The organism is Pseudomonas sp. DE0010 (assembly GCF_007680745.1).
GTDB lineage: Bacteria > Pseudomonadota > Gammaproteobacteria > Pseudomonadales > Pseudomonadaceae > Aquipseudomonas > Aquipseudomonas parafulva_B.
Map to the genome: position 1 here is coordinate 57,128 of NZ_VEJQ01000021.1, position 45,478 is coordinate 102,605.

A 45,478-nucleotide genomic window follows, 5' to 3' on the forward strand; every position below is an offset into this window, starting at 1 on the left:
AGGCGGTAAGCAGCAATTTTTTCAGCATGGGCGCAAAGGTCCTTCAAAGTGGAGGCGGCTGCTTTCGAGGGCCGCCGGTACGGTGGATATATCGCAATGTACAAGGAGTAATAGCGTGCCGTGAATTTTCGACGGCTGCCAGTACAGGTGGTAGGCCAGGTACAGGCGCAGCGTTTGAAATTGTGTCAGGGCCTGATCGCGAGTTTGACACCCAGCTCGGACAGCCAGCCGGGGCCCGCGTTCGCAGCCGGCCCTGGCCATCACACTTACACCTGGGCCGGGGCTGCGAAGGGCACATCCAACGGTGCCGTGTCGAAGTTGCGCAGCAGGTCGATGAGGATCTGCGTGGCCGGGCCCAGGGACTTCTCCTTGCTCGCGTAAAGATAGAACAGTGGATGGCGGCTACCGCCCTGGTCCAGCGGCAGGGGTTTGAGCACACCGTCACGCAGCTCGCGCTCGATCATGTGCCGCGGCAACCATGCAAAGCCCAGCCCGCTGCTGACGAATGTGGCAGCCGTGCCCAGGCTGCCGACCGTCCAGCGCTGTTCGGCGCCAAGCCAGCCCACATCGCGTGGCTGCGAGCGGCCTGAATCTCGAATCACCACCTGCAACTGGCTTTCAAGGTCCTGGAAAGTCAGTTCGCGTCCCAGCCGGTGCAGGCTGTGGTCAGGGTGAGCCACGGCCACGAATTCCACGGCGCTCAACTCCGCGCCCAGGTAGCCGCCAATGTTGTAGCTGCTGATGGCAAGGTCGGCGATGCCGTCGAGCATCACTTCCTCGACCCCGGACAGCACTTCCTCGCGCAGGCGCACGCGGCAGCCGCGGCTTTGCGGCATGAAGGCGGCCAGGGCACGCACCAGGCGCGCGCTGGGGTAGGCGGCATCGACCACAAGGCGCACCTCGGCTTCCCAACCCTGTTCCATGTGGTGCGCCAGGTCCTCGAGTTGGCTGGCCTGCTTGACCAGGTGCCGCGAGCGGCGCAGCAGCACACTGCCTGCCTCGGTCAGCACCGCCTTGCGGCCGTCGATGCGTAGCAACGGGACACCCAGCTGTTCCTGCATGCGCGCCACCGTGTAACTGACCGACGACTGCGAGCGGTGCAGCACCTCGGCAGCTTGGGCAAACCCGCCATGATCGACTACAGCTTGCAAGGTCCGCCATTGATCCAGCGTCACGCGTGGCGCTTTCATGTCCTGCTCCTGTTGGCCTAAGCTGCGCTCTACACAAGGAGAACGCCCCATGAAGAAATATTGTGCGGCATTGCTGCTATGCCTGCCGGTGACCGCTTTTGCCTATCCCATCGACATGGAGAAACACATGGACGGGGTGAAGGTAGACGCCACTGCCTACGACACGGCCTATGACCTGGGGGCGATTACCCTGGAGAACTACGGCCAGGTGCCCGCCGCCTGCAAGGTGACCTTTCGCAACGGCCCTGAAGCCCCGCGGGTGCGCCGGGTAACTGTACCGGCCGGCAAGCGCGCCGATGTTACCGCCAAGTTCAACCGGCAGATCATCAAGCTGCGCATCACCGTAAGCTGCTCAGCTGAATAAACTAATTAATCGATAAATCGTACCGACTATTTACGCTTTTTCATCGATAGGTCAAGCGTTAACCTTCCTCCATCGCATCTACCCCAGCCCGATGGAGGCCGTCATGTCCCATGTTCTGATCGTCGAAAGCAGTGCACGCCAGCAGGATTCGATTTCCCGCCAACTGACCCAGGACTTTACTGCGCAGTGGCGCGCCGCCCACCCGGCCGACCAGATTACGGTGCGTGACGTGGCGGCCAACCCGGTGCCGCACCTGGACGCCGACCTGCTCGGCGGCTGGATGAACCCTGAAGACCAGCGCAGTGCTGCCCAGCACCAAGCCCTGGCCCGCTCCAACGTGCTGACCGACGAGTTGCTGGCAGCCGATGTGCTGGTGTTGGCAGCGCCCATGTACAACTTCACCATCCCCAGTACCCTCAAGGCCTGGCTGGACCATGTGCTGCGCGCCGGCATCACCTTCAAATACACGCCCACCGGCCCCCAGGGCCTGTTGAACGGCAAGCGTGCCATTGTACTGACCGCACGCGGCGGCATCCATGCAGGGGCTGGCAGCGACCACCAGGAACCCTACCTGCGGCAGGTGCTGGGCTTCATTGGCATTCACGACGTGACGTTCATTCATGCCGAAGGCCTGAACATGAGTGGAGATTTCCATGAAAAGGGCCTGAACCAGGCCAAGGCAAGCCTGGCTTCGGTAGCCTGACTGCAGCGAATCTCAACACGTGCACCTGTCTCAGCGATTGTGGGTGACCGCTTCCTTTGAGCTTCGCAGCGCCTTCAACTCAACACATACCCCACCGGCAACAGCGCTGGCGGTAGCGGCGTCTGCCCCAGGGCGGCCAACACATCACGCTCTACCGTTCGCACCATGGCATCGGTAGGCAGGTCGTTCTCGTCGCGGCCGAACGGGTCTTCCAGCTCGTTGCCAATGGCATCGAGCCCAAAGAAGGTATACCCAACGATGGTCGTGAACAGCGGCGCCAGCCAGCCTAGCGGTTCGGCCAGGGCGAAAGGCAGCAACAGGCAGAAGATGTAGATGGTGCGATGCAGCAGCAAGGTATAGGGGAAGGGCAACGGTGTCCCCTTGATCCGCTCGCAGGTGGCCTGAACCTCCCCAAGCCCCGCCAACCGCTGCGCCAAGAGGTTGTAGCGCCACTCGGACAGGCCCTGCTGCTCGGTCAACCGCGAACACTGCTCGCCCAGGTGCAGGAGGATGCCGTTACACACATTGTGGGGGCTGATCGCCTCGGCATTGCCCAGCCAGGGCCGCGCGGCGGCCAGGTCGTCCTCGTCTCGCAGCCTGGCATTGAGCCCATGGGCGAACCCGCACAGGCTGCGCAGCATGTCGGCGCGCAGCGCGGCATCGGCGATCACCACGCTTTCGCGAGTGAACGACCGAATCTCGACGATCAACCTGCCCCAGGCCTTGCGTCCCTCCCACCAACGGTCATAACACGCGTTGTTGCGAAAGCTCATGAAGATCGACAGCGACAAGCCGAGCAGTGTGAACGGCGTAGCGCTGACCGGATAGAAGAATGCCGGGTAATGCCGTTCCACCAGGACGATGACTGCCGCCAGTAATGTGACCATCAGGCAGCGCAGGGCGATCTGCTTGATGATCGACCCTTTGAGGGTGAACAGCACTCGCAGTACACCCTGGGTGGGATGAACGATCATGGCAATCCAGAGACGGCTGATCAGCCGCCGGTCATGTTCATGAAGCGCAGGATTTGAACGTCGCCGCCCACCTCGAAGTGATGGCGATATGGCTTGAGGTGCAACGAGTCGCGAATGGCTTTTTCCAGCCGTTCAGCGTTGCCGGGATGGGCCCGCAGCACATGCTTGAGGTCGACCGAGTGCTCATTGCCCAGGCACAGCAACAAGCGACCCTCTACGGTGAGGCGTACGCGGTTGCAGGTGGCGCAGAAATTGTGGCTGTGGGGCGAAATGAACCCCACCCGGGTTTGCGGGGCATCGGCCAGGCGCCAGTACCGCGCAGGGCCCTGGGAAGACTCGGTCGACTCGATCAGGCTGAACTGCTCGGCCAGCCTCGCGCGGACCTCGTCGCTGGAGAAAAACGACTCTCCGCGGGCGTGCTCGCTGATCTCCCCCAGCGGCATTTCCTCGATGAAGGTGATGTCCAGTTCGCGATCGATCGCAAAACGCACCAGGTCGACCAGCTCATGGTCATTGCGGCCCTTCAGTACCACGCAGTTGAGCTTGGTACGGCGAAAGCCGGCTTTACGTGCCGCGTCGATGCCGGCGATTACCTGGTGCAGGTCACCGGTACGGGTCAGTTGCTTGAAACGGTCGGCATCCAGGCTGTCGAGGCTGATGTTCAGCCGCGTCACCCCCGCATCGAAGAGCGGTTGCGCAAGGCGCCCCAACTGCGAGCCGTTGCTGGTCAGGCACAACTCGCGCAGCCCTGGCAGGGCAGCGATGCGCCCGCACAGGTCGACGATGCCTTGCCGTACCAGCGGCTCGCCCCCGGTCAGGCGAATCTTGCGGGTGCCCAGCGCCACGAAACGCTCGGCCACCTGGAACAGCTCTTCAAGGCTCAGGATCTGCTGACGGGGCAGAAACTGCATGTCCTCGGCCATGCAGTACACGCAACGGAAGTCGCAGCGGTCTGTGACCGACATCCGCAGGTAGTCGATTTTCCGGTTGAAGCCGTCGATCAGTGCCCGGCTGCTCTGTTCCACGTACGCGCTCGAATCAGGGGGATTGGCCTCCAAGCTAGCGCCTGGCGGGCCGAGACGTCAAATGGCTTTGGCCGACTGACCGATAAATGCTCTCTATCACTGCTCAGCCCCCGCGTCTACGGGGGTCATCGAAGGCGCTTATCACCTCGTAGGATCTTTCGATTGGACGGCTCTGCACAAGGCTTCATAGGCTGGACAAAAGCCATAGCAGGGCGAGGATTTCACCCATGAGCCAGGACCCACATATCCGCAACTACAAAGGCGCCGCTGCCGGCTGGGGCGCGCTCAAGAGCGTGACCAAGAGCTGGCTGGGCAGTGACAACGCCTTCAAGAATTTGCGCGCCATGCTCAAGACCAACCAGAATGGCGGCTTCGACTGCCCCGGTTGCGCCTGGGGCGAGTCGCCGGAAAACGACACGGTCAAGTTTTGCGAGAACGGCGCCAAGGCCGTCAATTGGGAGGCCACCGGGCGCTCGGTCGATCCGGCCTTCTTTGCCCGCTACAGCGTCAGTGCCCTGGCCGCTCAGACCGATTACTGGCTCGAGTTCCAGGGCCGCCTGACTCATCCCATGCGCTATGACGCGGCCACCGACCACTATGTCGAGACGAGCTGGGCAGAGGCCTTTGCGCTGATCGCCAAGCACCTGCACGCCCTGGAATCTCCCGATCAGGCCGAGTTCTATACCTCGGGCCGGGCCAGCAACGAAGCGGCCTTCCTTTATCAGTTGTTCGTGCGCGCCTACGGCACCAACAACTTCCCGGACTGCTCGAACATGTGCCACGAGGCCAGCGGCGTCGGGATGGCGCAGACCCTGGGCGTAGGCAAAGGCACCGTGGTCTTTCACGACCTGGAGTTGGCCGACGCCATCTTCGTCATTGGCCAGAACCCTGGCACCAACCACCCGCGCATGCTCGAACCGCTGCGCGAAGCCGTGAAGCGCGGTGCCCAGGTGGTGTGTTTCAACCCCCTCAAGGAGCGGGGCCTTGAGCGCTTCCAGCACCCGCAGCACCCCCTGGAGATGCTCAGCAACGGCTCCGAGCCCACCAATACCGCCTACTTCCGCCCGGCACTGGGCGGGGACATGGCGGTCATGCGCGGCATCGCCAAGTACCTGCTGCAGTGGGAACGCGAAGCCAACGCCAAGGGCGAACCTGCGGTATTCGATCATGCGTTCATCGCCGAGCACACCAGCGGTATCGAGGCCTACCTGCAGACCTTGGATGCCACACCCTGGCCGGCCCTCGTGGCGCAGTCCGGGCTGACCCAGGCCGAGATCGAACAGGCCGCGCGCATGTACCGCAAGGCCGAACGCGTGATCATGTGCTGGGCCATGGGCGTTACCCAGCATCGTCATTCGGTGGCCATCGTCCAGGAAATCGTCAACCTGCAATTGCTGCGTGGCAATGTCGGCAAACCCGGCGCGGGGCTCTCGCCGGTGCGCGGGCACAGCAACGTGCAGGGTGACCGGACCATGGGCATCGACGAGAAGCCCAAGGCCGCCTTGCTCGATGCCTTGCAAGCTCGCTTTGAGTTCCAGGTGCCGCGCACCCACGGGCACAACGCCGTACTGGCGATCAAGGCCATGGAAGAAGGTCGGGCGAAGGTGTTCATCGGCCTTGGGGGCAATTTTGCCCAGGCCACCCCAGACACCGCACGCACCCATGCCGCCCTGCGCAACTGCGCACTGACCGTGCAGATTTCCACCAAGCTCAACCGCTCGCACCTGGTGACCGGTGGCGATGCCTTGATCCTGCCCTGCCTGGGCCGCACCGAAATCGACATGCAGGCCAGCGGGCCGCAAGGTGTAACAGTCGAAGACACCTTCAGCATGGTGCACATCTCCCACGGCCAGTTACGGCCACGTTCGCCCCACATGCGCTCCGAACCCTGGATCATTGCCGGCATGGCCCAGGCCACCCTGGGCAAGCACCCCATCGATTGGGAGCACGCGGTGGCCGATTACGCCCATATCCGCAGCCTGATTGCCGACGTGATTCCAGGCTTCGAACATTTCAACGAACGCCTGCAGCAACCCGGGGGCTTCCACCTGGGTAACCACGCTGCCGACCGCACCTGGCGCACGGCTACCGGCAAGGCGCAATTCAGCCCCAATGCGCTACCCGCTGAACTGGTCAACGCCCAGGTGCTGGCCCGTGGCGACAAACCGGACCTGATCCTGCAAACCCTGCGCTCCCATGATCAGTACAACACCACCCTCTATGGCCTGGATGACCGTTACCGCGGTGTGTTCGGGCTACGCGAAGTGGTGTTCGTCAACGAGGCCGACATTCGGCGCATGGGCTTTGAGCCCGGTGAACACGTCGACCTGGTGTCGCTCTGGGACGACGGCGTCGAGCGACGGGTGTCGGGTTTTCGTCTGGTGGCCTATGACGTACCGCAGGGGCAGGCTGCCGCCTATTACCCGGAAACCAACCCCCTGGTGCCGCTGGAAAGTTATGGTGAAGGGACCTACACCCCGACCTCCAAGTTCGTGGCGATCAAGGTCGAGAAGGCCAAGGCGGATAATCGCATTGCAGCGGCCCTGGCGACCGACTGAGCCTCAGTGTGCAACAGGGCCGCCCGTGCAAACCCGCGTCAACCGCGGTTCACTGGAAAGGCCGTGGTGTACTTCATCTGCTCCATGGCAAAGCTCGAGGTAATGTTGGACAACCCATCGGTGCTGGTAATCAGCTTCTTGTAGAACCGGTCGTACGCCGCGATATCGCCCACCACCACCCGCAGCATGTAGTCCCAGTCGCCGGACATGCGGTAGCACTCCATCACCTCCTCGAACGCCGTGACCGTGGCGGCGAACTGCTCCAGCCATGCACTGTCATGACGCTGGGTCTTGACCTGCACGAACACGGTCAGGCCCAGCCCTAGCAGGCCAGGATCCAGCAGGGCTACACGACCGACGATATAGCCTTCGTCTTCCAGGCGCTTGACCCGCTTCCAGCAAGGGGTGGTGGACAGGTTGACGGCCTCGGCCAAGGCCTTGAGCGAGAGCGCGGCATCGCGCTGCAAGAGGGTCAGAATGTGTCGGTCGAAGCTGTCCATAGGGGGCATGGGCCGTGGCGAAGAAGTTTTCACAGGGTACCCCAAGGCCAGGGCTTTTGCGTTGTGCGATAGTGGCAACCTTACCTCTGCCAACGAGCCCGACCATGTCCGACAAGCCGCGCCATTTCGCCACCCGAACCATTCATGCCGGCGAGCAGTTCGAAGTCGCCGACAATGCTATTTTTCCAGCCATCGTCACGGCCAGTTCGTTCATCAAGCGCGGCCTGGACGACACGCCGGACTACTCCTACAGCCGCGTAGGCAACCCCACCCGCCACGCCTACGAGACCTGTGTTGCAGCCCTGGAGGAAGGCGTAGGGGCGGTGGCCTGTGCGTCAGGGGTAAATGCCACGGCCACCGTGCTCGAACTGCTGCCCAAGGACGCCCATGTGGTGGTGATGAACGGTGTATACGGTGGCACCTTCCGAATTCTGGAGGACTACCGCAGCCGCACGTCCGGCCTGACCACCACGTACGTCGACCTCAACAACCTCGATGCCGTGGCTGCTGCCATCAAGCCCGAAACCCGGCTGATCTGGATCGAATCACCGACCAACCCGTTGCTGCACCTGGTCGACATCAAGGCCGTATGCGACCTTGCCCGCACCCGGGGCATCCTGACCTGCATCGACAATACCTTCTGCTCACCGTGGAACCAGCGCCCGATCACCCTGGGCGTGGACCTGGTCATGCACTCGGCCAGCAAGTACATCGGTGGCCATTCCGATCTCACTGGTGGGGTGGTGGTGGCGGCCAGCGAAGACCTGCACCGACAGCTGCGCCGCATCAGCATGGCCATCGGCGCGGTGCAAGGGCCGTTCGATTGCTACCTGGCGTTGCGCGGCCTCAAGACCCTGGACGTGCGCATGGAGCGCCAGTGTGCCAACGCGCTGGAAGTGGCCCGCAGGCTCGAAGGCCACCCGCAGGTCGAGCAGGTCTACTACCCAGGGCTGCCAAGCCACCCGCAGCATGAGCTGTGCAAGCGTCAGATGCGCAGCGGCGGGGCGGTGGTCGCCATGAAGGTCAAGGGTGATCGGGCGGCGCTCAATCGGCTGGTCGAAGCGCTGCAGATTTTCGTGCTGGCCGACTCGCTGGGTGGGGTCGAAAGCATGATCAACCATTCCTGGACCATGTCCCACTGCTCCATGAGCCCCGAGCAGAAAGGGGCAATGGGCATCAGTGAGAACCTGTTGCGCCTGTCGGTGGGCATCGAGGCGGTCGCCGATTTGATCGATGACCTGGAAACGGCGCTGGGCGCTTTGGCCTAGCAGTGATGGCAGGGCTGTAGTGGCGTGCGGTTCAGCGCCAGCCCGTCATGCGAAGCGATGACGGGCTGGCGCTTGCAAAGAGGCCGGTGATTATTTAGGCGGATGGATGATGCGCTCGATCTTGTCCTTGATCAGCAGCCGCTCGCGGCGCAAGCGCGTAACGGCCTCGTCGTTGGTGCCGTTCTTCTCGGCGGCGACCACTTCCTTGTCCTTGGCGTTGTACTCCTTGTGCAAGCCATGCAGCGTCTGGTCCTTGTCAATGAGTGCCTGGAATGCGTCAGCGGTAACGTGCAAGTCAGCGAGCAGATCGTGCGGAACAGGCATTTCTTCACCTCTGTCAGGGGGATTGGTTAAGGTCCTGACCTCTGAGGATAGCCGCGTTTGTCCCGGGGAGGGAGGCTGCGAATCCTGAACCCCTGCTGAACGACTGACGGGTACGCGCCGAAATCAGCGCTTTCACTAAATTGTTACGTTATTTTTCACAGAAAATTGATGGCTCGGTTTCTAGAGTTCGCCCAGCTTGCTCCCAGTGCCATCCGGCGCTGGTGGTCACTTCTCTTGGTTGCGAACCTGAATGCTCAACATCAAACCCCTGCGCACCGAATGGGTCACGCTGCTGGCCAGCCTGTACCTGTTGATCGGCTTGAATGTCTTCCTTTGGGAGCACTTGGAACAGGTAGTGCCCCCCGGCTTGCCCGGCCTGTGGTTGACCCTGGCATTTGCGGTGCTGATGTTGTTCGCCTTCAACCTCATCCTTACCCTCATTGCCTTCCGCTATGTGCTCAAGCCGTTGCTGGTGCTGCTGTTCGTCAGTGGTGCGGCGGTGGCGTATTTCATGAACCGCTATGGGGTGCTGATCGATGCGGGCATGTTCGCCAACATCGCCGAAACCAACGTGGCAGAAGTGCGCGACCTGCTGTCGCTGAAGTTCGGCTTGTACATGCTTGGCCTTGGGGTGTTGCCCTCGGTGCTGCTATGGCGAGCGCCGGTGGTGTATCGGCCGTGGCAGCGTGAGCTGTTCGGCAAGCTGGTGGTCACGGCGGCCTGCGTGGTGGGCCTGGGCTCGGTAGGGTTGGCCAATTATCAGGGCCTGTCGTCGCTGTTTCGCAATCACCACGAACTGCGCCTGATGCTGACCCCCAGCAATATCGTCGGTGCCTCCATGGCGTACGTGAGCGAGCGCGTGGTCACCAGTGCACGCCCCTTTGCCCACTATGGCGAAGATGCCGCCCGCACCCCGGACTGGCAGCACCATCAGCGCAAGTCCCTGACGGTGCTGGTGGTGGGTGAAAGCGCGCGCGCCGATCACTTCGGCGTGCTGGGCTACAACCGCGATACCACCCCCAGGCTTGCCGCCGAGCAAGGGTTGCTGGCGTTCTCGGACGTTCATTCCTGCGGCACTGAAACGGCTGTGTCGGTACCCTGCATGTTTTCCGGCATGCCCCGCAAAGCCTACGATGCGCGCATCGCCAAGAACCGCGAAGGGCTGCTCGATATTCTCAAGCGGGCGGGCCTGGATGTACAGTGGCGCGACAATCAGTCCGGGTGCAAGGGCACCTGCGACCGCGTGCAGTTCATCAACGTGAGCAAGCTCAAGGACCCGCAGTTCTGTGGCGAAGGCGAGTGCCACGACGAAATCCTGCTGCAGGGGCTGGGCGAGCTGATCGACCACTTGGACAAGGACACCGTGCTGGTGCTGCACCAGATGGGCAGCCACGGCCCCGACTACTTCAAACGCTACCCCAAGGCCGACCAGCGCTTTGCCCCGGTGTGCCAGAGCAATGCCCTGGACCAGTGCAGCCAGGAGCAGATAATCAATGGCTACGACAATACCCTGGCCTACACCGACCGGGTCCTGGCCAGCTTGATCGACACCCTGCGCAGCCGGCAGGACAAGGTCGATACGGCCATGATCTACCTGTCCGACCATGGCGAATCGCTGGGCGAGTACAACCTGTTCCTGCACGGGACGCCGTACGCCATCGCCCCGGAACAGCAAAAGCATGTACCGCTGCTGGCCTGGTTTTCCGACAGCTATCAGAAGGACTTCGGTGTCGATACCGGTTGCCTGGCCAAGTTGAACGATGCGCCCTTGTCCCAGGACAACCTGTTCCACTCGATGCTGGGGTTATTGCAGGTTCATACCCAGGTGTACGAGCGATCCCTGGACCTGTTCGCCAGCTGCCGGCCCTGGCTCACCGCCAGGCACTGAGCAGGCGAGGGTGGGCTTGCCTGGCGAACGCCGTCAACGCGCAGTGGGGGGACATTGCCTGGAGCTTGGCGCGGGCCTGGTTGCACAGTCCGTGAAATTGCACCATTGATCGACATCAAGGATGGCCCGGGTTTCACCAGCAGTGCCCGCGCCGTATATACTGCGCGCCAATGTTAGTGGGAGAGCCTTGTGGCCATCGAAATTCACTGGATCCGTGACGACCTGAGCCTGGCCGAACACTGCCGCGACTGGCGCCAATTGCCGTATGTCGCGGTCGATACCGAATTCATGCGCGTCGATACCTTCTACCCCAAGGCAGGGCTGATCCAGATTGGCGATGGCAAGTGCGCGTTCCTGATCGACCCGCTGTTGATCGCCAACTGGCAGCCGCTGGCCGAGCTGATCGAAGACCGTAACGTGGTCAAGGTGCTGCATGCCTGCAGCGAGGACCTGGAGGTGCTGCTGCGCCTGACCGGCAAGCTGCCCCAGCCGTTGTTCGACACCCAGCTGGCTGCCGGCTACCTCAACCTTGGCTTCTCCATGGGCTATTCGCGGCTGGTGCAGGAGGTGCTGGGCATCGACCTGCCCAAAGGCGAGACCCGCTCCGACTGGTTGCAACGCCCACTGTCCGAGACCCAGGTCAGCTATGCCGCCGAGGACGCCGTGCACCTGGCCGAGCTGTTCAGCGCCTTGCGTGCGCGCCTGTCCGACGACAAGTACGCCTGGGTGTTGGAAGACGGTGCTGAACTGGTGGCCCAGTTGCGCCGCGAGGTGCAGCCCGACAGCCTGTACCGTGAGGTCAAGCTGGCGTGGAAGCTGTCGCCCCAGCAGTTGGCGGTGCTGCGCGCCCTGTGCGCCTGGCGCGAGCGGGAGGCCCGCCTGCGTGACGTTCCGCGCAACCGCATCCTCAAGGAGCATGCGCTGTGGCCCATCGCCAAGAGCCAGCCGACCAACCTGGCGGCCTTGGCCCGCATCGACGACATGCACCCGCGCACCTTGCGCCAGGATGGCGAAACCTTGCTGCAACTGATCAAGCACGCCGCTAGCCTTCCGGCCGAACAATGGCCCGAGCCATTGCCTGAGCCGTTGCCGATCGAAGCCTCGGGCATTCTCAAGCAACTGCGCGCCGTCGGCCAGGCCGAAGGGCAACGGCTGGGTATCGCGCCCGAGCTGATGCTGCGCAAGAAAACCCTCGAGGCCCTGCTCAAAAGCGGTTACCCCGATGGCCCTTACACCTTGCCCGATTCGCTGCGCGGCTGGCGCCGTGAGCGGATGGGCCAGGCACTGCTGGACAGCCTGGCCGGTGCCGGAGACCCTCAATGAAACGCATCTGCTCGATCTACAAGAGCCCCCGCAAGAACGAAATGTACCTGTACGTACTCAAGGCCGATGGCTTGCAACGCGTACCCGAAGGCTTGCTGCCGTTCTTCGGCACGCCCCAGCACGCCTTCGACCTGGTGCTCAGCCCCGAACGCAAGCTGGCCCGCGAAGACATCACCAAGGTGCTGGAGAACCTCGACAATCAGGGTTATCACCTGCAGATGCCGCCGCCGGATGACGAGTACATCGAGCACCTGCCTGACGAGTTGCTGCACCGAAACGATCCCGCCTGATCATGCGCGTACTGATTGCCGAGCATGACCACGCCCGCTACGCCGACCTGTTGCACCAGGCGGCACCGCACCTTGAAGTCCTGACCAGCGACGATTCCGCGCAATTGGCCCGGCTGGCGCCGCAGTGCCCAGTCTGGCTCGGCCAGCCCGACCTGCTGGCCAGCTTGTTGCGCCAGGGGCATCGCCCCCACTGGATGCAGTCGACCTGGGCCGGCATCACGCCCCTGCTGGCCACGGGGCTGCCCCGCGCGTATCGCCTGACCCGCGCCGTGGGCATTTTCGGCCAGGTCATGGCCGAATACATGCTCACCTACATGCTGGGCCATGAACGGCACGTCCTGTCGCGCCTGGTCAGCCAGGTGGAGCGGCGCTGGGATGAGCGCCCTGGTTGCTCGCTGCAGGGCCGCAAGGTATTGATCGTCGGCACCGGCGATATCGGCCAGGCCGTGGCCGAGTTCCTGTGCCCGTTCGGGGTGGTGCTGTACGGTGTGGCCAGCCAGGCCCGTGAACAGCCGCCATTCGCCGAGGTAGCAGCCCTGGACGATCTCGCGCGCCTGGTGGGCGAGGTCGACTATGTGCTGAACCTGCTGCCCGACACGCCGGCCACGCACGATATCTTTGACGCGGCGATGTTCCGGCGTTTCCAGCCCACTGCGTTGTTCATCAATGCCGGGCGCGGTGTGGCCGTCGTCGACGCCGACCTGGTGGAGGCGCTGAAGGAGGGGCACCTGGCCGGGGCGGTGATCGACGTCTGCCGCCAGGAACCCCTGCCCAGGCAGCATCCATTCTGGACCGCCTGGGGCCTGTTGCTGACCGGACACAGCGCAGCGCCCACCACGCCTGCGGCCATGGTGCGGTTGTTCCTCGACAACCTGCAGGCGTTCGAAGCCGACCAGGCGCTGCGTGGCGAGGTGGACTTCGACCGCGGGTATTGATCGACCGGCCTGTATCAGAGCGCGCTGCCCGCAGGTGGCGCCCTCGGGGTGCCCTTCAGGCGTATCGCCCTAATACGGGCCTGAGTTCGAGCATGGCTGACAAGCGGTCTGGTATTGCTGCATGCCAGGCCCTAGACTGGCGCCGCCACGGCTACCAGCTCCATGCTGCACGCCTTAACGAACCGTTTCAGGCGCTGTCTGCCTCGGGCCCGATGTCGGACACGCGCTGCTGATCCCTTGCAGGAAATCGCGTCATGATCGCTGATAACGCCCCGTTCTGGCGGCGCAAGACCCTAGAGCAACTCAACCCGCAGGAATGGGAATCGCTGTGCGACGGCTGCGGGCTGTGCTGCTTGCAAAAGCTCGAGGACGAGGACGACAACAGCGTCTACTACACCCGCATCGCCTGCAAGTTGCTGGACCTCGACACCTGCCAGTGCAGCGACTATCCCAATCGCTTCGCCCAAGTGCCCGACTGCATTCAGCTCACCCCGGGCAAGGCTGACCAGTTTCGTTGGTTGCCAGCGACCTGCGGTTACCGCCTAGTCAGCGAAGGCAAGGACTTGCCGGTCTGGCACCACCTGGTATGCGGTGACCGTCAGCAAGTGCATGAGCAGCGCATCTCCCAGGCGGGGCGCATGCTCAGCGAGCGCGACGTGCATGAGGACGACTGGGAAGACCACCTGATCTTTCGCGCCAGCTAACCAGGCGCTTTACCCGCTGGTGAACAAGGAGTGTCGGTATGCGTAGCCGTTTGACTGTGCTGGTGGCCGTGTTGGGGTTAATGGCGGGGGCACCGGCCTGGGCGAAGAAAGTCGATCTTGACTATCAGGTTCGGCTGTTGCCTGCGACCGGGCAAGCCGAAGTACGCCTTACGCTGGCCGATGGCAGTGCTGTGCGCAGTTTGGACTTCGACCTGGGCAAGGCGGGGGCCTACAGCGGCTTCCAGGCAGATGGCCACTGGCTGCTTCGCGGCCAGCGCGGGGTATGGCAGCCAGCGCCCGGCAAGACCAGCCTGAGCTACCGCGTGCAGTTGAACCAGCTCCATGGGCCTGGGGTGTACAACACCCGCATGACAGCGCACTGGGCACTGTTCATGGGGGACCAACTGGTCCCACCCGGTCGGCTAGACCAGCAGGACGGCACCGAGTTGGTCGCCCGCCTGGCATTCGACCTGCCCGAAGGCTGGAAAAGCGTCGAGACTGCCTGGCCACGTATTGGCAAGGACAAGTTCCGCATCGACAACGTCTCGCGCCTGTTCGACCGCCCCACGGGCTGGATGCTGGCTGGCAACCTGGGTAGCCGCCGTGCGCGCCTGGGTGAAACCGACGTGACGGTGGCGGCGCCGGTTGGGGAAGGGATGCGCCGCATGGACAACCTGACCTTGCTCACCTACATCTGGCCGCAACTGCAGGCCACCTTCCCGAGAAACCCGCCCAAACTGCTGGTGGTGGGCGCACGCGACCACATGTGGCGCGGGGCGATGGCAGCCCACGGCTCGCTCTACCTGCACAGTGGCCAGGCCATGGTCAGCGAGAGCGGCAGCAGCCCGCTGCTGCGCGAAGTGGTCCAGTTGTTCACTCAGCTGCGTGGGCGTGAGGGCAATGACTGGTTGATCGAGAGCTTGACCGACTACTACGCTACCGAGCTGCTGCGCCGATCGGGCGGCATGAGTGATGATCGCTATCAGGCCCGGCAGGCGCGCTTGAGCAAACAGGGCGCAAGCGTCAAGCACCTCAAGGGGCACCAGGCGACGCCTGCCCAGGTGGCGCGAGGGGTGATGCTGTTGCAGGCACTGGACAAGGAGATCCGTATTCATACCCAGGCCCGGCAATCGCTCGACGACGTGGCGCGCGGGCTGATGCGACTGCCCAGCGTCAGCCTCGAGGACTTCGTGCAGATCAGCGAAAACGTGCTTGGGCGTCGGTCGGAGGCGTTGCAGAGCAAGGTACTGCATTGATGCGCTACGCAATGCCCGGTGGGAGCCGCGTTTTGCGCAATTTTTGAAGGTCATCGGATCCGTAAAACGGTTTCAGCAGTATGGAATCTCAGATTTTGGGGCTGCTGCGCAGCACGTCGCGGCACGAGGACCGCTCCTACAGGGTTACCGCGTAATAAACCTATAGGAGCGGTCCTCGTGCCGCGATGGGTCGCGAAGCGGCCCCGGCGATATGTGCTGCGAAGCTGAATGCGTGAGCCTCTGGCGCAGGCCCTGGCTGAAGAACCGTCGCCCCGGACGCCCTCAAATCGAACGTGTGACCACTGCGTCAACCAAACCGCAGCCGTCATGTATAGGCCTTGCCGCAGCGCCGCCAAGGCAAGGCCAAGATACAGTCCAGGGCATCACACCCCAGCGACAGGATCCTTGCCGGTCACCGTCACGCCTTCGGTGGCCGCTTTGGCACTGTCCTTCAGTGCAGTCAGCTCGTCCCCAGTACGCTTGAGGTCCGATTTCAGCTGGTTGTACTGATCGCGGTGGTGCTGCAACCACGCCTTGGTGGCGCAATGCCCAGTGAAGCCGCGCACCAGCGCCAGGCCACCGACGGCTATCTTGAACAGCCCTACGATACCGCCCTGGCTCAGCCCTTTGCCCACCAGCAAAGCACCGCCGGCCAACGACGTGGCGCGTTCCATGCCATGGACGTTCTTTTCCTGCAACGGTGCATCAGAGTGATTATCAAGCATTGGTAAGCCCTCTTGGTGATGTGTAAGCAGCTGACCTGCCTGCGGGGGGCGACGTTCACTCGATGTGCCAGGCGAACCTCCTGGCGGTCATGACAGCGCACGCATCACTTGAACTTTGGGCCCGAGCGGGTATGCAGGCCCTTGGCCAGACGGTCGTACAGCACCACGTTCACCGTAGCCGCCAGGTTCATGCAGCCGGTGGTGGGAATGTAGATGGTTTCCTCGCACCAGGCCCTCACTTCAGGGCTGAGGCTGCCGTCTTCGGGGCCGAAGATGTAGATGGCGCGGTCCGGGTGGGTGTAGTCGGGCAGGGGGCGGGCGCCTTCGACCAGTTCCACGGCCACCGGGGTACAGCCCAGCGGGATGATGCGTTGCAGGTCATCGATGCCGATCAGTGGAATGTCGTAGTGCACGCGCTTGGTGTCGGTCACGAAGTCCCGCGCGCGCTCGTAGCGCTTGCCGGTATAGAACACCGAGTTGACCCCGTAGCAGCCAGCCGCACGCATTACCGAGCCTACGTTTTCGGCCGACTTGGGGTTGAACAGGCCGATGCAACTGTATCGTTTGTTAGCCACGAACCGGGGCCCTTCGCAAAAAAGACGCGATTATACGGGTTGCCCGGTCATGGTGGGGGGCTGCTGGTCAGTCCTTCTTCAGCATGCCTGCCAGTGCCGCGAACGGGTTGTGGGTAGCCTTGGCAATGCTTGGGGTGCTGGTGGAGCCTTCGCTGAAGTATTGCTGATCGGTGTAGCGCGAGTGTTCGTTGTCATGGCAGTACAGGCACAGCAGCTCCCAGTTGGAGCCGTCCTGGGGGTTGTTGTCGTGGTTGTGGTCACGGTGGTGCACGGTAAGCTCACTCAGGCGCTTGCCGGCGAACTCGCGTGCGCATCGCCCGCAAACGTGCGGGTACATCCTCAGGGCCTTGTCGCGGTAGCCCATTTCCTTGTCGCGCTTGGCATCGGCGAGGATGCGGTCCAGGCGCGCAGTGGCGGCGGAAGTAGAGGAGGTCATGGTGTTTCCTTCGTTCTGATCAGGCAAATGACGGTTATGCCGTCGAGTCTAGCGCGGCTGCATGATCGGCGCACAGGCGAAAAATGTCATATGGGCGTAGCCTGTAGGAAGATTCTGAACAGGAGGTTGCCGATGCTTGCTGCGATTCTCGCCGTGGTCTTGGTGGCGGGCGTGCCTGCGGCTCACGCTGCCAGCACGCCGCCGCGGTTGACCACGCCTGTACCCGGTGCGCCGGGTACACCCACCCCCACGCCGTATCCGCAGATCACCCCAAGCAGCCCGCCCAAAGCCAGCGGCACCTCCCAAGGGGCACCCTTGCTACCGCCAATGCCAGTGCCCGGCCCGCCCAAGGACCAGCCACTGCCAGGGTTGCGGCAGGATCTAGAGAAGCCGGGGCGGGATCAGGAGTGATCGAAGGCGGCTGTCCACACCTCGCCTTGCGGCTTGCCGTCATGCATGAACCCAGATCGCTGGGGCCGCTGCGCGCACAAAACAGCCCGGCACCTCAGACAACCCCCAGCTCACCCAGCACAAACCCATACTCCAAGGCCACGTCCTTCAACCCCTGGTAGCGCCCGCTCATACCCCCATGCCCGGCACCCATCTCGGTCTTGAGCAGCAGCAGGTTGTCATCGGTCTTGCGCGTACGCAGGCGGGCGACCCACTTGGCCGCTTCCCAGTACTGCACCCGGCTGTCGTTGTAGCCTGCCACCACCAGCATGGCCGGGTAGGGCTGGGCTTTCACGTTCTCATACGGCGCATAGGCCTTGATGCGCTCGTACACCTCAGGCTTCGCGGGATTGCCCCATTCGTCATACTCGGTCACCGTCAATGGCAGCTCAGGGTCGAGCATGGTGTTGAGCACATCCACGAAGGGCACCTCGGCGATGGCGCAGCGAAACAGCTCGGGACGCAGGTTCAACACGGCGCCGATCAGCAGCCCGCCGGCACTGCCCCCACTGATGGCCAGGGTTGCAGAGGATGTCACGCCTGCGTTGATCAGGTGTTCGGCGCACGCGATGAAATCGCTGAAGGAATTGTGCTTGTGTTCCTGCTTGCCGGCACGGTACCAGGCCTCGCCCAACTCGCCGCCGCCGCGCACATGGGCGATGGCAAACGCTACACCACGTTCCAGCAGGCTCAGCCGCGCATGGGAGAACCATGGGTCCAGGCTCTCGCCATAGGCGCCGTACCCGTACAGGTAGAGCGGTGTGGTGCGACCCACATCCTGGCGCCGTCGCACCAGGCTGATCGGCACCTGGGTACCGTCTGCCGCGGTGGCCCACAGGCGCTCGCTGACATAGGCGTCGGCATTAAAGGGCCCCAGCACCGGCGTCTGCTTGAGCACCTCCTGCGCGCCAGTGGCCAGCGCCAGCTGACGTACCTGGGCCGGCCGGTTCAGCGCTTGGTAGCGCAAGCGTACCCGAGGGCTGTCGAATTCCAGGCTGTCCTGCACGTACAGGCTGTAGGCCGCGTCGGGTAAATCCACCCGGTAGGGCGACAGCCCCTGTGGGCGCACTTCGATGATCGGCAACCCGCCATCACGCAGGCTCAGGGTCAATGCGCTGGCATTGAGGCTCAGTCCTTCAAGCATGATGTCATCGCGATGGGCGACCAGCAGTTGCCACTGGGCACGGCTTGGCACGGGGTCGGCCGGGGCGTGATACAGGGCGAAGTTGATACCGTCCTGGTTGGTGCGGATGAACCATCGCCACTGCCCATCGAGCAGGCCATGATCGGGGAAGTACTCATGGCCTTCCACACGCGGTGCCAGGCAGGTGAACGGCGCTTGCGGCGTGGCCGCGTCCAGCACCCAGGCTTCGCTGGTGGTCTTGCTGTTGAGCAGCAGCACCAACTGGCGTTCGGAGCTGGTGCGGTAGCAGTGCAGGAAGAACCGGCCATCGGGCTCCTCGAATACCCGCTGGGCACCTTCCTGACCCAACGTATGCCGGTACAGCCGCCAAGGGCGGTGGGTATCGTCGAGTTCGGCGAAGAACAGCGTGCGGCTGTCATTGGCCCAGGTCAGGCTGCCATCGCAGTCATCGAAGGGCAGGGTCGTTACATCGCCCGTGGCCAGATCCTTGACGTACAAGGTGTAGATTTCGTCGCCGCTGGTGTCCAGGCTATAGGCCAACAGGCGATGGTCGGGACTGACGTTGAACGCCCCCAGCGAGAGAAAGCCGCCGCCTGCCAGGGCGTTGGGGTCCAGCAACAGTTGCTCCAGGCCTTCATCGACCGTGTTGGAATCATCGGCAGGGCGTGGGCAGCGGTAATGGCGGGGGTATTCGTCGCCTGCGGTGGTGCGGGTGTAGTACAGGTAGGGCCCCCACGGCGATGGCAGGGACAGATCGGTTTCCTGGATGCGGCCTTTAATCTCCTCGAACAACTGTTCGCGCAAGGGGGCCTGATCGGCCAGACAGGCTTGCTGATAGGCGTTTTCCGCTTCGAGGTAAGCCAGTACTTGGGGATCGTCACGCTGTTGCAACCACGCGTAGGGGTCGGTCGCATCGTCGGCTCTGGCCAGGGGCGGCAAGTGGGTGCTTGGCATCGAATTTCTCTCGGTTCTTGAGGGGCGCTACCGGCAGCTTCGGCGGCGCACCGGTACAGGCAAACACTGTGTGCGCCAGGAAATGTGTTTATCATAGGCACCTCTTTGCCTGGCTTGCACGATTACCATGATCGAGAACGACTACACCCTGGCCTGGGGCCTCTACGCCGTGGCCGCCCTGGGCTGCCTTCTGGTGGGCTTCAAGCTCACCGGCTGGATGTGGCGCTGGCTGCGCGAACCGCTGCGCGTCGTGCTGGCGGTGCTGCTGTTTACGCCGACCGTGGTCGACCCGGTCAAGGACAGCTTCGCCCCGGCCATTGCCATCACGGTGCTGGACGTCGCCTTCAAGGTGGGCAACAACGCCTGGCGCGCAGTGTCGGACTTCGCCATGTACGGCATGATCGCCTTCGTGCTGTATTTTCTGTTCGTGCTGGTGCGTTGGCCGCTGGAGAAACGCGCCCGCGAGCGCCGCCTGCGGGCCGAAGCCGCCGCCCAGCGCGAGGCCGCCGAAGCGCAGGCGCTGGCGCCGGGAGAGCCCTTGGCCGCCGAGCGTAGCGATCGGTACCGTGACGACCCGCCTGTGCTGCCTGCTGGCGCCGGCCGGGTCGAGCCCCGCCTGTAAACGGAGACACCGCCATGTGCGAACTGCTGGGCATGAGTGCCAACGTCCCCACCGACATCGTCTTCAGCTTCACCGGCCTGATACAGCGCGGCGGTCGCACTGGCCCGCACCGTGACGGCTGGGGCATCGGCTTCTACGAAGGGCGCGGCCTGCGCCTGTTCCAGGACCCCGCCGCCAGCAGCGAGTCCGAGGTGGCCAACCTGGTAAGGCGCTACCCGATCAAGAGCGAAGTAGTGATCGGCCACATCCGCCAGGCCAATGTGGGCAAGGTCTGCCTGGCCAACACCCACCCCTTCATGCGCGAGATGTGGGGGCGCAACTGGTGCTTTGCCCACAACGGCCAGCTCGGTGATTTCACCGGCTCCACGAGCTTTTACCAGCCCATTGGCGATACCGACAGCGAGGCGGCCTTCTGTGACCTGCTCAATCGCATCCGCGGCGCCTTCCCGGAGCCGGTGCCGGTGGAACAGTTACTGCCGGTGCTGGTCGAAGCCTGCGCCGGTTATCGCGCCCGCGGCGTGTTCAACTGCATGCTCAGCGATGGTGATTGGCTGTTCTGCTTCTGTTCGACGAAGCTGGTCCACATTACCCGTCGCGCGCCGTTTGGCGCGGCACGGCTGAAGGATGTCGACCTGATCGTCGATTTCCATACCCAAACCACCCCCAACGACGTGGTCACGGTGATCGCCACCGAGGCCTTGACCGAGAACGAAACCTGGAACCGCTACGCGCCAGGTCAGTGGGCCCTGTGGCGGCACGGCGAGTGCACCGCGCACGGACAAAGCTAAGGATGCTGCATGTTCAGAAGTTACCTGCGGTTGCTGCTGTTCACCTTCGGGCTATTGGCCGGCATCCAGGTCCCGGGGCTGGTCAAGGATTACAGCCAGCGCGTGGAGGCGCACCTGTTCGAGTCACGCGAAGCGCTGGACGGCTTCCGCCAGACAGCCGAGCGCTTTTTCAACGGCGATCTGCAAGCCTTGTTGCGACACTACCGCAGCAGTGACGACCCGGTCTTTCTCAGTGACGCCAACAGCATCGAAAGCCTGATGATTCGCAACCAGCTGCTTGAAGACGAATGGCAAGCGCTGCAAGGTTCATGGGCGCAGCGTACCTGGCACGTCCTGGTGCAAGCCGACCCGCGGCTGCGAGAAGAAACGCTCAACGGCTACGGCTATCAGATTTTGCTGGCGCCTGAGGCCATCGGCTGGGGCGTCGGTGCCGGGTTCGTGCTGGCGTTCGTGGTTGAAAGCCTGTTGTTGGGGATAGGTCGGCTGATACTGGGTGGGCGACGTGGGGCGGTGAAAGAGAGTTGGCGTTAGGTGAAGTCCTGACACCCTGCTTGAGCGGGAGTGCGCTACGCTCCCATCCGGTCCTGGGCTGGTCCCATTCCAAATCGGGCTACAATTCCTCAGCCCATAGTCCCCGGCACCAGCACGATCCGTTGCCCGCCCACATCCTGTGCATAGCGCTCCAGTACCTGCCGACAAACTGCAACCACTTCCTCCACCAACGCCACCCCGGTCTGCCAGGCCACCACCAGTTCCAGGCTCGGCGGGGGCTCAAGCCCAGCCAGCAGCACCAGGTCACCCTGGTTCAGTTCGGCCTCTACCAGGGCAGGCGGCAAGGCCCCGATGCCAAAACCGTCGCGCAACAAGCGGGTAATAGCCGCTACTGAATTGACGCAGTTCAGCCGCGGCGTTTGCGCCCCGGCCCCTTGCAACAAGGCCAGCACTTCCTGATGCGGCCGGGAATTCTTCGAGAAGGTCACGATGCGCTCGCGCCCCAGCTCGATCAGTGACGTGTAGTCCCTGTGCAGGTGCGAGCCTGCCGCGACTATCCAGCCCATCGGGTAGCGCGCCAAGTCCAGGCTGCGGATCGAGGGCTCGCGCAGTAAGTCTGTTTGCACGATAACGTCCAAAAAACCCTTGTGCAGTTGTTCGCGCAGGTTCAGTGCCGTGTCGGCGATGAGTTCGATTTCCACCTGCGCATAGCGCTCGGTCAATTCGGCCACCAGCGCGCTCATCCAGGTATGAATGACCGTGTCCATCACCCCGAGACGAATACGCCCGACCTTCGCCCGGTCGCTGTCCAGCGACTGTTTGAGCGCCTTGGCGGTTTCCAGCATGCGCTCGGCATGTTCCAGCACCTTGCTGCCTTCCGGAGTCAGGCTGACCCCGCGCGAGTCGCGCAACAGCAGCTTGACGCCAAGGTCGGCCTCGAGCGCCGCGATACGGCTGGACACCGACGCCTGGGTGGTGAACAGCTTCTGCGCGGTCAGGCGGAAGCTCTTGAGACGAGCAACCCAGACGAACGTTTCGAGAAAGCGAAGGTTCATGATCAGTTTTTCTTGTTCCAGACCCAGGGTTTTTCTCGTTGGACGTCAGCGCCGCGTGCTCTGAACATGAAGCCCAGGCCGCGACCTTTGCTGTCGCCCCATAAAACAATACCAACAAGCCGAGGCATCCATGAACCCCACCGGCACGCAGCAGCAGGTCAGTTCCCCATCCTCCTCCGGGCCTTTTGCCTGGTACCGCGACATCGATCAGCAACAACGGCGCACCTTCTGGAGCTGCAAGATCGGCTATGGCCTGGACGGCATGGACACCCAGATGCTGAGCTTCGTCATCCCCACGCTGATCATGCTATGGGGCATCACCACCACCGAGGCTGGGCTTATCCACACCAGTACCCTGGTCGCTTCGGCCATCGGTGGCTGGGTGGCCGGCATTCTCTCCGACCGCATCGGCCGGGTCCGCACCCTGCAACTGACGGTGCTGTGGTTCGCCTTCTTCACCTTCCTCTGCGGCTTTGCCCAGAACTACGAGCAACTGCTGATCGCCAGGACCCTCATGGGTTTTGGCTTCGGCGGTGAGTGGACGGCGGGCGCGGTGCTCATCGGCGAGGTGATCCGTGCCCAAGACCGCGGCAAGGCAGTGGGCATGGTGCAGTCAGGCTGGGCCATTGGTTGGGGGCTGACGGCCATCCTGTACGCGCTGCTCTTCACTTGGTTGCCGCAGGAGCAGGCCTGGCGAGCGCTGTTTTTACTGGGGCTGGTGCCGGCCGTGTTCGTGATCTTCGTTCGGCGGCTGGTGAAAGACCCGGAGGTCTACCGCCAGGCCAAGGCAGCCGAAGACACCGAGGCGCCATCACACTTCTACGAAATCTTCGCCCCTGGTCTGCTCTGGACCACCGTGCGCGCCTCGCTGCTGACCACTGGCGCACTGGGCGGCTACTACGCAATCACCGCCTGGCTGCCCACGTTTCTGAAGAACGAACGCGGGCTGAGCGTGCTGGGTACCGGCGGCTACCTGGCGATGGTGATCGTAGGCTCCTACGTGGGCTACGTGATCAGCGCCTACCTGTCCGACCTGCTAGGGCGCAAAAAGAATTTCATCCTGTTCGCCGTAGGCTCGTTCGTCATCGTGCTGCTGTACACGCAAATGCCCGTCAGTGATGGGGTGATGCTGTGGTTGGGCTTCCCGCTGGGCTTTTTCGCCTCGGGCATCTTCAGCGGCATGGGGGCCTTTCTGACCGAGCTGTTTCCCACGCGGGTGCGCGGCTCGGGGCAGGGCTTTTGCTACAACGTCGGCAAGATCGTCGCGGCGCTGTTCCCGCTGGGCCTGGGTATCGGCTTGTTCTCGGCCGTGTCCTATGGCGTGGTGATCGTGGCAGCGCTAAGCCTGCCAGAAACACGCGGCAAACAATTGCAGGCGCGCTAAGGTAGGAACATGAATAACGACAAGGGGTACACCGTGGTGCAACGCCTGTTACTCAACTGCGACATGGGCGAGAGTTTCGGTACCTGGCGCATGGGCCTGGATGCCGAGGTCATGCCCTACATCGACTGTGCCAACATTGCCTGCGGCTACCACGCTGGTGACCCCGGCATCATGCGCCGCACCGTGGCGCTGGCGCTGGAACACGGGGTAACCATTGGCGCACACCCGGCCTACCCGGACCTGGTCGGCTTCGGCCGGCGCAGCCTGGCGTGCAGTGCCGAAGAAATCCGTGACCTGCTGCACTACCAGATCGGCGCGCTCGATGGCATCTGCAAGGCGCAGGGCACACGCGTCGCCTACGTAAAACCTCACGGTGCGTTGTACAACGACATGATGGCCGACCCATTGGTCCTGCGAGCGGTGCTGGAGGCCCTGGCGGCCTATGACAGTGGCCTGCCGCTGATGCTCATGGCCACGGCCGACAATGGGGCGGCCCAGGCGCTGGGTACTGAAATCGGCGTACCGCTCTGGTTCGAGGCATTTGCCGATCGGGCCTACACCGCCAGCGGCCACCTGGTGTCGCGACGCCTGCCGGGCGCCGTGCACCACGACCCGGCGCAAGTGGTCGAGCAAGCCGTAAAGCTGGCCCGCGGCGAAGCACTGCTGGCCAGTGATGGCACTGGACTGCTGCTCAAAGCCCATACGCTCTGCGTGCATGGGGACAACGACAGCTCTGTGACGGCAGTTCGGCAGATCCGCCAGGCACTCGATGGGATCAGATCAGCATGACCCCACGCATCGAAGTGGTCGGCATCGATTGCCTGATGGTGCGTCTGTTCGAGCGTATCGAGGAAGCCAACATGCCTTGGGTGCTTGCCGCCAGTCAGCGCCTGCAAGCGGCTTTTGGTGCGCACTTGCGCGACCTGGTGCCGTCCTACACCACCCTCATGGTGCATTTCGACCTGCCGCCGGCCGATGCACGCTGCCTGATCGTGCAAGCCCTTGAAGGGCTGCAGCCTGGCACTGAGAACACCGGCTGCTTGCACGAAATACCGGTGTGGTACCACGCCAGCGTCGGCCCTGAGTTGCCCGTGCTGGCCCGCCGAGCAGGCCTGAGCGAAGCTGAGGTCGTGCGCTTGCACAGTGAGCGTGACTACCCGGTGTTCGCCCTGGGATTCGCGCCGGGTTTCGCGTTCATGGGGCTGGTGGACGAACGGCTGGCCACCCCGAGGCTAAGCACCCCGCGCAAGCAGGTGGCAGCGGGCAGTGTCGGCATTGCCGAGCGCCAGACCGCTGCGTACCCGGCCGCTTCCCCCGGTGGTTGGAACCTGATCGGGCGTACGCCGGTGCGGTTGTTCGACCGTGAGCGGCACGGCTACAGCCTGCTGCAACCGGGCGACCGCGTCCGCTTCGTCTCGGTGACGCGGCAGGCATTTCTGGCGTTGGGCGGTGATGAGGAGGCACAGGCATGAAGCATTTGCGAGTCGAGGCCAGCACACCGCTGTGTGCGCTACAGGATGCAGGCCGATTTGGCGTGAGGCACCTTGGGGTCACCCAGGGCGGCGCTTTGGATTGGGTCGCAATGCACTGGGCCAACGGGTTGCTGGGCAACGCTCTGCAGGCTCCCGTCGTAGAGGTTGCCTTGGGTGGATTCAGCGTGGTGGCGCAGCACGATTGCGTACTGGCGCTGGCCGGGGCCGACCTGGACGCGCACATCGACGAGCACTACTTGGCCCCTTGGCGCAGTTTCACCCTGACGAAGGGGCAGCGCCTTACCCTCAGGCAACCTCGGCAGGGCGCTCGCGCTTATCTGGCCGCACCGGGCGGTTTCGATGCCGAGCCTGTGATGGGCAGTTGTGCCACGGTCGTGCGCGAGGGGCTGGGCGGGGTCGATGGCCAGGGCGGCGTGTTGCGTGAAGGCCAATGCTTGAGTTTTGCCGGTACAGCCACACCGATCCGCGAAGTGCCTGGTCACCTGCGTCCTGAGTATGTGGCCAAGCCCACCTTGGACCTGGTGATCGGGGCCCAGATCGGCGACTTTGCCGGCCTTAGTCTGTTCGATGCCTTCAACTGCGACTGGACGCTGGACACCCGCGCCGACCGCATGGGCATTCGCCTGCTGGGCCCGCCTCTGGTTTATCAAGGCCCGGCCATGATCTCAGAAGGCATTCCCCTTGGCGCTGTCCAGGTCCCGCCCGATGGGCAGCCGATCGTGTTGCTCAATGATCGCCAGACCATCGGCGGTTATCCCCGCCTGGGGGCGCTGACGCCCCTGGCACTGGCACAACTGGCACAGTGCATGCCAGGGGCGACGGTGCGATTGCGGCCGGTAATGCAGGAGCAGGCATGGCGGGAGCAGCAGGCGTATCTGGAACGCTGGCAAGTGTTGTTGAGCGGCCCGGCGAGGCCGTGCCCGGAAATCGGCTAGCCTTCGGGGCAATGCTAGGCAGTTGCTTTTGCGAAAGTCCAGGCCCCGCTATCCCAGTCGATACAGGGTCAAGGTGGGAGCGGTCTTGTACCGCGATGGGCTGCGCAGCAGCCCCAGGATTTCAGCTTCGCAGCGCATATTGTCGGGGCCGCGCTGCGGCCCATCGCGGACGGTCCGGCGCCCCGGCGAGGCCGCTCTTACAAGGGGCGTGACTTTGCGGCTTTACTTCGACAAATACCGCATCCCATCCTCCAACCCCTGCAAGGTCAGTGGATACATCCGGTCCTCGATCAGTTCACGCACCAGCTGGGTAGAAGCGGTGTAGCCCCAGGCCTGGCGGGGGTATGGGTTGATCCAGATGACCTTGCGGAACTTGGCCATGATGCGCTGCATCCAGACATACCCGGCTTCCTCGTTCCAATGCTCCACGCTGCCGCCCGGCTGGGTGATTTCGTAAGGGGCCATGGCCGCGTCCCCGACGAACACGACCTTGTAGTCCTCGCCGTACTTGTGCAGCAGGTCGAACGTGGAATAACGCTCCGACGTGCGCCGCAAGTTGTTCTTCCAGACCGTCTCATACACGCAGTTGTGAAAGTAGTAGTACTCCATGTGCTTGAACTCGGTCTTGCAGGCCGAGAACAGCTCCTCGCAGACCCTGACATGGGCATCCATCGAGCCACCGATGTCGAACAGCAGCAGCAATTTCACCGTGTTGCGCCGCTCCGGGCGCATCTGGATGTTCAGCAGCCCCGCATCGCGTGCGGTATGGTCGATAGTGCCATCGATGTCCAGCTCTTCGGCAGCGCCTTGGCGGGCGAACTTGCGCAGGCGCCGCAGGGCCAGCTTGATGTTGCGCGTACCCAGCTCCACCTGATCGTCCAGGTTCTTGTACTCACGCTGGTCCCAGACCTTCACCGCCTTGCCCTGGCGCTCGCCAGCATCGCCCACGCGGATACCTTCGGGATTGTACCCACCCGAGCCGAACGGGCTGGTGCCACCGGTGCCAATCCACTTGTTGCCGCCTGCATGGCGCTCCTTCTGCTCCTGCAGGCGCTGCTTGAACGCCTCGATCAGCTTGTCCAGCCCACCCAGTGACTGGATCTGCGCGCGCTCCTCAGAGGTCAACGAGCGCTCGAATTCCTTGCGCAGCCAGTCCTCGGGGATCAACGCCTCGATGTGTCGATCCAGGTTCTCCAGGCCCTTGAAGTAAGCGGCGAAGGCCCGGTCGAACTTGTCGAAATGGCGTTCGTCCTTCACCAGGATGGCGCGGGCCAGGTAGTAGAATTCGTCCATGTCGGCGAACACCACGTGCCGTTGCAAGGCATGGTGCAGGTCGAGCAGTTCGCGCACCGACACCGGCACCTTCGCCGCGCGCATTTCGTTGAACAGGTTGAGCAACATGGCCCAGGCTCCCTCAGCGGTTGCCGCGCCGGCTCATGAAGGCCAGGCGCTCGAGCAGCTGCACATCCTGCTCATTTTTCACCAGCGCCCCGGCCAGCGGAGGGATGGCCTTGGTCGGGTCGCGCTCGCGCAGTACCGCTTCGCCAATATTGTCGGCCATCAGCAGCTTCAGCCAGTCGACCAGTTCGGACGTTGAAGGCTTTTTCTTCAGGCCCGGTACCTTGCGCACGTCGAAGAACACGTCCAGCGCCTCGCTGACCAGCGACTGGCTGATGTTGGGGTAGTGCACATCCACGATGCGCTGCAGCGTGGCCCGGTCGGGGAAGGCGATGTAGTGGAAGAAGCAGCGGCGCAGGAAAGCGTCCGGCAGCTCCTTTTCGTTATTGGACGTGATGATGATGATCGGGCGCTGCCTGGCCTTGATGGTCTCGTCGATTTCATAGACGTAGAACTCCATCTTGTCGAGTTCCTGCAACAGGTCGTTGGGGAATTCGATATCGGCCTTGTCGATCTCGTCGATCAGCAGGATCACCCGCTCCTGGGCCTCGAAGGCTTCCCACAGCTTGCCTTTCTTCAGGTAGTTGCGTACGTCGTGGACCTTGTCCACACCCAGCTGGGAGTCGCGCAGGCGGCTGACGGCATCGTATTCGTACAAGCCCTGGTGAGCCTTGGTTGTGGACTTGATATGCCAGGTGATCAGGCGCGCCCCGAACGAAGCTGCCAACTGCTCGGCCAGCATGGTCTTGCCGGTACCAGGCTCACCCTTGACCAACAGCGGGCGCTCGAGGGTGATGGCCGCATTGACGGCCAGTTTCAGGTCGTCCGTGGCGACATAGTCACCCGTGCCTTCGAACTTCATGGGGTCTTTCCTCTGCTTGGGCTTGCGGGCCGATGTGCAGCCAGCCTGTTAGCTCGCCCTTGGTGTGGTGGGCGGCAGGCTGGCGCTCAGGTGGCCAACACAGGGTGTGATGGTGGGCCCGACTATAACGCGGGGGTACGACGACTGAAAACGCAGACCGCGTATTCAGTCCTCGAATGCCTCGTCACTGCGCCTTAGTCGGAATCCGGCGCGCTGCGTTCATAGCGCGCACTGAACGCCTGCACGAAACCATTGCGCAGGATCTGCAGGAAGGCCTCGAACGCACTGATGTTCTGCCTGCGCACGCTGCCGCTGAGCTCAACGCGCGTGGCGAACTGGTTTTTCGGCTGGTTCTTGAGCACGGTTTCGGTGGCCCCCACCAGCGCCTCCCAGACCGAGCGGAACAGGCCCTTGTCCTTGTCCTCTACGTCCTGTTGCCAATCGAATACCTCAACGTCGCGCAGCAGGGGCTTGATGTAGCCGTTCAGGCGGCCATTGGTGGCCTCGGCCTCGATGACCACATCGCCATGGCCAGCCTTGAAGTCGAACTTGCCATAGGCGCTGGCAAAGTCGTTGAGTCGGCGCAGCTCGATGCCGGTGGCACGCAGGCGGAACTCGAAGTCGTCGAAATCGCTGAACGGATCGAAGGTGGCACGGCTCTCGACCTTGGCATCGCCTGCGACCAGGGCACGGGCTTCGAAGCTGGCGTCGCGCCGGCCGGCTTCGTCACGGATGTTGGTGAGGTTGCGAATGCTGGCCTGCAGCTGTGTCGCCTTGAGCGTGACCGGGGGCTTGGAGCTGAAGTTGCGGAAGGTCAGCACCCCGTCGTCGATCACCACCTCGTTGAGCGTGATGGGCAGCAGCTTGTCCAGTTGCTGTCGCCAGTCAGTGCCCTGGCCAGTCTGGGAATTTTGCTTGTCGCCGCCATCGACGAAGTTCAGCACCGGGCGCAGGAAGGCCACTTCGGCCACCACGGCGCGGTCATACCACAGCGAATGCCAGCTGACCGAGATGTCGATCACCGGCGCGTCGAGAAAGGGCACCGGCACCTTGCCCGTGGTCTTGACGATCTTCAGCCCGTTGACGGTATACGCGCCGCGCCACCAGGCCAGGTCCACATCGCTGACCTGCCCACGGTAGTCGCCCATGTCGGCCAGTTTTTCATTGAGGTAGTCGCGCACCAGGTAGGGCAGGGCAAGCTGCAAGGCCACCAGCAGCACGATGAGGCTGCCAAGGGCGATCAGCGGCCAGCGATAGCGGGCTCTCATGGCAGTTCTCCAGGGCAAGGTGTGTGGTTGACCGCAGGGGCTGCGCCGGAGTTCGAACAGGCTTTACGGGCCTTGGGGCCGGGGCTTACCCTTGAGGTCTTTCCGTGCCTTCATCAAGCCAAGGACCCTGCCATGAGCCGTATATACGCAGACAACGCCCACTCCATCGGCAACACGCCCCTGGTGCAGATCAACCGCCTCGCGCCACGCGGCGTGACCATCCTGGCCAAGATCGAAGGGCGCAACCCAGGGTATTCGGTCAAATGCCGCATCGGCGCGAACATGGTCTGGGACGCCGAGAGCAGCGGCAAGCTCAAGCCCGGCATGACCATCGTCGAACCCACCTCGGGCAACACCGGTATTGGCCTTGCCTTCGTCGCTGCCGCCCGGGGCTACAAGCTCATGCTGACCATGCCGGCCTCCATGAGCCTGGAGCGGCGCAAGGTGCTCAAGGCCCTTGGCGCCGAACTGGTGCTCACCGAACCTGCCAAGGGCATGAAGGGCGCCATCGAGAAAGCCAACGAAATCGTCGCCTCCAACCCCGAGCAGTACTTCATGCCCGGGCAGTTCGAAAACCCTGCCAACCCGGCCATCCACGAAAAGACCACGGGCCCGGAGATCTGGAACGATACCGATGGCGCCGTGGATGTGGTGGTTGCCGGTGTCGGCACTGGCGGCACCATCACCGGTATCTCGCGCTATATCAAGCACACCCAGGGCAAGGCGATCACCTCGGTGGCGGTCGAGCCCATTTCCTCGCCGCTGATCACCCAGACCCTGGCAGGCGAGGCGCTGACGCCCACGCCGCACAAGATCCAAGGCATCGGCGCGGGCTTCGTGCCGAAGAACCTCGACCTGTCGATCGTCGACCAGGTCATGACGGTGGGCGACGACGAAGCCAAGGCCATGGCTATCCGTCTGATGCAGGAAGAAGGCATCCTGTGTGGTATTTCCTGCGGTGCCGCGATGGCCGCTGCCGTGCGCCTTGCAGAAAAGCCGGAAATGCAGGGCAAGACCCTCGTGGTGATTCTGCCTGACTCAGGCGAGCGTTACTTGTCCAGCATGCTGTTCAGCGACCTGTTCAGCGAGCAGGAAACCCAGCAATAACCTGCCTAGGCGGTGACCCGAAGCAATACCTGGTAACGGGCTTCATTGCACAATCTTCATCCGTATCGTTGCGCCCAGGTGGTTTGTGCCTGGGCGCGATAGGTTTATGATGCCCGGATGATTTCCCCCCGGAACAGGCAGCGCTGGCCTGTGTCCCGCCCTAGGAGTGTTGCATGACCGTTTCCTTCCTCGCCAAGGCAGGTGTGCTGCTGGTGTTCTTCGGCAGCGTGCTGTTCGTCCACCTGCGCGGCAAGGCCCGCCTGCCGGTGTTGCGCCAGTTCGTCAACCATTCGGCGCTGTTCGCCCCCTACAATGCGTTGATGTACCTGTTTTCGGGCGTGCCGTCCAAGCCGTACCTGGACCGTCAACGCTTCCCGGAGCTGGACGTGCTCAAGGACAACTGGCAGGAAATCCGCGAGGAGGCCATGCGCCTGTTCGACGAGGGTTATATCCGCGCAGCCGAAAAGGACAACGACGCCGGTTTCGGTTCGTTCTTCAAGAAAGGCTGGAAGCGCTTCTACCTGAAGTGGTACGACAAACCCCTGCCGTCTGCCGAAGCCCTGTGCCCGCGAACTGTCGAGCTGGTCAGCAGCATCCCCAACGTCAAAGGGGCGATGTTCGCCCTGCTGCCCGGCGGCAGCCACCTGAACCCGCACCGTGATCCGTTTGCAGGTTCCCTGCGCTATCACCTGGGTCTCTCCACGCCCAACTCCGATGCCTGCCGCATTTATGTGGACGGCCAGCCCTATGCCTGGCGCGACGGCCAGGACGTGATGTTCGACGAGACCTACGTGCACTGGGTCAAGAACGAGACCGACGTGACCCGGGTGATTCTGTTCTGCGACGTGGAGCGTCCCCTGAACAGCCCGTTCATGACCCGCGTCAACCGCAAGGTCAGCGCATTTCTGGGCCGCGCCACTGCACCGCAGAACACAGACGATGAACGCGTGGGCGGGATCAACCAGGCCTACGCCTGGAGCAAGCGGTTCAGCAACAAACTGAGCACGCGCGTCAAGCAGTTCAAACGTGCCAACCCCAAGGCTTATCGCGTGTTGCGACCGATACTGGCCGTGGTCGTAGCCTATCTGCTGTTCCGCTGGTTGTTCTGACGGCGCCCTCGACAGGGAGGGCGCCTGCAAGGCAGTTGCCCTTCACCCCTGGCGAAATTCTTGGGCGACGCAGTGGCGCAGCACCCCTTCCTCGAAGTCCAGGAAACCCGCTTCACGCTGGGTGATCAGGTAATACAGCAAGGTGTCGAGCGTTCGTGCCGGTGGGACGGCGACCGCCAGCATTTTCACCGCAGGTTCGCTTTCACAGGTGCACCCAAACTCCACCAAGGCTTCGCTTACCTGCTGCAGTGTCTCAGGCGGCTTGACCCGAACCCGGAACACCGAGCTGCCACTGCTGCGCAGCAACTGGGCAAACCAGTGTTGGCCAGCCTGCTCATGGGTGCAGATCACGTCACCTGGGGCGATGCCGTAGACATGGAACGGGATGTTGTCGATCACGTAACCGTCGTCGACGGCCCTGGCCCATAGCCCTTCCACCGATGCTGGCGGATAGCCATTGGCATCCTGCTGCAGCGAGAACAGCACTTTCTTGTAGACGCCGTTCATGCAGCGCCTCGGCGCCGTGCCGGGCGCAGCACCAGCCACAGGGCCACGCCGATCAGCAGGCCGCCGTACAAGTGGGCCATCGACAACGGCTCATTCAGCAGCCAGGCCCCCCACAGCACCCCGAACACGGGGATCATGAAGGTCACCGTACTGGCCTTGACCGGGCCGATTTCGGCCAGCAGGCGGAAGTACAGGATGTAGGCGAACGCCGTGCACAACAGGCCGAGCCCCACCAGCGAGCCCCAGACCTGCCAGCCGCCCCAGCTGGCAGGTGGCTGGGTAAGGGCGCTCCAAGCGAACAACGGGGTAAGCAGCAGGGTCGCGCCGAGCATGCTGCCCAGGGCCGACAGGCGGCTGTCCAGGCCGCTGATCCAGCGGCGGGCCAGGTAGCCGGCAAAGCCATAGCAGGTCGTGGCCGCCAGGCACGCCAGGGCGCCTTGCAACAGGGCTGCATCAAGGGCAACAGGCCCCGCACCGCTCAGGATGCCCACGCCGAACAGGCCCAGGAAAATGCCGCATAACTTGGCCAACGTCATGGGTTCCTTGAAGAACAACACGCCGATCAGCACGCCCATCAAGGGCGTCGTGGCATTGAAGATGGCCGAATAACCGGCTGGCAGCACCTGGGCTGCCACAGAATAAAAGGTGGCCGGAATGCCCGAGTTGATCATGCCCAGCACCAGGCAGGCGCCTAATTTCCCTTGGAAATCCCAGCGTATGCGCGCAGCGCCGAGCAGTGCGATCAAGCCCAGGCAGGCGATGGAGACACGGAAGAAGGCCGTCGGCACGGTGCCCAGTACAGGGGCAATGATGCGCATGAACAGAAAGCTCGCGCCCCATACGGCAGCAAGGGTTAGCAGGCGGGCTAGGGCGGTGGGGCTCACGAAAGTCTCCAGGGGCTTGGCAGGGGCGCGAGTGTACGTCAGCAGGCCGGTGGATTCTTGCGCTTTCTTGCCCAATGAAGTTCAGCCAGTGCCCTGGCGGGGCCTGTTCAAGCCCCGCGCAGGCACTTCAAGGCGCTGAAGTCGCTGCGCACCTTGGTCAGCCGCTCCAGCAGCACCTGGCGTTGAGCGGGGGTGCTCTGCTGCACCAGGTCCACCACCAGACTGCGGGCTTGCCGTTCGGTGTTCTGGAAGGCTTGGCGATAGTCGGCTGTCCACAGGCTTTCCTTGTTCTGCAGCAAGGTCGCGACCCGTTCCGGGAAGCCTGGCTCGTGGCGTTGCTCCACCGCCAGCAGCAATTGTTGCTGCCAATGGGCCCTATTGCGTATCCATTCGCTGTTCTGGTCACCCAAGGCGCGGGACCAGGCGCCGACCCGTTGCTTCTGGACCTCGGTCAGCTCGCCGAACCAGGGCTTGAGGCGCTTTTCCATGCGCTCGGCGCGCTCGCTGATCTGGCGGGGCAGGGGGGTGTCGACATATTCCTTGCGCCGCTGGGCAATATCGTCACGAAATGCATCGCGCATCTCGGCCACCTGCGCATCGCTCATGCCTTGCAGCAACTCGGTGGCCGACGGCGTGATTTCGGCCGCAACCCGGCCAATCGCCTCGCGGGCCTCCTCGGTGCGCTGCTGCAGCGCCTGGTCGGTGACCTGGTTATCGGCCACCATGGTGCGCAGGCGGTCCAGCCAGTCGAGGTAGCCGGGCAGTTGCGTCTGGCAATGCCATGCCAGGTGCTGCCGGAGGCGATCATCGAGCAGGGTTTTCTGCTCACGGTTCATGTCCAGGTAGTCGCCAAGCGACCAGGGCACCAGGCGATCGAGGTTGCGATAGGCCAGGTCGATGCGGCTGCAGGCACCCAGCAGCAGGGCGAAACCCAGGCAGATCGACAGGATTTTGAGCAGGCGTGCAGGCATGTGCGGGTCCTTGCAGTGGCAGCCAATGGGTAGACGCAGCACGACACCTGCGGTTCCACCGGATGGCGCGTGGAGGCCTGGATGGCGATGAACCGACCGCAGGCTTTGACACCAGGGCGGGTCTATCCGGAAAATAGCCGCCTTGACTTGAGGATGTTCGAAAATGGCTCTGCTTGGGCGTTACAACAGTTTGCAAATTGTTAAGCACGTGGACTTCGGCCTGTACCTGGACGGCGGTGCCGACGGGGAGATCCTGCTGCCGTCCCGTTACATTCCCAAGGGTGCCGAGACTGAAGTCGATGACTGGCTGAACGTGTTCATCTACCTCGACAGCGAAGACCAGTTGATCGCCACCACCGAAAAGCCCAAGGTGCAGGTGGGCGAGTTCGCCAGCCTCAAGGTCAAGGACATCAACGGTGCGGGCATCTTCCTGGACTGGGGTCTGTCCAAGGACCTGCTGATGCCGTACTCCGAAGAGGCACGGCCGCTGAAGATCGGTGACTACTGCGTGGTGCACGTGTACCTGGACAAGCGCACCCGCCGCATCACCGCCACCTCGCGCCTGGACCGCTACCTCGACACCACGCCTGCCGACTACAAGCCTGGGCAGCCGGTGGAACTGCTGGTGGCCGGCGAAACGCCGATGGGTTTCAAGGCCATCATCAACAACCGTCACTGGGGCTTGATCCACAAGAACGAGGTATTCAAGTTCCTGCGCTCAGGCATGCACGAGCAGGGTTACATCAAGGAAGTGCGGGCTGACGGCAAAGTGTCGCTCAGCCTGCAGCCGGTGGGCGCTGCGCTGTCCGACAGCTTGCAGGAGCAGATCATGGCGCGCCTGGACGCCGAGGGTGGGGTGCTGCTGGTTTCCGACAAGAGCGACCCTGCATTGATCAGCAAGCTGTTCAATGTCAGCAAGGGCAATTTCAAGAAGGCCATCGGCGGGCTGTTCAAGCAAGGCCGCATCGTCATCCATGACGACCGGATCGAGAAAGCCTGATCAGCCCTGCACGAAGGTGTTGAAGTCCAGCTGATCACCACCGGGGCGAGTGTCGCGCAGCAGCGAGTCGCGGTCAGCGCTAAGGGCCAGGCTGATGGTGGAGCGACGCTTGCCAGGGTTGCGCACTTCCATCTGCTCTTGGTGAGCCCGCAGGAAGTTGACCGGCACCTTCAGGTGCTGGAGTTCATCGGTCAGCGGGGTGTGCAACAGCAGGTTGACCCAGTCGGGCTGGCCCTTGCGGAGCAAGGCCACCGGGACCTCGAACCACCACAGGTTGCGCTTGGGGTCGAGGATGGCGAACAGCGTGTTGGCACTGGTCAGTACCGGGCGCGCCAGTGTGCTGTTGCGGCGTGCGATGGCAGCGGGTTTGTCGAGTTTCATGCAGGTTCCTGCGGGTCGAAGCCTTCAAAGCCCGCATTGTGAGGGGTGGCACCTTGCCGGGCAAGGTTTCAGGCCCTGATCCCCGCATTTACGCCTACGCCTTTCAACCGTTTGGCTTGTTGACGCAAATTTCTTGAAACTCCTGTGCAAGCGGCTAGGTCAACCTTCTGTCGGCACGATACGCGTGCTACATCACAGGAGTTTTGCCATGAGCGGTACTGGAGACAAAATTAAAGGTATGGCCAACGAGGCAATGGGCAACATCAAGCAAGGTGTTGGCAACCTCACTGACAACGAAAAACTCAAAGGCGAAGGCAAGGCCCAGGAAATCAAGGGCGAAGGCCAACAGGTCAAAGGCGACGTGAAAAACAAGGTCGACGACCTGACCAAGTAATGATTCACGCCTGCCGAGCCGTCCTCTGCGCTTCGAAGCAGGGGGCGGTAACAGGCAGAATTATTTAAAGCCGTTGCATGATTACCGGGAGCAGCACCCCAAGCGCAGGGTCCATTAGACTGAACGTCAGATCGATCAAGCGGCGAAAGGAGACGCTATGATTTTTTCCGCCTTGCAGGGCTTACCCTTGCACCGCGTACTGGTGCGCACCGTCAACGAATTCCTCGATGACGAAATGTCCACCTATGCTTCGGCATTGGCCTACCAGGCCCTTTTCTCGTTGTTCCCCTTCCTGTTGTTTCTCATTGCCCTGATCGGTTTCCTGCACTTGCCGGACTTCTTCTCCTGGCTGCGCTTGCAGTCGGAGCTGGTCTTGCCACCCCAGGCCCTTGAGCAGGTCAACCCCGTTATCGACCAACTGCAGCAGTCCAAGGGTGGCTTGCTGTCGGTGGGTATCGTCATTGCCCTGTGGACGGCCTCAGCCGGCGTGCGGTTGATGATGAGTGCCATGAACGCGGCCTACGACGTACCGGAAGGTCGCCCGGTCTGGAAGCGTATCCCGCTGTCGGTGCTGTACACCATTGGGTTGGCAGGCATGCTGTTGGCGGCCGCTGCGCTGATGGTGCTGGGCCCGCAGGTCATGGAGTGGATCGCGGCGCAGATCGGCATGGAAGAGTTCATCGTCACCCTGTGGACCATTCTTCGCTGGCCGGTGATCGTGATTCTGCTGATGGTCGCGGTCGCGGTTATCTACTACGTCATGCCTGATGTGGAGCAGAAATTCCGTTTCATTACCCCGGGCTCGGTACTGGCGGTGGTAGTGTGGATCATCGCGTCGCTGGGCTTTGCCTATTACGTGAAGACGTTTGCAGACTACAACGCCATGTATGGCAGCATCGGGGCAATCATCGTGCTGCTGCTGTACTTCTACATTTCGGCTGCCGTGCTGTTGCTGGGCGCAGAGATGAATGCGGTGATTGAACACATGTCGGCCGAGGGCAAGGATCCAGGCGAAAAAGACTTCGATGGCACCCGCGACGACGAAAAGCCCAAGGTGCTGGGCCAGGAGCGCCCCAGTGCTGACGAAGCGGCGGGGGTTGAACCTACCCCGCGCTGAACTGCCCCGGATGGGCAGTGCGCTCCAGCGCTATCAGGGCCTTGCTGCGCTGATAGCGCTGGAGCTTGTCACGCAGCGACTGGGGTAGCTCGCCAGCTGGCGCAAACCCCTGGCGTGCATAGTAGTTGGCAAGCATTGGATGGCAGAACAACCACGTACTGCCACAGGCGTTCTCCAGAGCCTTTGCGACCAACTGCATACCCACGCCTTCCGAGCGCCGATCAGGCGCCACGAACAGCCCCGTCAGCCACTGACCACTCTCCACCTCGCTCAGAGACAACCCAGCAATGATGCCCGGCGACCTGGCCACCCAGAGCTCGCCCTGCGCAGGAGCGCGCATGCGCGAACCCTGTTGGCGATAGAAGTGCTCGAGCAACCGCTGTTCCGGGGCTGAAAGCCGGGTGCAGTGCACAGGCGGCCGTGAGGGCACGACGGTGCTCAGCTGGCCACGAAGTTCGGCGGGGAAACCAGTTCGACGGTCTGCTGCTTGCGCGGTGCCAGGATCTCGGCTTCACCTGCCACAACCAATTCGTCGTTCTGGTTGTACACGTTTGTGGCGATACGCACTTTGAACTTGGGCAATTTTTCCAGGATTTCCAGGCGCACCGTCAGGGTGTCGCCGATCTTGACCGGCTTCTGGAAGCTCATCTGCTGGCCCAGATAGATGGTGCCAGGGCCTGGGAGCGTGCAGGCCACCGCCGCACTGATCAACGCGCCGCTGAACATGCCATGGGCAATGCGCTCGCGGAACATGCTCTTGGCCGCGAACTCGGCGTCCAGGTGCACCGGGTTGTGATCGCCGGACATGGCGGCGAACAGCTGGATGTCGCGCTCCTCGACCAACTTCGTGTATTCGGCTTTCTGGCCGACTTCTAGGGCTTCGTAGGGCGTGTTGCTGAGCTGGGACATCAGGGCTTCCTTAAGCAGTACAGGTCGGATGCCGGTCGCGCGCAGGGCGTCGGCCAGACGGGTGAGACGCTTGCCGGGGGGACCCGGATCACATTTTGCGCCCACGTCAGTGTACCCACAGTCGAGCAAATTGCAGGAAGGGCACAAATAAGATTCACAATGTTAATGGCAGGCGCTGACGACTGGGCCGTGCCTGGCTTACCTGCTAACGTCGAACCAACGCCTGTGCATAGTCAGCGCGCAGGCACTTGGACTACAGGACGCAGTGCAGGTCCCGGCAGAGGAACAACAATAAATGCAAGCCGACTTCTGGAATGACAAGCGCCCGGCGGGCGTGCCCTCCACCCTGGACATGCAGGCCTACGCGTCAGTGGTCGAGGTGTTCGAACGCTCCTGCAAGCGCTTTGCTGATCGCCCGGCCTTCAGCAATTTGGGCGTGACCTTGACCTACGCCGACCTCGATCGTCTGTCGGCCGCCTTCGCCTGCTGGCTGCAGCAACAGACCGACCTCAAGCCGGGCGACCGCATCGCGGTGCAAATGCCCAACGTGCTCCAGTACCCCATCGCCGTGTTCGGCGCCATGCGCGCCGGGCTGATCGTGGTCAACACCAACCCGCTTTACACCGAGCGCGAAATGCGCCACCAGTTCAAGGACAGCGGCGCCCGGGCCCTGGTGTACATGAACCTGTTCGGCAAGCGTGTGCAGACGGTACTGCCCGATACCGGTATCGAGTACCTGATCGAGGCGAAGATGGGCGACATGCTGCCTACGCTCAAAGGCTGGCTGGTCAACACCGTGGTCGACAAGCTCAAGAAGATGGTGCCAGCCTATGCGCTGCCCCAGGCCGTGTCGTTCAAGCAGGTACTGCGCCAGGGCCGCGATGGCGTGCCCACGCCTGTGCCCTTGAGCCTGGGTGACATCGCCGTGCTGCAGTACACCGGCGGCACGACGGGGCTGGCCAAGGGCGCGATGCTCACCCACGGCAACCTGGTGGCAAACATGCTGCAGGTGCTGGCCTGTTTCTCCCAGCATGGGCCGGACGGGCAGAAGCTGCTCAAGGACGGCGAAGAGGTGATGATCGCGCCGTTGCCCCTCTACCACATCTATGCATTCACCGCGAACTGCATGTGCATGATGGTCACCGGCAACCACAACGTGCTGATCACCAACCCGCGGGACATACCAGGCTTCATCAAGGAGCTGGGCAAGTGGCGGTTTTCTGCGTTGCTGGGCCTCAACACCCTGTTCGTCGCGCTGATGGACCACCCCGGGTTCCGCCAGCTCGATTTCTCTGCATTGAAGGTCACCAACTCCGGCGGCACTGCCCTGGTCAAGGCCACGGCCGAGCGCTGGGAACAGCTGACGGGTTGCCGCATCGTCGAAGGGTACGGCCTGACCGAAACGTCCCCCGTGGCCAGCACCAACCCCTACGGCACGCTGGCGCGGCTGGGCACGGTTGGCATCCCGGTGGTGGGCACGGCTTTCAAGGTGATCGATGCCGACGGCAACGAGCTGGCCCTGGGTGAACCCGGTGAGCTGTGCATCAAGGGCCCGCAGGTCATGAAGGGCTACTGGCAGCAACCCGAGGCCACAGCCGAGGCACTGGACGCCGAAGGCTGGTTCAAAACCGGTGACATTGCCGTGATCGACCCCGACGGTTTCACTCGTATCGTCGACCGCAAGAAGGACATGATCATCGTGTCGGGCTTCAATGTGTACCCCAACGAAGTCGAAGAGGTGGTCATGGGCCATCCCAAGGTCGCCAATTGTGCCGCTATCGGCGTGCCAGACGAGCGTTCCGGCGAAGCGGTGAAGTTGTTCGTGGTGCCGCGCGAAGGGGGTGTGGATGTCGAGGAGCTCAAGGCCTATTGCAAGGCCAACCTTACCGGCTACAAAGTGCCCAAGCAGATCGTGCTACGCGAGTCGCTGCCGATGACGCCGGTGGGCAAGATCCTGCGGCGCGAACTGCGTGACGCCAGCTAATCGATAGCCCGCGACAAGGAAGATGTGCCGTGCGCCAGGGCCCGGCGCACGGCACATCCCGGTGACCTAACAGGCTCATTAAGTCAAATACTCTAAACGTGACCCGAAGTATTCATTGAGTCACCTTTGTGACTGTCAAGCCCGCTTTGGGCTCTAGTAGACCCTCGGCAAAGCTGCTACTCTCGGCCCGCTTTCAGATGATCTGGTTTGCATCAGGCCGTCATCTCATATCAATAATAAACGCCTCGACGCGTGAAACGAACTTCGCTGTTGCTGAAGGAGTGGGCTTGCATGATCGACCATTTTTGGAAGGACAAGTATCCGGCCGGTATCGCGGCGCAGATCGATCCCGACGATTTCCCCAACATCCAGGCGGTACTCAAGCAATCCTGCCAGCGCTTTGCCGACAAACCGGCCTTCAGCAACCTGGGCAAGACCCTGACCTACGGTGAGTTATATACCCTTTCCGGTGCCTTTGCCGCCTGGTTGCAACAGCATACCGACCTAAAGCCCGGTGATCGCATCGCGGTGCAACTGCCCAACGTGCTGCAGTACCCGGTGGCGGTATTTGGCGCCATGCGCGCCGGCCTGATCGTGGTCAACACCAACCCGCTGTACACCGCCCGGGAAATGGAGCACCAGTTCAAAGACTCCGGCGCCAAAGCGCTGGTGTGCCTGGCGAACATGGCGCACCTGGCCGAGAAGGTAGTGCCCAAGACCCAGGTCAAGCACGTCATCGTCACCGAAGTGGCAGACCTGCTGCCTGCGCTCAAGCGGCTGCTGATCAACAGCGTGATCAAGTACGTCAAGAAGATGGTGCCGGCTTATCACCTGCCCAGCGCCGTGCGCTTCAACGATGCCCTGGCTCTGGGCAAGGGCCAGCCGGTGACCGAGGCCAACCCGCAAGCCAATGATGTGGCCGTGTTGCAATACACCGGCGGCACCACCGGTGTGGCCAAGGGCGCCATGCTGACCCACCGCAACCTGGTGGCCAACATGTTGCAGTGCCGGGCGCTGATGGGTTCGAACCTGCAGGAAGGGTGCGAGATTCTCATCACCCCGCTGCCGCTGTACCACATCTACGCCTTCACCTTCCATTGCATGGCCATGATGCTGATCGGCAACCACAACGTGCTGATCAGCAACCCCCGCGACCTGTCCGCCATGGTCAAGGAGCTGGGCAAGTGGAAGTTCACAGGTTTCGTGGGCCTCAATACGCTGTTCGTGGCGCTTTGCAACAGCGATGCGTTCCGCGCCCTGGACTTCTCGGCCTTGAAGATCACCCTGTCTGGCGGCATGGCGCTGCAACTGAGCGTTGCCGAGCGCTGGCGTGCGGTGACGGGCTGCGCCATCTGCGAAGGCTATGGCATGACCGAAACCAGCCCGGTGGCCGCCGTGAACCCCGCGCAGGCCAACCAGGTAGGCACCATCGGTATTCCGGTGCCGTCAACGCTGTGCAAGATCGTCGACGACGCCGGCAACGAGTTGCCCTTGGGCGAAGTGGGCGAACTGTGCGTCAAGGGCCCTCAGGTGATGAAGGGCTACTGGCAGCGCGAGGAGGCCACCGCCGAAATTCTCGACAGCGAAGGCTGGCTCAAGACCGGCGACATCGCCCTGATTCAGCCTGACGGCTACATGCGTATCGTCGACCGCAAGAAGGACATGATTCTGGTGTCCGGCTTCAACGTCTACCCCAATGAACTCGAAGACGTGCTCGCGGCGGTGCCTGGCGTATCGCAGTGTGCGGCCATCGGCATTCCGGATGAAAAATCCGGGGAGCTGATCAAGGTCTTCGTCGTGGTCAAACCTGGCATGACGGTGACCAAGGAGCAGGTGATGGAGCACATGCGCGCCAACCTCACCGGCTACAAGGTGCCACGTCAGGTCGAGTTTCGCGATACCCTGCCGACCACCAACGTCGGCAAGATCCTGCGTCGCGAACTGCGCGACGAAGAGCTCAAGAAGCTCAACCTCAAGAAAAGCGCCTGACCTGGCGCGCACCGCCTGCCACCGCCCTGCAGCCCCTTTTGACGAGGCCTGGCAGGGCGGGCGGTCCTTGCTTTAGCGCAGTTTTTCCAGCATCTGGTAGTACCACATGCCCGCTGCCAGGAGCGGGTTGCCCAACACGTCTCCCATCGGCACACGCACATGCTTGCACTGGGCGAAGGTGTCGAATTGCTCCAGGGTACCGGTCATGGCTTGAGCCATGATTTCGCCCATGATGTGGCTGGTGGCGATGCCGTGCCCGGAGTAGCCCTGGCAGTACCAGACATGGTCCGAAAGCTTGCCCACTTGGGGTATGCGATTGACCACGATGCCCATGGCGCAGCTCCATTGGAACGCGATGGGCACGCCCTTCAAGGCAGGGAAGGTACGCTCGATGCACGGGCGCAGTTCGGCTTCGATATCCCGCGAGTCGCGCCCTGAGTAGTTGGCGCCGCCGCCGAACAGCAGCCGCTTGTCGGCCGTCAGGCGGTAGTAGTCCAGCACGAATCGGCAATCGTAGACGGCAAGGTCCTGCGGGTTGATTTGCGCTGCCAGCTCGCCCAATGGCGCCGTGGTGACGATGCCGCCCATGGCTGGGAATATCTTGCCCTTGAGCTGGCGCTTTTCCAGCTTGTGGTAGACATCGCCTGCCAGCATTACCTGGCGCGCATCCACACGCCCATGGGCCGTCACCACGGCAGGGCGGGGGCCGTGCACGATTTCCAGCACTTCGGTCTGCTCGAAGACCAGCGCGCCCAGGCTGTGGGCGGCGCGGGCTTCGCCCAGGCACAGGTTCAGCGGGTGCAGGTGCAGGTTGCGCCGGTTCTTCAGGGCGCCCAGGTACAGGGGGCTTTGCAGGTGTTCGGCCATCGCCTGGCGGTCGAGCAGCTCGACCTGATCACCCATGCCATGGCGCTGTGCCTGGGCCTCGAAAGCCCGCAGCTCGTCCAGGTGCGAGGGTTTCATGGCCGCGTGCAGGTGACCGTGCTTGAGGTCGCAGTCGATGCCATAGCGGGCCACCCGTTGCTCGATGATCTGGTGGCCCCGCCAGCGCAGGTGCCAGATGAAATCATCCACGTCGCTGCCCAGCCGCTTGCGCATCTGTGCGCGCATGGCTTCGTCACCTGACAGGCTGCCGGTCACTTGACCACCATTGCGCCCGCTGGCGCCCCAGCCCACCCGGTTGGCTTCGAGCACTGCGACTTTCAGGCCGCGTTCGGCCAGTTCCACGGCCGTTGCCAAGCCGGTGAAGCCCGCGCCGATGATTGCCACGTCCACCTGCACGGTGCCCTTGAGCTGGGGGTAGGTGATGGGGTCGTTGAGGGTGGCGGTGTAGTAGGACGGCGCACGTTGCGCCGGGCCTTTGTTCACTGCTGCGTTCATGGGTAATCCTTGTTCTGTGTGGGGCTCAGGCCTGGTGCAGGTACCAGCGCCAGTCCTGTTCGCTGACTTCGGCCATGAATTGCCGGTATTCGGCGCGCTTGACCTTCAGGTACACGCCAAGAAACGCATCGCCCAGTGCTTCGCGGGCCCAGGTCGACTGCTCCAGGGCCTGCAGCGCGGTGAGCCAGTCAGTTGGCAGGTGTTCGGTCGCCTGGGCATAGCCATTGCCCTGAATCGGCGCGCCAGGGTCGAGCTGATCACGTAGGCCGCAGTGACTGGCGGCCAACATGGCGGCGGCCGCCAGGTACGGGTTGGCGTCGGCCCCGCAGATACGGTGCTCAACATGCCGGCTATTGGCCGGCCCGCCCGGCACCCGCAGGCTGACCGTGCGGTTGTCCACGCCCCAGGTGGGCGACAGGGGCGCGTAGCTATTGGCCTGGAAGCGGCGGAAGGAGTTGGCGTTGGGGCAAAACAGCAGCAGCGACGCGTGCAGGTGCTGCAACATGCCGGCCACTGCGTAACGCAGTAGCGGTGTGCCGGCCGGATCTTCGCTGGCGAACAGGTTACGGCCGGCGCTGTCGGCCAGGCTCAGGTGCATGTGCATACCGGTACCGGCCAAGTGGCCGAAGGGCTTGGCCATGAAGCAGGCCTGCATGCCATGGGCGTGGGCGATGCCTTTGACCAGGCGCTTGTAGCGTACCGCCTGGTCCATCGCTTGCACGGCATCACCGTGTTCGAGGGTAATCTCCACCTGGCCTGGGGCGTATTCCGAAATGGCCGTACGCGCCGGTATGCCCTGTGCCTTGCAGGCCGCATACAGGTCTGCCAGGAACGGCTCGATCTGCTCCAGCTCTCGCAGCCCGTACACCTGAGTGCTGCGAGGGCGTGCGCCGTCCTGGTCAAGCGCCGGTTGCGGATGGCCATGGGCATCGCGCTGCTGGTCGAGCAGGTAGAACTCCAGCTCGCAGGCCATCACGGGGTGGTACCCGTCGGCCTTCAGGGCTTCGACGGTGCGCAACAGTACATGACGCGGATCGGCCACGCTGGCCGGCAGGCCTTGGTGTGGGTGCATGCTCACTTGCAGCGCTGCGGTCGGCACCCGGCGCCAGGGCAGGCGTACCAGGCTGCCATCGAGTGGGTAGGCACGGCAATCGATGTCGCCGACATCCCAGACCAGGCCCGAGTTTTCCACGTCGTCGCCGTTTACGGTCAGGCCGAGAATGGTGCTGGGTAATGGCCGGCCGGTCTGGTACACGGCCAGCAGTTCATCACGGTGCAGCAGCTTGCCGCGGGGCACGCCGTTGGCGTCGAGGATGAACAGTTCGAACAGATCGATATCGGGGTTGGCGGCCAGAAACTGGCTGGCCTGCTCCACAGGTGCAAAGTGCATAATCATTCGCTCGCGAACGCTCAGGCCCCTGCCTGTGCAGGCGGCCCGGCTGGGTCAAACGGCCCTATGCAGGCCGGGTGAGGTCATGCAGGCGTAAGCGAGGTGTCGGGCGGGCGCGCGTGACGGCAGTGCCACAATGCCCAAAAGGCGAGGATGACATGCACCAACGGATTTTCGCCGCACAGCGCCCGGGGCTTCGACGGTGAAGGGCGGTTGGACGATGGTGAGCTGGGCTGGGCGGGAGTCATGCGTTCGATACTCACATGCCGCTTGAGGGGGATTAAAGTAGTGAATGGCAACCTTTACATTTGGGCTGGCTAAACATTTGATTGGCGTGCAAATGATTAGGGTCGAGGGTTCGTTGGTCAACTCCATAGCTGCGCACTCATGAGAATTGCCGTTGCCGTTGCCGTTGCCGTTGCCGTTGCCGTTGCCGTTGCCGTTGCCGTTGCCGTTGCCGTTGCCGTTGCCGT

The 45,478-nt window shown here is 62.9% G+C and carries 48 protein-coding genes (1 of these 48 only partly in view); 25 read left to right on the forward strand and 23 right to left on the reverse strand.

What is annotated here, in order from left to right; all coding sequences use genetic code 11:
- Together FS767_RS16190 and FS767_RS16195 are read right to left on the reverse strand one after the other, a co-directional pair.
- Positions 1–28, reverse strand: partial view of a peptidylprolyl isomerase gene (locus FS767_RS16190; protein WP_144966843.1) — the start only. The gene continues 530 nt to the left of window position 1, outside the view; 28 of the gene's 558 nt are visible here — the first part of the coding sequence; its start codon is at positions 26–28; its stop codon lies beyond the left edge, outside the window.
- A gap of 238 nt (positions 29–266) precedes the next feature.
- Complete coding sequence (locus FS767_RS16195; protein ID WP_058604199.1) at positions 267–1,190, reverse strand: LysR family transcriptional regulator; 924 nt, start codon at positions 1,188–1,190, stop codon at positions 267–269.
- 49 nt (positions 1,191–1,239) lie between these two features.
- Between FS767_RS16195 and FS767_RS16200 the strand changes: the two genes are divergently transcribed.
- Both FS767_RS16200 and FS767_RS16205 read left to right on the forward strand, forming a co-directional pair.
- Positions 1,240–1,554: a 3-phosphoglycerate kinase gene (locus FS767_RS16200; protein ID WP_144966845.1), complete on the forward strand. Its 315-nt coding sequence runs from the start codon at positions 1,240–1,242 to the stop codon at positions 1,552–1,554.
- 103 nt (positions 1,555–1,657) lie between these two features.
- Complete coding sequence (locus FS767_RS16205; protein WP_058604201.1) at positions 1,658–2,257, forward strand: FMN-dependent NADH-azoreductase; 600 nt, start codon at positions 1,658–1,660, stop codon at positions 2,255–2,257.
- Positions 2,258–2,331: 74 nt separating this feature from the next.
- Here FS767_RS16205 and FS767_RS16210 read toward each other — a convergent pair whose 3' ends face one another.
- Together FS767_RS16210 and moaA are read right to left on the reverse strand one after the other, a co-directional pair.
- Positions 2,332–3,231: a bestrophin family protein gene (locus tag FS767_RS16210; protein ID WP_058638046.1), complete on the reverse strand. Its 900-nt coding sequence runs from the start codon at positions 3,229–3,231 to the stop codon at positions 2,332–2,334.
- Between the two features lie 20 nt (positions 3,232–3,251).
- A complete protein-coding gene (gene moaA / locus FS767_RS16215) occupies positions 3,252–4,256 on the reverse strand; it encodes a GTP 3',8-cyclase MoaA (protein WP_144966847.1) in 1,005 nt (334 codons plus the stop codon).
- 227 nt (positions 4,257–4,483) lie between these two features.
- On the opposite strand from moaA, the gene FS767_RS16220 reads away from it, so the two are divergent.
- Positions 4,484–6,814: an FdhF/YdeP family oxidoreductase gene (locus FS767_RS16220; protein WP_144966850.1), complete on the forward strand. Its 2,331-nt coding sequence runs from the start codon at positions 4,484–4,486 to the stop codon at positions 6,812–6,814.
- A 38-nt stretch (positions 6,815–6,852) separates the two neighbouring features.
- Here FS767_RS16220 and FS767_RS16225 read toward each other — a convergent pair whose 3' ends face one another.
- Positions 6,853–7,314 (reverse strand): Lrp/AsnC family transcriptional regulator, encoded by a 462-nt coding sequence (locus FS767_RS16225; protein ID WP_023534914.1) that lies wholly within the window; start codon positions 7,312–7,314, stop codon positions 6,853–6,855.
- A 104-nt stretch (positions 7,315–7,418) separates the two neighbouring features.
- Between FS767_RS16225 and FS767_RS16230 the strand changes: the two genes are divergently transcribed.
- Complete coding sequence (locus FS767_RS16230) at positions 7,419–8,582, forward strand: PLP-dependent aspartate aminotransferase family protein (RefSeq protein WP_144966852.1); 1,164 nt, start codon at positions 7,419–7,421, stop codon at positions 8,580–8,582.
- A gap of 90 nt (positions 8,583–8,672) precedes the next feature.
- Here the strand turns inward: FS767_RS16230 and FS767_RS16235 are convergent, their stop codons facing one another.
- A complete protein-coding gene (locus FS767_RS16235) occupies positions 8,673–8,906 on the reverse strand; it encodes a YdcH family protein (RefSeq protein ID WP_058604205.1) in 234 nt (77 codons plus the stop codon).
- A gap of 250 nt (positions 8,907–9,156) precedes the next feature.
- On the opposite strand from FS767_RS16235, the gene FS767_RS16240 reads away from it, so the two are divergent.
- From FS767_RS16240 to FS767_RS16265, 6 genes are all read left to right on the forward strand, one after another.
- Positions 9,157–10,794 carry a phosphoethanolamine transferase gene (locus tag FS767_RS16240; protein WP_144966854.1) on the forward strand — a complete coding sequence of 546 codons (1,638 nt, stop codon included), beginning with the start codon at positions 9,157–9,159 and terminating at the stop codon, positions 10,792–10,794.
- A 189-nt stretch (positions 10,795–10,983) separates the two neighbouring features.
- A complete protein-coding gene (rnd, locus tag FS767_RS16245; RefSeq protein WP_144966856.1) occupies positions 10,984–12,117 on the forward strand; it encodes a ribonuclease D in 1,134 nt (377 codons plus the stop codon).
- The gene (locus tag FS767_RS16250; RefSeq protein ID WP_023534892.1) at positions 12,114–12,407 is read left to right on the forward strand and encodes a YcgL domain-containing protein; all 294 of its coding nucleotides are present in this window, start codon (positions 12,114–12,116) and stop codon (positions 12,405–12,407) included. The genes rnd and FS767_RS16250 overlap by 4 nt, the downstream gene beginning before the upstream one ends.
- 2 nt (positions 12,408–12,409) lie before the next feature.
- Positions 12,410–13,342: a D-2-hydroxyacid dehydrogenase gene (locus tag FS767_RS16255; RefSeq protein WP_144966858.1), complete on the forward strand. Its 933-nt coding sequence runs from the start codon at positions 12,410–12,412 to the stop codon at positions 13,340–13,342.
- Positions 13,343–13,596: 254 nt separating this feature from the next.
- The gene (locus FS767_RS16260) at positions 13,597–14,046 is read left to right on the forward strand and encodes a YcgN family cysteine cluster protein (protein ID WP_058604209.1); all 450 of its coding nucleotides are present in this window, start codon (positions 13,597–13,599) and stop codon (positions 14,044–14,046) included.
- A 38-nt stretch (positions 14,047–14,084) separates the two neighbouring features.
- Positions 14,085–15,302, forward strand: a complete 1,218-nt coding sequence (locus FS767_RS16265; protein WP_144966860.1) for a hypothetical protein — start codon at positions 14,085–14,087, stop codon at positions 15,300–15,302.
- A gap of 383 nt (positions 15,303–15,685) precedes the next feature.
- Here FS767_RS16265 and FS767_RS16270 read toward each other — a convergent pair whose 3' ends face one another.
- The 3 genes from FS767_RS16270 to FS767_RS16280 all read right to left on the reverse strand — a co-directional run bounded on the left by FS767_RS16270 (position 15,686) and on the right by FS767_RS16280 (position 17,038).
- Positions 15,686–16,027 (reverse strand): DUF2892 domain-containing protein, encoded by a 342-nt coding sequence (locus FS767_RS16270; RefSeq protein ID WP_058638054.1) that lies wholly within the window; start codon positions 16,025–16,027, stop codon positions 15,686–15,688.
- A 104-nt stretch (positions 16,028–16,131) separates the two neighbouring features.
- Positions 16,132–16,602, reverse strand: coding sequence for an RNA methyltransferase (locus tag FS767_RS16275; RefSeq protein WP_144966862.1), 471 nt, complete (start codon positions 16,600–16,602; stop codon positions 16,132–16,134).
- Between the two features lie 67 nt (positions 16,603–16,669).
- Positions 16,670–17,038 (reverse strand): YajD family HNH nuclease, encoded by a 369-nt coding sequence (locus FS767_RS16280; RefSeq protein ID WP_023534919.1) that lies wholly within the window; start codon positions 17,036–17,038, stop codon positions 16,670–16,672.
- A gap of 132 nt (positions 17,039–17,170) precedes the next feature.
- On the opposite strand from FS767_RS16280, the gene FS767_RS16285 reads away from it, so the two are divergent.
- Entirely contained in the window at positions 17,171–17,449 is a 279-nt protein-coding gene (locus FS767_RS16285; RefSeq protein ID WP_144966864.1) for a hypothetical protein, read from the forward strand.
- A gap of 94 nt (positions 17,450–17,543) precedes the next feature.
- Here FS767_RS16285 and FS767_RS16290 read toward each other — a convergent pair whose 3' ends face one another.
- A complete protein-coding gene (locus FS767_RS16290) occupies positions 17,544–19,586 on the reverse strand; it encodes a S9 family peptidase (protein ID WP_144966867.1) in 2,043 nt (680 codons plus the stop codon).
- Positions 19,587–19,713: 127 nt separating this feature from the next.
- On the opposite strand from FS767_RS16290, the gene FS767_RS16295 reads away from it, so the two are divergent.
- The 3 genes from FS767_RS16295 to FS767_RS16305 are packed head-to-tail and all read left to right on the forward strand — an operon-like array spanning position 19,714 to position 21,527.
- A complete protein-coding gene (locus FS767_RS16295; RefSeq protein ID WP_058604213.1) occupies positions 19,714–20,208 on the forward strand; it encodes a hypothetical protein in 495 nt (164 codons plus the stop codon).
- A 14-nt stretch (positions 20,209–20,222) separates the two neighbouring features.
- Positions 20,223–20,996, forward strand: a complete 774-nt coding sequence (locus tag FS767_RS16300) for a class II glutamine amidotransferase (protein ID WP_023534887.1) — start codon at positions 20,223–20,225, stop codon at positions 20,994–20,996.
- 9 nt (positions 20,997–21,005) lie between these two features.
- On the forward strand, positions 21,006–21,527 hold the full coding sequence (locus tag FS767_RS16305) for a DUF2937 family protein (RefSeq protein WP_058604214.1): 522 nt from the start codon (positions 21,006–21,008) through the stop codon (positions 21,525–21,527).
- 89 nt (positions 21,528–21,616) lie between these two features.
- Here FS767_RS16305 and FS767_RS16310 read toward each other — a convergent pair whose 3' ends face one another.
- Entirely contained in the window at positions 21,617–22,543 is a 927-nt protein-coding gene (locus tag FS767_RS16310; protein ID WP_144966869.1) for a LysR family transcriptional regulator, read from the reverse strand.
- Positions 22,544–22,673: 130 nt separating this feature from the next.
- Between FS767_RS16310 and FS767_RS16315 the strand changes: the two genes are divergently transcribed.
- Genes FS767_RS16315 through FS767_RS16330 form a run of 4 tightly spaced genes read left to right on the forward strand, consistent with a single transcriptional unit; the run spans position 22,674 to position 26,355 of the window.
- Positions 22,674–23,927, forward strand: a complete 1,254-nt coding sequence (locus FS767_RS16315) for an MFS transporter (protein ID WP_144966871.1) — start codon at positions 22,674–22,676, stop codon at positions 23,925–23,927.
- A gap of 36 nt (positions 23,928–23,963) precedes the next feature.
- Complete coding sequence (locus FS767_RS16320) at positions 23,964–24,716, forward strand: 5-oxoprolinase subunit PxpA (protein ID WP_371921597.1); 753 nt, start codon at positions 23,964–23,966, stop codon at positions 24,714–24,716.
- Complete coding sequence (gene pxpB, locus FS767_RS16325; protein ID WP_144966875.1) at positions 24,713–25,399, forward strand: 5-oxoprolinase subunit PxpB; 687 nt, start codon at positions 24,713–24,715, stop codon at positions 25,397–25,399. The genes FS767_RS16320 and pxpB overlap by 4 nt, the downstream gene beginning before the upstream one ends.
- Positions 25,396–26,355, forward strand: a complete 960-nt coding sequence (locus FS767_RS16330) for a biotin-dependent carboxyltransferase family protein (RefSeq protein WP_144966877.1) — start codon at positions 25,396–25,398, stop codon at positions 26,353–26,355. Before pxpB ends, FS767_RS16330 begins: the two co-directional genes overlap by 4 nt.
- A 222-nt stretch (positions 26,356–26,577) precedes the next feature.
- Here FS767_RS16330 and FS767_RS16335 read toward each other — a convergent pair whose 3' ends face one another.
- From FS767_RS16335 to FS767_RS16345, 3 genes are all read right to left on the reverse strand, one after another.
- Positions 26,578–27,756 (reverse strand): VWA domain-containing protein, encoded by a 1,179-nt coding sequence (locus FS767_RS16335; protein ID WP_144966879.1) that lies wholly within the window; start codon positions 27,754–27,756, stop codon positions 26,578–26,580.
- Between the two features lie 13 nt (positions 27,757–27,769).
- Positions 27,770–28,615, reverse strand: coding sequence for a MoxR family ATPase (locus tag FS767_RS16340; RefSeq protein ID WP_023534935.1), 846 nt, complete (start codon positions 28,613–28,615; stop codon positions 27,770–27,772).
- Between the two features lie 194 nt (positions 28,616–28,809).
- Positions 28,810–29,883, reverse strand: coding sequence for a DUF748 domain-containing protein (locus FS767_RS16345; protein ID WP_144966881.1), 1,074 nt, complete (start codon positions 29,881–29,883; stop codon positions 28,810–28,812).
- 132 nt (positions 29,884–30,015) lie between these two features.
- On the opposite strand from FS767_RS16345, the gene cysK reads away from it, so the two are divergent.
- Both cysK and FS767_RS16355 read left to right on the forward strand, forming a co-directional pair.
- Complete coding sequence (gene cysK, locus FS767_RS16350) at positions 30,016–30,990, forward strand: cysteine synthase A (protein WP_058604221.1); 975 nt, start codon at positions 30,016–30,018, stop codon at positions 30,988–30,990.
- A gap of 173 nt (positions 30,991–31,163) precedes the next feature.
- Entirely contained in the window at positions 31,164–32,099 is a 936-nt protein-coding gene (locus tag FS767_RS16355) for an aspartyl/asparaginyl beta-hydroxylase domain-containing protein (RefSeq protein ID WP_058604222.1), read from the forward strand.
- 42 nt (positions 32,100–32,141) lie between these two features.
- On the opposite strand, the gene FS767_RS16360 is transcribed toward FS767_RS16355, so the two are convergent.
- From FS767_RS16360 to FS767_RS16370, 3 genes are all read right to left on the reverse strand, one after another.
- Positions 32,142–32,606: a DUF4265 domain-containing protein gene (locus FS767_RS16360; RefSeq protein WP_144966883.1), complete on the reverse strand. Its 465-nt coding sequence runs from the start codon at positions 32,604–32,606 to the stop codon at positions 32,142–32,144.
- The gene (locus tag FS767_RS16365) at positions 32,603–33,490 is read right to left on the reverse strand and encodes a DMT family transporter (protein WP_144966885.1); all 888 of its coding nucleotides are present in this window, start codon (positions 33,488–33,490) and stop codon (positions 32,603–32,605) included. The genes FS767_RS16360 and FS767_RS16365 overlap by 4 nt, the downstream gene beginning before the upstream one ends.
- A 107-nt stretch (positions 33,491–33,597) precedes the next feature.
- A complete protein-coding gene (locus FS767_RS16370) occupies positions 33,598–34,461 on the reverse strand; it encodes a DUF6279 family lipoprotein (protein WP_144966887.1) in 864 nt (287 codons plus the stop codon).
- A 163-nt stretch (positions 34,462–34,624) separates the two neighbouring features.
- Here FS767_RS16370 and FS767_RS16375 point away from each other — a divergent pair, with 163 nt between their 5' ends.
- Positions 34,625–35,461: a S1 RNA-binding domain-containing protein gene (locus FS767_RS16375; RefSeq protein ID WP_144966889.1), complete on the forward strand. Its 837-nt coding sequence runs from the start codon at positions 34,625–34,627 to the stop codon at positions 35,459–35,461.
- Here the strand turns inward: FS767_RS16375 and FS767_RS16380 are convergent, their stop codons facing one another.
- A complete protein-coding gene (locus FS767_RS16380) occupies positions 35,462–35,842 on the reverse strand; it encodes a hypothetical protein (RefSeq protein WP_058604226.1) in 381 nt (126 codons plus the stop codon).
- Between the two features lie 208 nt (positions 35,843–36,050).
- Between FS767_RS16380 and FS767_RS16385 the strand changes: the two genes are divergently transcribed.
- Positions 36,051–36,236 (forward strand): CsbD family protein, encoded by a 186-nt coding sequence (locus FS767_RS16385; RefSeq protein WP_049695592.1) that lies wholly within the window; start codon positions 36,051–36,053, stop codon positions 36,234–36,236.
- 157 nt (positions 36,237–36,393) lie between these two features.
- Entirely contained in the window at positions 36,394–37,353 is a 960-nt protein-coding gene (locus FS767_RS16390) for a YihY/virulence factor BrkB family protein (protein ID WP_078478930.1), read from the forward strand.
- Here the strand turns inward: FS767_RS16390 and FS767_RS16395 are convergent.
- Together FS767_RS16395 and FS767_RS16400 are read right to left on the reverse strand one after the other, a co-directional pair.
- Complete coding sequence (locus FS767_RS16395) at positions 37,340–37,729, reverse strand: GNAT family N-acetyltransferase (protein WP_256674279.1); 390 nt, start codon at positions 37,727–37,729, stop codon at positions 37,340–37,342. The genes FS767_RS16390 and FS767_RS16395 overlap by 14 nt on opposite strands.
- Positions 37,730–37,791: 62 nt before the next feature.
- Positions 37,792–38,262 (reverse strand): MaoC family dehydratase, encoded by a 471-nt coding sequence (locus tag FS767_RS16400; protein ID WP_058604229.1) that lies wholly within the window; start codon positions 38,260–38,262, stop codon positions 37,792–37,794.
- A 295-nt stretch (positions 38,263–38,557) separates the two neighbouring features.
- Here FS767_RS16400 and fadD2 point away from each other — a divergent pair, with 295 nt between their 5' ends.
- Complete coding sequence (fadD2, locus tag FS767_RS16405; RefSeq protein ID WP_144966894.1) at positions 38,558–40,246, forward strand: long-chain-fatty-acid--CoA ligase FadD2; 1,689 nt, start codon at positions 38,558–38,560, stop codon at positions 40,244–40,246.
- A 291-nt stretch (positions 40,247–40,537) separates the two neighbouring features.
- Positions 40,538–42,235 (forward strand): long-chain-fatty-acid--CoA ligase FadD1, encoded by a 1,698-nt coding sequence (gene fadD1, locus FS767_RS16410; protein ID WP_144966896.1) that lies wholly within the window; start codon positions 40,538–40,540, stop codon positions 42,233–42,235.
- A gap of 72 nt (positions 42,236–42,307) precedes the next feature.
- On the opposite strand, the gene FS767_RS16415 is transcribed toward fadD1, so the two are convergent.
- From FS767_RS16415 to FS767_RS23065, 3 genes are all read right to left on the reverse strand, one after another.
- Positions 42,308–43,615: an FAD-binding oxidoreductase gene (locus FS767_RS16415; RefSeq protein ID WP_144966898.1), complete on the reverse strand. Its 1,308-nt coding sequence runs from the start codon at positions 43,613–43,615 to the stop codon at positions 42,308–42,310.
- A 25-nt stretch (positions 43,616–43,640) separates the two neighbouring features.
- Positions 43,641–45,005, reverse strand: a complete 1,365-nt coding sequence (locus FS767_RS16420; protein ID WP_144966900.1) for a glutamine synthetase family protein — start codon at positions 45,003–45,005, stop codon at positions 43,641–43,643.
- 54 nt (positions 45,006–45,059) lie between these two features.
- On the reverse strand, positions 45,060–45,478 hold a 419-nt coding region (locus tag FS767_RS23065), incomplete at its 5' end, for a hypothetical protein (RefSeq protein ID WP_218571734.1).

Bases quoted from the DNA above. Each gene is read 5' to 3' on its own strand.
- FS767_RS16390 (WP_078478930.1), top strand. From the start codon at position 36,394: ATGATTTTTTCCGCCTTGCAGGGCTTACCCTTGCACCGCGTACTGGTG.
- FS767_RS16385 (WP_049695592.1), top strand. From the start codon at position 36,051: ATGAGCGGTACTGGAGACAAAATTAAAGGTATGGCCAACGAGGCAATG.
- FS767_RS16295 (WP_058604213.1), top strand. From the start codon at position 19,714: ATGATCGAGAACGACTACACCCTGGCCTGGGGCCTCTACGCCGTGGCC.
- FS767_RS16265 (WP_144966860.1), top strand. From the start codon at position 14,085: ATGCGTAGCCGTTTGACTGTGCTGGTGGCCGTGTTGGGGTTAATGGCG.
- FS767_RS16235 (WP_058604205.1), bottom strand. From the start codon at position 8,906: ATGCCTGTTCCGCACGATCTGCTCGCTGACTTGCACGTTACCGCTGAC.
- FS767_RS16300 (WP_023534887.1), top strand. From the start codon at position 20,223: ATGTGCGAACTGCTGGGCATGAGTGCCAACGTCCCCACCGACATCGTC.
- FS767_RS16310 (WP_144966869.1), bottom strand. From the start codon at position 22,543: ATGAACCTTCGCTTTCTCGAAACGTTCGTCTGGGTTGCTCGTCTCAAG.
- FS767_RS16285 (WP_144966864.1), top strand. From the start codon at position 17,171: ATGCTTGCTGCGATTCTCGCCGTGGTCTTGGTGGCGGGCGTGCCTGCG.
- FS767_RS16230 (WP_144966852.1), top strand. From the start codon at position 7,419: ATGTCCGACAAGCCGCGCCATTTCGCCACCCGAACCATTCATGCCGGC.
- FS767_RS16210 (WP_058638046.1), bottom strand. From the start codon at position 3,231: ATGATCGTTCATCCCACCCAGGGTGTACTGCGAGTGCTGTTCACCCTC.
- FS767_RS16400 (WP_058604229.1), bottom strand. From the start codon at position 38,262: ATGTCCCAGCTCAGCAACACGCCCTACGAAGCCCTAGAAGTCGGCCAG.
- FS767_RS16280 (WP_023534919.1), bottom strand. From the start codon at position 17,038: ATGACCTCCTCTACTTCCGCCGCCACTGCGCGCCTGGACCGCATCCTC.
- FS767_RS16240 (WP_144966854.1), top strand. From the start codon at position 9,157: ATGCTCAACATCAAACCCCTGCGCACCGAATGGGTCACGCTGCTGGCC.
- fadD2 (WP_144966894.1), top strand. From the start codon at position 38,558: ATGCAAGCCGACTTCTGGAATGACAAGCGCCCGGCGGGCGTGCCCTCC.
- FS767_RS16220 (WP_144966850.1), top strand. From the start codon at position 4,484: ATGAGCCAGGACCCACATATCCGCAACTACAAAGGCGCCGCTGCCGGC.
- FS767_RS16360 (WP_144966883.1), bottom strand. From the start codon at position 32,606: ATGAACGGCGTCTACAAGAAAGTGCTGTTCTCGCTGCAGCAGGATGCC.
- FS767_RS16355 (WP_058604222.1), top strand. From the start codon at position 31,164: ATGACCGTTTCCTTCCTCGCCAAGGCAGGTGTGCTGCTGGTGTTCTTC.
- FS767_RS16330 (WP_144966877.1), top strand. From the start codon at position 25,396: ATGAAGCATTTGCGAGTCGAGGCCAGCACACCGCTGTGTGCGCTACAG.
- FS767_RS16200 (WP_144966845.1), top strand. From the start codon at position 1,240: ATGAAGAAATATTGTGCGGCATTGCTGCTATGCCTGCCGGTGACCGCT.
- FS767_RS16420 (WP_144966900.1), bottom strand. From the start codon at position 45,005: ATGCACTTTGCACCTGTGGAGCAGGCCAGCCAGTTTCTGGCCGCCAAC.
- FS767_RS16270 (WP_058638054.1), bottom strand. From the start codon at position 16,027: ATGCTTGATAATCACTCTGATGCACCGTTGCAGGAAAAGAACGTCCAT.
- FS767_RS16305 (WP_058604214.1), top strand. From the start codon at position 21,006: ATGTTCAGAAGTTACCTGCGGTTGCTGCTGTTCACCTTCGGGCTATTG.
- FS767_RS16255 (WP_144966858.1), top strand. From the start codon at position 12,410: ATGCGCGTACTGATTGCCGAGCATGACCACGCCCGCTACGCCGACCTG.
- FS767_RS16250 (WP_023534892.1), top strand. From the start codon at position 12,114: ATGAAACGCATCTGCTCGATCTACAAGAGCCCCCGCAAGAACGAAATG.
- fadD1 (WP_144966896.1), top strand. From the start codon at position 40,538: ATGATCGACCATTTTTGGAAGGACAAGTATCCGGCCGGTATCGCGGCG.
- FS767_RS16380 (WP_058604226.1), bottom strand. From the start codon at position 35,842: ATGAAACTCGACAAACCCGCTGCCATCGCACGCCGCAACAGCACACTG.
- FS767_RS16290 (WP_144966867.1), bottom strand. From the start codon at position 19,586: ATGCCAAGCACCCACTTGCCGCCCCTGGCCAGAGCCGACGATGCGACC.
- FS767_RS16260 (WP_058604209.1), top strand. From the start codon at position 13,597: ATGATCGCTGATAACGCCCCGTTCTGGCGGCGCAAGACCCTAGAGCAA.
- FS767_RS16340 (WP_023534935.1), bottom strand. From the start codon at position 28,615: ATGAAGTTCGAAGGCACGGGTGACTATGTCGCCACGGACGACCTGAAA.
- pxpB (WP_144966875.1), top strand. From the start codon at position 24,713: ATGACCCCACGCATCGAAGTGGTCGGCATCGATTGCCTGATGGTGCGT.
- FS767_RS16335 (WP_144966879.1), bottom strand. From the start codon at position 27,756: ATGTTGCTCAACCTGTTCAACGAAATGCGCGCGGCGAAGGTGCCGGTG.
- FS767_RS16415 (WP_144966898.1), bottom strand. From the start codon at position 43,615: ATGAACGCAGCAGTGAACAAAGGCCCGGCGCAACGTGCGCCGTCCTAC.
- FS767_RS16195 (WP_058604199.1), bottom strand. From the start codon at position 1,190: ATGAAAGCGCCACGCGTGACGCTGGATCAATGGCGGACCTTGCAAGCT.
- FS767_RS16345 (WP_144966881.1), bottom strand. From the start codon at position 29,883: ATGAGAGCCCGCTATCGCTGGCCGCTGATCGCCCTTGGCAGCCTCATC.
- cysK (WP_058604221.1), top strand. From the start codon at position 30,016: ATGAGCCGTATATACGCAGACAACGCCCACTCCATCGGCAACACGCCC.
- FS767_RS16205 (WP_058604201.1), top strand. From the start codon at position 1,658: ATGTCCCATGTTCTGATCGTCGAAAGCAGTGCACGCCAGCAGGATTCG.
- FS767_RS16375 (WP_144966889.1), top strand. From the start codon at position 34,625: ATGGCTCTGCTTGGGCGTTACAACAGTTTGCAAATTGTTAAGCACGTG.
- FS767_RS16315 (WP_144966871.1), top strand. From the start codon at position 22,674: ATGAACCCCACCGGCACGCAGCAGCAGGTCAGTTCCCCATCCTCCTCC.
- FS767_RS16225 (WP_023534914.1), bottom strand. From the start codon at position 7,314: ATGGACAGCTTCGACCGACACATTCTGACCCTCTTGCAGCGCGATGCC.
- FS767_RS16370 (WP_144966887.1), bottom strand. From the start codon at position 34,461: ATGCCTGCACGCCTGCTCAAAATCCTGTCGATCTGCCTGGGTTTCGCC.